The sequence below is a fragment of the Acinetobacter sp. GRABPA_MV_2 genome (assembly GCF_056725885.1).
In genome coordinates this window covers 57,672-108,745 of the sequence record NZ_JBWZNA010000014.1, presented here as the reverse complement: position 1 = coordinate 108,745, position 51,074 = coordinate 57,672, and the positions used below count along the sequence as shown (strand labels likewise).

59 protein-coding genes, 4 tRNA genes and 2 pseudogenes (1 of these 65 only partly in view) are annotated in these 51,074 nt (G+C 39.4%); 16 read left to right on the top strand and 49 right to left on the bottom strand.

The window, feature by feature from the left end; genetic code table 11:
* Nucleotides 1-14: 14 nt before the first annotated feature.
* The 3 genes and pseudogenes from ACXM0J_RS13205 to ACXM0J_RS13195 form a co-directional block, all read right to left on the bottom strand.
* Nucleotides 15-1,129, bottom strand: a pseudogene (locus ACXM0J_RS13205) (DUF6670 family protein).
* Nucleotides 1,130-1,146: 17 nt separating this feature from the next.
* Entirely contained in the window at nt 1,147-1,980 is an 834-nt protein-coding gene (gene pssA, locus ACXM0J_RS13200; protein ID WP_002119541.1) for a CDP-diacylglycerol--serine O-phosphatidyltransferase, read from the bottom strand.
* A gap of 41 nt (nt 1,981-2,021) precedes the next feature.
* Nucleotides 2,022-2,879, bottom strand: coding sequence for a 23S rRNA (adenine(2030)-N(6))-methyltransferase RlmJ (locus ACXM0J_RS13195; protein ID WP_016143005.1), 858 nt, complete (start codon nt 2,877-2,879; stop codon nt 2,022-2,024).
* 117 nt (nt 2,880-2,996) lie between these two features.
* Between ACXM0J_RS13195 and ACXM0J_RS13190 the strand changes: the two genes are divergently transcribed.
* Together ACXM0J_RS13190 and ACXM0J_RS13185 are read left to right on the top strand one after the other, a co-directional pair.
* Nucleotides 2,997-3,602 (top strand): 2OG-Fe(II) oxygenase, encoded by a 606-nt coding sequence (locus tag ACXM0J_RS13190; protein ID WP_086265334.1) that lies wholly within the window; start codon nt 2,997-2,999, stop codon nt 3,600-3,602.
* A 67-nt stretch (nt 3,603-3,669) separates the two neighbouring features.
* On the top strand, nt 3,670-4,197 hold the full coding sequence (locus ACXM0J_RS13185; protein WP_032054606.1) for a hypothetical protein: 528 nt from the start codon (nt 3,670-3,672) through the stop codon (nt 4,195-4,197).
* 63 nt (nt 4,198-4,260) lie between these two features.
* Here the strand turns inward: ACXM0J_RS13185 and ACXM0J_RS13180 are convergent, their stop codons facing one another.
* The 4 genes from ACXM0J_RS13180 to ACXM0J_RS13165 form a co-directional block, all read right to left on the bottom strand.
* On the bottom strand, nt 4,261-4,506 hold the full coding sequence (locus tag ACXM0J_RS13180) for a DUF2789 family protein (protein ID WP_044424980.1): 246 nt from the start codon (nt 4,504-4,506) through the stop codon (nt 4,261-4,263).
* A gap of 175 nt (nt 4,507-4,681) precedes the next feature.
* Nucleotides 4,682-5,668, bottom strand: a complete 987-nt coding sequence (locus tag ACXM0J_RS13175) for a malate dehydrogenase (RefSeq protein WP_046813482.1) — start codon at nt 5,666-5,668, stop codon at nt 4,682-4,684.
* A gap of 211 nt (nt 5,669-5,879) precedes the next feature.
* On the bottom strand, nt 5,880-6,542 hold the full coding sequence (locus tag ACXM0J_RS13170) for a ribonuclease T2 family protein (protein WP_086265333.1): 663 nt from the start codon (nt 6,540-6,542) through the stop codon (nt 5,880-5,882).
* A gap of 57 nt (nt 6,543-6,599) precedes the next feature.
* Nucleotides 6,600-8,543, bottom strand: a complete 1,944-nt coding sequence (locus ACXM0J_RS13165) for a lytic transglycosylase domain-containing protein (RefSeq protein WP_086265332.1) — start codon at nt 8,541-8,543, stop codon at nt 6,600-6,602.
* Nucleotides 8,544-8,829: 286 nt separating this feature from the next.
* On the opposite strand from ACXM0J_RS13165, the gene miaB reads away from it, so the two are divergent.
* Genes miaB through ybeY form a run of 3 tightly spaced genes read left to right on the top strand, consistent with a single transcriptional unit; the run spans nt 8,830 to nt 11,893 of the window.
* Nucleotides 8,830-10,281 carry a tRNA (N6-isopentenyl adenosine(37)-C2)-methylthiotransferase MiaB gene (gene miaB / locus ACXM0J_RS13160; RefSeq protein WP_046813479.1) on the top strand — a complete coding sequence of 484 codons (1,452 nt, stop codon included), beginning with the start codon at nt 8,830-8,832 and terminating at the stop codon, nt 10,279-10,281.
* A gap of 37 nt (nt 10,282-10,318) precedes the next feature.
* On the top strand, nt 10,319-11,407 hold the full coding sequence (locus ACXM0J_RS13155; protein WP_199964081.1) for a PhoH family protein: 1,089 nt from the start codon (nt 10,319-10,321) through the stop codon (nt 11,405-11,407).
* Between the two features lie 9 nt (nt 11,408-11,416).
* Nucleotides 11,417-11,893, top strand: coding sequence for an rRNA maturation RNase YbeY (ybeY, locus tag ACXM0J_RS13150; protein WP_086265331.1), 477 nt, complete (start codon nt 11,417-11,419; stop codon nt 11,891-11,893).
* 52 nt (nt 11,894-11,945) lie between these two features.
* Here the strand turns inward: ybeY and ACXM0J_RS13145 are convergent, their stop codons facing one another.
* Nucleotides 11,946-12,830, bottom strand: coding sequence for an energy transducer TonB (locus ACXM0J_RS13145; protein WP_086265330.1), 885 nt, complete (start codon nt 12,828-12,830; stop codon nt 11,946-11,948).
* A gap of 232 nt (nt 12,831-13,062) precedes the next feature.
* Between ACXM0J_RS13145 and ACXM0J_RS13140 the strand changes: the two genes are divergently transcribed.
* From ACXM0J_RS13140 to ACXM0J_RS13130, 3 genes are all read left to right on the top strand, one after another.
* Complete coding sequence (locus tag ACXM0J_RS13140; RefSeq protein ID WP_086265329.1) at nt 13,063-13,734, top strand: hypothetical protein; 672 nt, start codon at nt 13,063-13,065, stop codon at nt 13,732-13,734.
* 157 nt (nt 13,735-13,891) lie between these two features.
* On the top strand, nt 13,892-14,605 hold the full coding sequence (locus ACXM0J_RS13135) for a DUF3108 domain-containing protein (protein ID WP_086265328.1): 714 nt from the start codon (nt 13,892-13,894) through the stop codon (nt 14,603-14,605).
* A 72-nt stretch (nt 14,606-14,677) separates the two neighbouring features.
* Complete coding sequence (locus ACXM0J_RS13130; RefSeq protein ID WP_002119547.1) at nt 14,678-15,253, top strand: xanthine phosphoribosyltransferase; 576 nt, start codon at nt 14,678-14,680, stop codon at nt 15,251-15,253.
* A gap of 51 nt (nt 15,254-15,304) precedes the next feature.
* Here ACXM0J_RS13130 and wrbA read toward each other — a convergent pair whose 3' ends face one another.
* The gene (gene wrbA, locus ACXM0J_RS13125; protein WP_199964080.1) at nt 15,305-15,907 is read right to left on the bottom strand and encodes an NAD(P)H:quinone oxidoreductase; all 603 of its coding nucleotides are present in this window, start codon (nt 15,905-15,907) and stop codon (nt 15,305-15,307) included.
* A gap of 361 nt (nt 15,908-16,268) precedes the next feature.
* Between wrbA and ACXM0J_RS13120 the strand changes: the two genes are divergently transcribed.
* Entirely contained in the window at nt 16,269-17,516 is a 1,248-nt protein-coding gene (locus tag ACXM0J_RS13120; RefSeq protein WP_086265326.1) for a YihY family inner membrane protein, read from the top strand.
* Between the two features lie 100 nt (nt 17,517-17,616).
* On the opposite strand, the gene ACXM0J_RS13115 is transcribed toward ACXM0J_RS13120, so the two are convergent.
* Nucleotides 17,617-18,258, bottom strand: coding sequence for a fumarylacetoacetate hydrolase family protein (locus ACXM0J_RS13115; RefSeq protein WP_086265325.1), 642 nt, complete (start codon nt 18,256-18,258; stop codon nt 17,617-17,619).
* A gap of 39 nt (nt 18,259-18,297) precedes the next feature.
* On the bottom strand, nt 18,298-18,795 hold the full coding sequence (locus ACXM0J_RS13110; RefSeq protein ID WP_086265324.1) for a YcxB family protein: 498 nt from the start codon (nt 18,793-18,795) through the stop codon (nt 18,298-18,300).
* Between the two features lie 224 nt (nt 18,796-19,019).
* On the opposite strand from ACXM0J_RS13110, the gene ACXM0J_RS13105 reads away from it, so the two are divergent.
* On the top strand, nt 19,020-19,712 hold the full coding sequence (locus ACXM0J_RS13105; protein WP_086265323.1) for a nitroreductase family protein: 693 nt from the start codon (nt 19,020-19,022) through the stop codon (nt 19,710-19,712).
* A 113-nt stretch (nt 19,713-19,825) separates the two neighbouring features.
* Here ACXM0J_RS13105 and ACXM0J_RS13100 read toward each other — a convergent pair.
* Nucleotides 19,826-19,902 (bottom strand) — tRNA-Arg (locus ACXM0J_RS13100).
* Between the two features lie 578 nt (nt 19,903-20,480).
* On the opposite strand from ACXM0J_RS13100, the gene ACXM0J_RS13095 reads away from it, so the two are divergent.
* Nucleotides 20,481-22,700, top strand: coding sequence for a beta strand repeat-containing protein (locus ACXM0J_RS13095; RefSeq protein ID WP_199964079.1), 2,220 nt, complete (start codon nt 20,481-20,483; stop codon nt 22,698-22,700).
* A 64-nt stretch (nt 22,701-22,764) separates the two neighbouring features.
* On the opposite strand, the gene ACXM0J_RS13090 is transcribed toward ACXM0J_RS13095, so the two are convergent.
* The 4 genes from ACXM0J_RS13090 to ACXM0J_RS13075 form a co-directional block, all read right to left on the bottom strand.
* Nucleotides 22,765-23,358, bottom strand: a complete 594-nt coding sequence (locus ACXM0J_RS13090) for an HAD-IB family hydrolase (protein WP_086264810.1) — start codon at nt 23,356-23,358, stop codon at nt 22,765-22,767.
* Nucleotides 23,359-23,464: 106 nt separating this feature from the next.
* A tRNA-Arg gene (locus ACXM0J_RS13085) sits at nt 23,465-23,541 on the bottom strand.
* 39 nt (nt 23,542-23,580) lie between these two features.
* Nucleotides 23,581-23,657: transfer RNA gene (locus tag ACXM0J_RS13080), tRNA-Arg, on the bottom strand.
* A gap of 10 nt (nt 23,658-23,667) precedes the next feature.
* Nucleotides 23,668-23,758, bottom strand: a tRNA-Ser gene (locus ACXM0J_RS13075).
* A gap of 261 nt (nt 23,759-24,019) precedes the next feature.
* Here ACXM0J_RS13075 and rnr point away from each other — a divergent pair.
* The 4 genes from rnr (at nt 24,020) to ACXM0J_RS13055 (ending at nt 29,313) form a co-directional block, all read left to right on the top strand.
* Nucleotides 24,020-26,437, top strand: a complete 2,418-nt coding sequence (gene rnr / locus ACXM0J_RS13070; RefSeq protein WP_199964078.1) for a ribonuclease R — start codon at nt 24,020-24,022, stop codon at nt 26,435-26,437.
* Between the two features lie 134 nt (nt 26,438-26,571).
* Nucleotides 26,572-28,626: a M3 family metallopeptidase gene (locus ACXM0J_RS13065; protein ID WP_086265781.1), complete on the top strand. Its 2,055-nt coding sequence runs from the start codon at nt 26,572-26,574 to the stop codon at nt 28,624-28,626.
* Between the two features lie 40 nt (nt 28,627-28,666).
* Nucleotides 28,667-28,876, top strand: coding sequence for a YheV family putative zinc ribbon protein (locus tag ACXM0J_RS13060; protein ID WP_032004797.1), 210 nt, complete (start codon nt 28,667-28,669; stop codon nt 28,874-28,876).
* 11 nt (nt 28,877-28,887) lie between these two features.
* Nucleotides 28,888-29,313 (top strand): hypothetical protein, encoded by a 426-nt coding sequence (locus ACXM0J_RS13055; protein WP_086265780.1) that lies wholly within the window; start codon nt 28,888-28,890, stop codon nt 29,311-29,313.
* Nucleotides 29,314-29,483: 170 nt separating this feature from the next.
* Here the strand turns inward: ACXM0J_RS13055 and ACXM0J_RS13050 are convergent, their stop codons facing one another.
* From ACXM0J_RS13050 to ACXM0J_RS13030, 5 genes are all read right to left on the bottom strand, one after another.
* Complete coding sequence (locus ACXM0J_RS13050) at nt 29,484-31,694, bottom strand: TRAP transporter large permease subunit (RefSeq protein ID WP_479750577.1); 2,211 nt, start codon at nt 31,692-31,694, stop codon at nt 29,484-29,486.
* Nucleotides 31,695-31,874: 180 nt separating this feature from the next.
* The gene (gene rrtA / locus ACXM0J_RS13045; protein ID WP_005067290.1) at nt 31,875-32,450 is read right to left on the bottom strand and encodes a rhombosortase; all 576 of its coding nucleotides are present in this window, start codon (nt 32,448-32,450) and stop codon (nt 31,875-31,877) included.
* Nucleotides 32,451-32,533: 83 nt separating this feature from the next.
* Complete coding sequence (locus ACXM0J_RS13040; protein ID WP_086265778.1) at nt 32,534-33,622, bottom strand: hypothetical protein; 1,089 nt, start codon at nt 33,620-33,622, stop codon at nt 32,534-32,536.
* A 770-nt stretch (nt 33,623-34,392) separates the two neighbouring features.
* Complete coding sequence (locus tag ACXM0J_RS13035) at nt 34,393-34,782, bottom strand: hypothetical protein (RefSeq protein WP_086265777.1); 390 nt, start codon at nt 34,780-34,782, stop codon at nt 34,393-34,395.
* A gap of 6 nt (nt 34,783-34,788) precedes the next feature.
* A complete protein-coding gene (locus ACXM0J_RS13030; RefSeq protein ID WP_002117064.1) occupies nt 34,789-35,046 on the bottom strand; it encodes an FAD assembly factor SdhE in 258 nt (85 codons plus the stop codon).
* A 188-nt stretch (nt 35,047-35,234) separates the two neighbouring features.
* Between ACXM0J_RS13030 and ACXM0J_RS13025 the strand changes: the two genes are divergently transcribed.
* Nucleotides 35,235-36,407 carry an acyl-CoA dehydrogenase family protein gene (locus ACXM0J_RS13025; protein ID WP_086265776.1) on the top strand — a complete coding sequence of 391 codons (1,173 nt, stop codon included), beginning with the start codon at nt 35,235-35,237 and terminating at the stop codon, nt 36,405-36,407.
* Between the two features lie 50 nt (nt 36,408-36,457).
* On the opposite strand, the gene ACXM0J_RS13020 is transcribed toward ACXM0J_RS13025, so the two are convergent.
* The 28 genes and pseudogenes from ACXM0J_RS13020 to rplC all read right to left on the bottom strand — a co-directional run.
* Nucleotides 36,458-37,948 carry a flavin-containing monooxygenase gene (locus ACXM0J_RS13020; protein WP_002116796.1) on the bottom strand — a complete coding sequence of 497 codons (1,491 nt, stop codon included), beginning with the start codon at nt 37,946-37,948 and terminating at the stop codon, nt 36,458-36,460.
* Between the two features lie 181 nt (nt 37,949-38,129).
* The gene (rplQ, locus tag ACXM0J_RS13015) at nt 38,130-38,507 is read right to left on the bottom strand and encodes a 50S ribosomal protein L17 (RefSeq protein ID WP_002049717.1); all 378 of its coding nucleotides are present in this window, start codon (nt 38,505-38,507) and stop codon (nt 38,130-38,132) included.
* 18 nt (nt 38,508-38,525) lie between these two features.
* Nucleotides 38,526-39,533: a DNA-directed RNA polymerase subunit alpha gene (locus ACXM0J_RS13010; protein ID WP_002116730.1), complete on the bottom strand. Its 1,008-nt coding sequence runs from the start codon at nt 39,531-39,533 to the stop codon at nt 38,526-38,528.
* A gap of 17 nt (nt 39,534-39,550) precedes the next feature.
* Complete coding sequence (gene rpsD, locus ACXM0J_RS13005; protein ID WP_000135204.1) at nt 39,551-40,177, bottom strand: 30S ribosomal protein S4; 627 nt, start codon at nt 40,175-40,177, stop codon at nt 39,551-39,553.
* Between the two features lie 12 nt (nt 40,178-40,189).
* The gene (gene rpsK, locus ACXM0J_RS13000; RefSeq protein ID WP_001040166.1) at nt 40,190-40,576 is read right to left on the bottom strand and encodes a 30S ribosomal protein S11; all 387 of its coding nucleotides are present in this window, start codon (nt 40,574-40,576) and stop codon (nt 40,190-40,192) included.
* A gap of 19 nt (nt 40,577-40,595) precedes the next feature.
* A complete protein-coding gene (gene rpsM / locus ACXM0J_RS12995) occupies nt 40,596-40,952 on the bottom strand; it encodes a 30S ribosomal protein S13 (RefSeq protein WP_000090816.1) in 357 nt (118 codons plus the stop codon).
* Nucleotides 40,953-41,058: 106 nt separating this feature from the next.
* Nucleotides 41,059-41,175, bottom strand: a complete 117-nt coding sequence (gene rpmJ / locus ACXM0J_RS12990; protein ID WP_000867907.1) for a 50S ribosomal protein L36 — start codon at nt 41,173-41,175, stop codon at nt 41,059-41,061.
* 20 nt (nt 41,176-41,195) lie between these two features.
* Nucleotides 41,196-42,515 carry a preprotein translocase subunit SecY gene (gene secY / locus ACXM0J_RS12985; RefSeq protein ID WP_170249219.1) on the bottom strand — a complete coding sequence of 440 codons (1,320 nt, stop codon included), beginning with the start codon at nt 42,513-42,515 and terminating at the stop codon, nt 41,196-41,198.
* A gap of 45 nt (nt 42,516-42,560) precedes the next feature.
* On the bottom strand, nt 42,561-43,001 hold the full coding sequence (gene rplO, locus ACXM0J_RS12980; RefSeq protein ID WP_002116985.1) for a 50S ribosomal protein L15: 441 nt from the start codon (nt 42,999-43,001) through the stop codon (nt 42,561-42,563).
* A gap of 3 nt (nt 43,002-43,004) precedes the next feature.
* Nucleotides 43,005-43,181, bottom strand: coding sequence for a 50S ribosomal protein L30 (rpmD, locus tag ACXM0J_RS12975; RefSeq protein WP_000849088.1), 177 nt, complete (start codon nt 43,179-43,181; stop codon nt 43,005-43,007).
* A gap of 6 nt (nt 43,182-43,187) precedes the next feature.
* Nucleotides 43,188-43,685 carry a 30S ribosomal protein S5 gene (gene rpsE / locus ACXM0J_RS12970; RefSeq protein WP_001141025.1) on the bottom strand — a complete coding sequence of 166 codons (498 nt, stop codon included), beginning with the start codon at nt 43,683-43,685 and terminating at the stop codon, nt 43,188-43,190.
* A gap of 2 nt (nt 43,686-43,687) precedes the next feature.
* A complete protein-coding gene (gene rplR, locus ACXM0J_RS12965) occupies nt 43,688-44,038 on the bottom strand; it encodes a 50S ribosomal protein L18 (protein WP_002049741.1) in 351 nt (116 codons plus the stop codon).
* 14 nt (nt 44,039-44,052) lie between these two features.
* The gene (rplF, locus tag ACXM0J_RS12960) at nt 44,053-44,586 is read right to left on the bottom strand and encodes a 50S ribosomal protein L6 (protein ID WP_002116801.1); all 534 of its coding nucleotides are present in this window, start codon (nt 44,584-44,586) and stop codon (nt 44,053-44,055) included.
* Between the two features lie 13 nt (nt 44,587-44,599).
* The gene (gene rpsH, locus ACXM0J_RS12955; protein WP_002049732.1) at nt 44,600-44,995 is read right to left on the bottom strand and encodes a 30S ribosomal protein S8; all 396 of its coding nucleotides are present in this window, start codon (nt 44,993-44,995) and stop codon (nt 44,600-44,602) included.
* Nucleotides 44,996-45,006: 11 nt separating this feature from the next.
* Nucleotides 45,007-45,312 (bottom strand): 30S ribosomal protein S14, encoded by a 306-nt coding sequence (gene rpsN, locus ACXM0J_RS12950; RefSeq protein ID WP_002049689.1) that lies wholly within the window; start codon nt 45,310-45,312, stop codon nt 45,007-45,009.
* Between the two features lie 9 nt (nt 45,313-45,321).
* A complete protein-coding gene (gene rplE, locus ACXM0J_RS12945) occupies nt 45,322-45,858 on the bottom strand; it encodes a 50S ribosomal protein L5 (protein WP_044119300.1) in 537 nt (178 codons plus the stop codon).
* A 15-nt stretch (nt 45,859-45,873) separates the two neighbouring features.
* Nucleotides 45,874-46,191: a 50S ribosomal protein L24 gene (gene rplX / locus ACXM0J_RS12940; protein WP_002116820.1), complete on the bottom strand. Its 318-nt coding sequence runs from the start codon at nt 46,189-46,191 to the stop codon at nt 45,874-45,876.
* A 9-nt stretch (nt 46,192-46,200) separates the two neighbouring features.
* Nucleotides 46,201-46,569, bottom strand: a complete 369-nt coding sequence (gene rplN, locus ACXM0J_RS12935) for a 50S ribosomal protein L14 (protein ID WP_001982634.1) — start codon at nt 46,567-46,569, stop codon at nt 46,201-46,203.
* A gap of 92 nt (nt 46,570-46,661) precedes the next feature.
* Nucleotides 46,662-46,919 (bottom strand): 30S ribosomal protein S17, encoded by a 258-nt coding sequence (rpsQ, locus tag ACXM0J_RS12930; protein ID WP_002116661.1) that lies wholly within the window; start codon nt 46,917-46,919, stop codon nt 46,662-46,664.
* The gene (rpmC, locus tag ACXM0J_RS12925; protein ID WP_000849928.1) at nt 46,916-47,113 is read right to left on the bottom strand and encodes a 50S ribosomal protein L29; all 198 of its coding nucleotides are present in this window, start codon (nt 47,111-47,113) and stop codon (nt 46,916-46,918) included. The genes rpsQ and rpmC overlap by 4 nt, the downstream gene beginning before the upstream one ends.
* A complete protein-coding gene (rplP, locus tag ACXM0J_RS12920) occupies nt 47,113-47,526 on the bottom strand; it encodes a 50S ribosomal protein L16 (protein ID WP_002049688.1) in 414 nt (137 codons plus the stop codon). Before rplP ends, rpmC begins: the two co-directional genes overlap by 1 nt.
* Nucleotides 47,466-48,282, bottom strand: a pseudogene (rpsC, locus tag ACXM0J_RS12915) (30S ribosomal protein S3). The gene rplP and the pseudogene rpsC overlap by 61 nt, the downstream one beginning before the upstream one ends.
* A gap of 1 nt (nt 48,283) precedes the next feature.
* On the bottom strand, nt 48,284-48,613 hold the full coding sequence (gene rplV / locus ACXM0J_RS12910) for a 50S ribosomal protein L22 (RefSeq protein ID WP_001982638.1): 330 nt from the start codon (nt 48,611-48,613) through the stop codon (nt 48,284-48,286).
* Between the two features lie 11 nt (nt 48,614-48,624).
* Nucleotides 48,625-48,900 carry a 30S ribosomal protein S19 gene (gene rpsS, locus ACXM0J_RS12905; RefSeq protein WP_001138119.1) on the bottom strand — a complete coding sequence of 92 codons (276 nt, stop codon included), beginning with the start codon at nt 48,898-48,900 and terminating at the stop codon, nt 48,625-48,627.
* 13 nt (nt 48,901-48,913) lie between these two features.
* Nucleotides 48,914-49,738: a 50S ribosomal protein L2 gene (gene rplB, locus ACXM0J_RS12900; protein ID WP_002049686.1), complete on the bottom strand. Its 825-nt coding sequence runs from the start codon at nt 49,736-49,738 to the stop codon at nt 48,914-48,916.
* An 11-nt stretch (nt 49,739-49,749) separates the two neighbouring features.
* A complete protein-coding gene (gene rplW, locus ACXM0J_RS12895; RefSeq protein ID WP_002049693.1) occupies nt 49,750-50,070 on the bottom strand; it encodes a 50S ribosomal protein L23 in 321 nt (106 codons plus the stop codon).
* The gene (rplD, locus tag ACXM0J_RS12890) at nt 50,067-50,669 is read right to left on the bottom strand and encodes a 50S ribosomal protein L4 (protein WP_002049755.1); all 603 of its coding nucleotides are present in this window, start codon (nt 50,667-50,669) and stop codon (nt 50,067-50,069) included. The genes rplW and rplD overlap by 4 nt, the downstream gene beginning before the upstream one ends.
* 11 nt (nt 50,670-50,680) lie before the next feature.
* Nucleotides 50,681-51,074 carry the 3' portion of a 50S ribosomal protein L3 gene (gene rplC, locus ACXM0J_RS12885; protein WP_002117051.1) on the bottom strand. Its footprint extends 245 nt past the window's final position, so only the last 394 of its 639 coding nucleotides appear in the window; its start codon lies off the right edge, out of view; it ends in the stop codon at nt 50,681-50,683.

Here is a 51,074-nt window from a genome sequence, read left to right as displayed (position 1 = left end):
TACCTTTTTTAATATTAGTGCAACAACAGTTCACTTTTTAATCAAAAAGTAATAAAAATAGTCATTTTTTATATAAACATGGTTGTAAAAGCATCAATTTATCTAAAATTTTCTCGTCTTGATTCTTTTCTTGCCATCTAAGTGGACGACAATCAATATATTCACAGTATCCACCCTCTCCTTGCAGACACTGTTCATTCCAGCTTAATTGATATTGAAAGCTTCCCACATATCCAGCCGCCAACCCAAACTTATAATCACCACGACTTTGTGCATAAAGTTCAAAGATTATTTTTCCATTTTTCTCACATTGCCAAGAAAACTCCCTAGGCAAGTACATCTCTTTACCATTCGGTGTTTTAACCTTTGGATAAACTCTGTGGATATGTAAATTTACGTCCTCTGTAAAACTTTCAACAGGCTTTCCAAATTCTTGAATATCTAATCTTGAACATAGGATGATATTCCACTGATTTCTTATTTGTAAGAATGTAAGCTGCGTAGTTTCATTTAAGTTAATAATTTGGCACGTATAGAAACATAAAGATAAGAACGGCAAATGCAAAGCTCGCGCGTGTTTAAATCGCCCCAAACCTTCAATTTGATATTTCTGTCCTTTATAAAAAATTTCACCTTCACATACGCATAGTGTTGACCAATAGTCAGAAACACCCCACTGCAAAGCAGAGGCATTAGATATGTTTTCTGAAATCTGAATCGTAAGATCACATCCCATTTCTGGATCTAATCGCTGAAGACGAATGATGGGAATTTGCCATTGAATCAGATCAGTTTTATCAAATTGATATAGCGTCGAATCAAACTGACATTGGCGTCGAATAGAATATGTTTTTAAATGTCCCACACTATGTTGGCTATTACTTACAAGCACTGTTGCAGTGTCGATAGCTGAAGTTGTAATGCTGTGGGCGTTATAACACAGAGGAATACGTGGCTGTCCCACTAAACTAATGTAATTAAAATAACGAAGTGGGGTTGGTAAATTTGGAAGGATCAAGCCTTGATAAACAATTTTAAAAAAGCCACGAGAAGGTTGATAAACAACCCCCTCTTTAGCATTAGGGCCCAGCTGCTGTAATTGATTAATTTCACTTATCAACTTAGGCATACTGAACCTCTTCTATTTTATGTTTTTAGTGTTTCATTACTCTTGCGTGCAAATAAAGTCGTAACAAAACCAGATAGAGCATAGATAATTGAAACTGTCAAAATGCCCATTGGAATATTATAAGTGATTGCCGCAAAAATCAGTACTACTGGCAACATAACTACAAAAGGAACGCGTTTACGATCCATCTGCTTGAAAGAATAATATTTAATATTGGAAATCATGAGTAATCCCACAATTACCATAAGAACAGCATTAATAGTTTGAATCGCAATATCACGTAAATCAAAAATGAAAGGATAATCGCGAGCAACCCAGACGAGTGAAATAATGATAATAGCAGCGAGTGGACTTGCAATGCCGATAAAATAACGCTTATCAACAACGCCAATTTGCACATTAAAACGCGCTAGTCGGAAGGCTGCGCAGGCTGTATAAACAAAACAACAAGCCAAACCAATACGACCTAAATCATGCAAACTCCAGCTATACATCAGCATTGCTGGAGCCACACCAAAAGCTAACAAGTCCGAGAGAGAATCATATTGTTCGCCAAAAGCACTTTGTGCGCCAATTGCTCGAGCAACTCGACCATCTAAGCCATCTAATAGCGCTGCAATAAAAATAGCATAGATCGCTTGATTAAAATCCCCATTCATACTTGCAATGATGGAATAGAAACCGGACAACAGAGCAGCAGTTGTGATTAAGTTAGGCCAAAGATAAATACCTCGGCGCTTCACTTTTTGTCCTTCCGGATTATCTTCTTCTTCAACCACTTCAAATGTAATCCCATCAAATGAATGTTCATTATGAGTTAAATCTTGCTCTGGTTTAGGCGCATTTGTCATTATTTTCTATTCCAAACATGTGCATTGATTTAAGTTAACTGTTACTCACCTACCAACCAGCGAACAGCAGCATGACCACCAGTTTCTTGCATACGAAGATGTGGGAATAACCACTGTAGTGCTTGGTCTGCTTGTTCTGAGAACTGCCAAGGTGGGTTAATCACTAATAAACCACAACCATTTAGACCTACAGGAGTGTCATCTGGCCATACACAAATTTCACAAACTAACTGACGGCGAATACCTGTTTTAAACATTTTCTTTTCAAAACGTTCAATCATCGCTCGGTCTTTGATTGGATACCAAACTGCAAAAACGCCCGTTGGCCATTTTTTATAAGCTTGTTGTAAAAGTTCAACTAATTGCGGAAAGTCTTTACGTTCTAATTCGTAAGGAGGGTCGATCATAACCAGACCGCGCTTTTCTTTTGGCGGAATTACACCGAGCAAGCCTTCATATGCATCACGCTCATGTAAACCTGCACGTTTATCACGAATGTTATGGCGTAATTGCTGAAATACATCGCGCTGCATTTCAAATATAGTAGCCTTGTCGATTTCACGCATGCCTTGCAAAGCAAACCAAGGAGAACCTGGATAACTCCCCTTCCCTTCTTCAGAACGCAATTGTTCTACTAACTTCAAATATTGCTGGATTGCTTCAGGTGCCTGACGCTTTTCCATATCAGATAGTTGAACTAGACGATGAATGCCTGTGAGAAACTCTCCAGACTTTTGTGCAGGTGCCAGAGATAAATCATATTTGCCTGCCCCTCCATGCGTATCGATATAACGATAAGGTTTATCTTTAGCATTTAAACGGTTGAGCAGCTGTAGCAAAAGCACATGCTTCATAACATCTGCAAAGTTGCCCGCATGGAAATGGTGACGGTAATTCATGTTGACTTTAATTCCTCAATTCAACAAATAGTTTAACATGAAAAAAATATTCTTTCGTAAGGTTGTGATCATCTAAAATAGAGCTGCTTGATATTTTTACGATCTACTCGAGGTTATATGCACTCTCATTCACTTCCTGATTCATGGAATTTGGATCAAATTTTAGATGATTTAAATGCGCATGGCTTTGCCATTATAAATCAAGCATATCCAGATCAATATCGCGCACAGGTTTCTCAAGAATGTAGCCATCATATGGATGAGTTTAGAAAAGCAGGCATTCAAAACGGCGTTGTAAGTAATATTCGTAGTGACCACATTCTCTGGATTAATGATCAACTCCCTATTGCTCAGCAACATATTGAAACCTTAACTTTATTCTCACAAAGTCTAAATCAAGCATTCTATTTAGGGATTAAAGAGGTCGAAGCTCATTTTGCTCGTTATAATTTGGGTGAGTTTTATGCTTTACATCGAGACAATCCTCAACAAAAAAATGATCGTATTATCTCAACTGTCTATTATTTACATCCAGAATGGCAAGAAGATTGGGGAGGACAATTGCGACTACAAGATAAAAATAAGAAATGGCATATTGTTAATCCCGAACCCAATCGACTGGTAATATTTCAAAGCGATTTATTACATGAAGTATTAATTTCAAAACAACAAAGGCTATCTATTACGGCTTGGCTTCGTAGTGGAAATTCTATTTGGGTTTAAAGGTTACTCTTTAAATTTGATAAATGAACCCGATATAAAAGCTATTGATTAAAAAAGGTGATGGCGTATGTCTATTGAAAGTAAAACAATTGTGAACCGAATTGGTGAAACAGACCAACTTTATTTGACTGAAAATACGCCTGAGCTTGCTTTAGAGCGTGCTGAGTTACGCATGCAACTTGTAGTATTAAGTCGTGTTCGCCAAGAACAGCTACATTTTTTACAAGAAGCTATTGTTTTGCTTGAACAAGCTCGGATGGAATATGAAGAAATGCCATTGAGCTTATATCTTAATTTGTCTTTACACTTAGCCAAAGCGTATATGCTTTATTTTGAACTAAATAAAGAAAAACGTTTTGCGTTGATTACTCAACAAATTTTGAAGCCATTAGCACATCATGAACATGCTGATATCTATTTCTTCTTAGCATATGCGTCAGCAGCACGACAAGAGTCAGCATTGACACGACATTGGTTAACTAAATATTTATCAACGTCTACATGTGATCTTGAATTACTTCATGGCCAACCTGTATTTGACCTTGTACGTCATGAGCCATGGTATAAAGATCAATTAAAAGTAAAGACACATTAAACTCTTAATGTAATAAAGCCTGTTTTACGCATTACGTGTAAAACAGGCTTTATTTTTATGAAATTATTTTTTTACACTGTCTTCATGCAGTTGCTCATTAAGCTCATCAATAACCACAATCCACTCATCATCTTTTTCCCAATGACTTTTTAAAAAATCACTTTGGCCCTTTGACCAAAAAGAAGCTTCATGTAATTTCTGTTCGGCTGGTATTTGATGTGTCTTAATAAAATTTTCGATACTTGCTTCATCAGAATCTAAACCCAACTGATCAAATAAAAGCTCTAAAGTAGGTTGCTGCTCAAACATTGTTATTCTCCTATAACTTCTTTTAAATCATCTATTAACTAATCTATCAATAAAACGTTTTTACTTGCATGATAGTGTCTATATTTTCTTGTTGCTTTTTGTGTTTCCCTTCTAATGATTTAATAAAAAAGCACTCTATAAAAGAGTGCTTTTTTACATTTATCTATCAGATAAATTATTTCAACATGTCAGCAATTGCAGCACGTTCTTCTTCAAGTTCATTCAACGTAACGTTAATACGTTCACGGCTGAATTCGTCAATTTCTAAACCTTGAACGATTTTATATTCACCGTTTTCAGTCGTTACAGGGAAACCAAACATTACGCCTTCAGGAATACCATAAGAACCATCAGATGGAATACCCATAGTTACCCATTTGCCGTTTGTGCCAAGTGCCCAATCACGCATATGATCAATTGCAGCGTTAGCAGCAGAAGCAGCAGAAGACAAACCACGTGCTTCGATGATCGCAGCACCACGTTTACCAACAGTTGGAAGGAACACATCTTTGTTCCAAGCAGCATCGTTGATTTTGTCTTTTAAGCTTTCGCCATTTGCAGTTGCAAAACGGTAGTCAGCATACATTGTTGGAGAGTGGTTACCCCAAACTGTCATTGTTTCGATATCAGAAACTGCAACGCCAGCTTTTTGAGCAAGTTGAGTTAACGCACGGTTGTGGTCAAGACGCAACATTGCTGTGAAATTTTTCGCAGGAAGATCTGGAGCAGATTTCATTGCGATGTAAGCGTTAGTGTTTGCAGGGTTACCCACAACTAACACTTTAACGTCACGGCTAGCAACTTCGTTTAATGCTTGACCTTGGCCGATGAAAATTTCACCGTTAACTTTCAACAAGTCAGCACGTTCCATACCAGGACCACGTGGACGAGAACCTACCAATAAAGCGTAGTCAGCATCTTTAAATGCAACTTTCGGATCATCAGTCCCGATCATGCCAGCCAATAAAGGGAAAGCACAGTCATCAAGTTCCATCATTACGCCTTTAAGCGCTTGTTGTGCTTTTTCAACTGGAACTTCAAGCAATTGTAAAATAACAGGTTGATCTTTACCTAACATTTCACCGCTTGCGATACGGAATAATAAGCTGTAACCAATTTGACCTGCAGCGCCAGTCACGGCAACACGAACGGGTTGCTTCATGTAATTGTCTCCAATGAGTGTCCTTAATCGGGCTAAATAGGAATTCCATCTAACCAAATCATCATAAACGGCAAAGATTGTACTCTAAAGATTTGGCAGATGCATGTAAAAGCGACCCGTTTTCACCAAAAGTCTGATAGAAAATACAAATTAATCTCTACTAATAGATTCAATGTATGATGAGCATTTCTTTACGAAATGTTCGTAATCTTTAATAACTACCTTTAATCATGATTTCACCAGGGCAATTCGATACGACATGATTTGCACATTGTTTATATTGCCCCTTTACCGTGTAACAAACTTTCACTTCTGTTAAGACCACATCCGAACGCGATAGTTGACAACTAAAACGGATACCATTTTGGGGCAAGCTAGGATTAAGGCGAACAAATTGTTGTCTTAATGCGGATTGTTGCATTTCAACATTTGTTGAACTTGTGAGACTAGCCGGAATTTTTAAACGTTCAGCAAAGTTAATAACCGTACGAAAATATTGGCTCGCATTCATAGGAACACACCCCCCTACATTTTTCCATAACTGCACACGAGCATTATTATCGGGCATAACCCGAGCAACGACTTTAGCTTGTAATGGAGAGAGAGTGGCCGAACTTTCTGTGGAACAATCAGTTTTAGTTGTTTCAGGCATAAGACCTGTAATTGTCAGTGAATATCCTTCAAGACATTTACGTTGTTTTTGTTTAGAGGGATCTAATGCACATGCAGCTGGTGTCATTTGTACATGCATAACATATCCCTGTAAATTAACAGTTTCGGCATGTAAAACGGAACTCATCAATCCTCCCCCTGCACAGATTATCCACCATGCAAGTTGTAAAATTGAACGAAGTTCCAAATATCTATATTTCATTTAATTAAAACTTGAATATGCCAATTAAAAGAAGATCCATCATCAACCACCTTAACGTTAAGGCGACGTACGCATTGGAATGACTTTCATACGTTGCGATAAGGACTGGGCTCCTTGACCCAATATTACGCCGTAATGTGTTGCATTCGTCATAACATGCTTGACATAGTCTCTGGTTTCTAACAATGGAATTGTCTCAGTATATTGGTCAGCCGAAATTGATTGATAGTCCGGTTGCCAACGTCTAGCCCGATTAGGCCCCGCATTATAACCTGCTGTTGCCAAAACAGGGTTATTGCTTAATTGTCCCTGAATCATCGACAAATAAAATGTTCCATATCGAATATTGGTATTCATTTCACTCAATGCAGCGGGATTATAAGTTTCACCCATTTGACGTGCAATCAACTTCGCTGTATCAGGCATAATTTGCATAAGACCACCCGCTCCAACGTGAGAACGTGCAGAAGTAACAAACCGACTTTCTTGACGCATTAAACCATAAGCCCATGCCGGATCAATTCCTGCATTGTAACTATGACTTACGACATTAGTCTTATGGGGAGTCACAAAGCGGTAAGTATCATTGTGCTTATTTGTTGTACGATCTGCTGCATAGATTGCACGGTCATACCATCCCATGTCATGGGCACGCTTTGCTGCAGCTAAAAGTAAACCGTCATCATGCTGAAGATAAGCTTGGCGAACTGCCCAATTCCACTCTCGATTCGTATAAGTTGGATTTGCATTAATACGTCTTAAAGTAAAAGCACGATTAAAGTGAATATTCTGATCTAAACGTCTTAAATCACTTGCTGTCGGCTGATCATCATAAGGTTGATGGTTATAACGCTCACCTAAACGATCTTTTGCTAAAAGATTATGATAGTCATCACCAGCCTGAGCCAGTTTTCTATAAATTTGTTGTGCGGTTGCTTTAGAAGCACTATCGCCACGCTGTTCTGACGCGCGAGCAAGCCAATATTGCCAACGGTCTTCTTGTTTTTGGGTTACCGTCATACTATCAATAGCACGAATTAAACTTTCCCACGCACCAAATCTAATCGCCTGACGCGCATAAATTTCGGCTTCTTCCGGACTTAATGGGTAGCCATAACTTGCATCAAAGTATTGTAGAACTTCACGATTAAAATTATTTTTCATTACCGTAGTACCACCAATATAGGCTACCGTACGATATAAATATTTTTGTACATTTTGTGGCGTACCTTGGGCGACACGCTGCACATTTGAAAAAGCATTACTTAAGTCATTATTAGCTAAACGGCCTAACGCAAAAATCAAATAAGCATAATCTGCATCATTTGTCTTAGGTGCACTCCACAAATAATTAAGTGGGTTGGCCTGAATTTGGTTAAGCTGAGCCAAAGACAAATTCAAACCCAGAGTCTGTGCTGTCGCAAGTGCCTGTCCAGACAGGCCTGAACGTAACTGTACCCAGAGACGCTGTTGCTTATCTTGTGCGCTCATTAAAGGACTAGATAACATCATGCGCCCTAAACCGATACATGATTCTGGTTGGGATTCAGTTGCTAACCATACATCTTTATATTCAGCAAAAACTAACGCATCGCCGCTTTTCGCCCGCACTTGTGCTAAAGCACAATTTTCGGCTTGGTCAGGATTGGTAACATAAGATAAAACCGGTTGTGCAGATGCAAAGTCAGCTTGTTTAACTTTTTCTTCAACATAGTCGGCCGCTAATTTTTCAGCCATCGCTGATTGTGGGTAGCGTTGAGCAAAGCTTACGATAGAGGCTGTAGGCTGAAAGCCAAGATTCGTATTGAGTTTCCAGTATTCTGGATAATATCCCAATACATCATTTTGCATTGCAAGCTGATATTGGTCTAATAATGCGGTATTACCACTATTTGCAGCATTTAATGCATCATTGAACTGCTCTTCAGCAGCATAGGTAAATGAACAACCAAGTAAACACATAGCTCCTAACCAGCTACGATGCATATATTTATTTTTCATTACACGACTATGGATTGATGAGCTCTTTCTACTTGGTCTCATATATGTGCTAAACCCTGACTATTCACCTTCAACATATAGTTTAATTATTCTTCGTGCTTTCTTTTGTTGTGTTATGTAACCCTATGATTCAACATCATTAAAATCCACCTAATTTACTTCATAAAAACCTTGTCATGTTCTGAAAGTTTACTGTTATCGGTTCAGCTCAAATACTGTTATAATAAATGGTTTGACCCATTTTGGGCCAATTTATTCTTTTTAGATCGATCTGTTAGGAGCCTGCATGACGGTTCAAACCTTCATTCCCAATGGTGCCAAAGCTGCCTCAGAAAACACTGTTACCCAGCCAACGCACACCACTGATGTTTCAATAAAAAAACTTTATATTGAAACGCAAGGGTGTCAGATGAATGAGTATGACAGTCACCGTATGGCAGACCTTTTAGGGGATTCTCACGGCTATGTTTTAACGACCAACCCTAATGAAGCAGACATTCTGCTCATGAATACATGTTCTATTCGCGAAAAAGCGCAGGAAAAAGTATTTAGTGAATTAGGCCGCTGGCGCAAACTAAAAGATAAAAATCCTGATCTTGTGATTGGTGTCGGTGGATGTGTTGCCTCTCAAGAAGGTGACAACATTCAAAAACGTGCACCCTATGTAGACATGATTTTTGGTCCACAAACATTACACCGTTTACCGCAAATGCTTGATCAACATAATGCTCAAGTAGAAAAACCTAAAAAAGATAAAATCAAACTGGTCGATATTTCTTTCCCAGACATTGAAAAATTCGACTTTTTACCTGAACCACGTGTAGAAGGTTTTAAAGCATTCGTTTCTATTATGGAAGGCTGCTCTAAATACTGTTCTTTCTGTGTAGTTCCCTATACACGCGGTGAAGAGGTTTCTCGCCCATTAGATGATGTACTTGCAGAAATTGCAGGTCTTGCTGAAAAAGGTGTCCGTGAAATTTCACTTCTTGGTCAAAATGTAAATGGTTACCGCGGAGAAACCTTCGAAGGTGGCATCTGTACTTTCCCTGAATTGTTACGACTCGTTGCAGAAATTCCAGGTATTGGGCGTTTACGTTATACAACATCGCATCCACTTGAGTTCTCTGACGAGCTTATTCAGTGCTATGAAGATTTACCTCAAATGGTGTCACATTTACACTTGCCTGTTCAAAGTGGATCTAATGATGTTTTACAGGCAATGAAACGAAATCATACGATTGATGTTTATATCGACAAGATTGCCAAATTAAGAAAAATACGCCCTGATATGCACTTATCGAGTGACTTTATTATTGGTTTCCCTGGTGAAACTGATGAAAACTTCGCCGAAACACTTCAATTTATCAAAGACTTAGATTTTGATCACTCATATAGCTTTGTTTATTCAAAACGTCCGGGTACACCTGCATCAGACTTACCTGATACTACGCCTGAACACGTTAAAAAAGAGCGTTTAGCTCAAGTTCAAAAAGTGATTAAACAATCTAGCATTGAAAAAACTGACGCAATGCTTGGCAAAATTGAACGTGTTCTTATTGAAAAAGTCTCTGATCAAGACCCTAATATTTTACTAGGCACAGCTGATAATACCCGTCTAGTCACTTTTGTAGGTGATGCTGCTTGGGTTGGACGTTTTGCAGAGATCGAGATTACTGAAATTAAAACTTTAAATTTAGTTTACGGTGAACTCTTGAATCTTGAGCCTGACGTGGCGTAATGTAGAGGTATTCTAAAGTCTACTGAAAGGTTTTCTCTTGACTGCAGCGATTCGACGTACCGTAACATTTCCTGAAGTTTCAATGGAACGTTTAAAGAGCATCTTGGGTGCCTATAATGGGCACCTTAAGCAAATTGAACAGCGTTTAGATGTCAAAATTACTCATCGTGGAGATGTTTTTCATATCGATGGTGAGATTGATGCTGTTGGGAGAGCCGAAGCATTATTGCAACGACTCTATGAAGAGTCTGAAGCATCCCAGCAAATTAGTGCCGATCTATTACATCTGTTAATTCAATCCTCTCAAACTGAACGTAATTTCGAGTTAGTTGGAGAAGAGATGGATGAACATGATGCACCAATGGATGTCTACTTCCAGACTCGAAAAGGGCGTATTAACCCACGTGGTGCCAATCAAAAACGCTATGTACAGCGTATTTTGCAAAGCGATATTTCTTTTGGTGTTGGCCCTGCGGGTACAGGTAAAACCTATTTAGCAGTTGCCGCCGCAGTAGATATGCTGGAACGTAATGAAATCCAACGGATTTTACTTGTACGTCCTGCTGTAGAAGCTGGGGAAAAGTTAGGTTTCCTACCGGGTGATTTAACTCAGAAAATCGACCCGTACCTACGCCCTCTTTACGATGCTCTTTACGAAATGCTCGGCTTTGAAAAAGTTGCCAAGTTAATCGAGCGTCAAGTGATTGAAGTTGCACCTCTTGCATATATGCGTGGTCGTACACTTAACCATTCATTTGTAATTTTGGATGAGGCTCAAAACACAACGCCAGAGCAAATGAAAATGTTCTTGACCCGTTTAGGTTTTGGCTCTCGTGCAGTGATTACAGGTGACATTACCCAAGTAGATTTACCTCGAGGCCAACAATCTGGTTTAGCACATGCACTACGTGTACTCGAGAATATTAAAGAAATTCATATTACCCGTTTCCATTCCCGTGACGTTGTACGTCATCAACTTGTTCAAAAAATTGTTGAAGCGTATGAAGGATGGGATGGTGAACAACAGCGTCTTAATGCTGAAGCACGTGCTGAACGCAAAGCACGTCAAGAAGCATTAGTTGCTGAAAACGATACAGCAGCAGACTTGCAACATCAGGATGCTTAAGGATTCATTTTGAAAATCAGTTTAAGTTTACAACAAGACTTTCAATCACCTGAGTTAGAGCTCAAACGAGCTCAACTCAAAAAAATTATTGAGACAACTTTACGCCACGTTGATTATAAAGAAGATTGTGAAATTGGGGTTGCTTGCGTTGATCTGGACGAAAGTCAGCAACTCAACTTGCAGTACCGAGAAAAAGATAAACCAACTAATGTTTTATCTTTTCCAAGTGATATTCCAGAAGAAGTTCTACCAATGCTAGATGGCTTACCTCTAGGTGATTTAGTTATTTGTATTCCGGTGGTATTACAAGAAGCATTAGAGCAGAAAAAAACTGCCCAAAACCATTTTGCACATCTATTAGTTCATGGTGTTTTACATTTACTCGGTTATGACCACGAAACTAGTGATGAAGATGCTGAAGAGATGGAAGGCTTAGAAATTGAAATTTTAGCAAAACTCAATATTTCAAATCCTTATCAGGAATAATGCGATGACTCTTAAAATGTGGATATCCTAAAAGTTATCCACATTTTTTTAATTAGTGAACCTCAAATTCAGCTTCCGCTGGATCAAAACGCCAAGTACGAACAATACGTAACTCCGAAATATCTTTCATATTTGCATCAAAATGCCCAAATGGCGCACCGCGACGTACTGAAGACTTTGCAGCCTCATCAAGTATTGAATGCCCTGAGCTTTCAAGCAAACGAATTGCACGAATTCCGCCTTGAGCGTTCAAAATCACCATTAAACGAACTTCACCTTTGAGCTGCTGCTGTTTCGCTTCTTCTGGATAATAGCGATTACCGTAAAGCTCTACTTTTTCACGAAACTTATCTAAATAAGCAGCCGAGGCATCTTTCTTCGCTTGAATTCCATCTACTGTTTTTATTTTTTGCTGGCGACTAAAATCTTGTCTACGTTGTAAATATTGTGCTTCAAGGCTCGCAACCAACGCAGCTTTTGCTTGAAATTGACTTTGTAATTGTTCTAATTCTTTTTTTCTTTGGCTTGCATCCGCTTGTTTCTGCCAACTTAAAACCGTCATTAGAACTTTTTCTTCAAATTTAAGCTCTCGTTGTTGCTGAATCTTTTGCAAAGTTTCTAACTCTGCATTCCCCGTTGAAGCATCATTAAGCATCGGATTTGGAGTATCACTAGAAGTCCGGTGAGCCTCACGAAATGCACCTGAACCCTGCTGGTCTGCTTGTGCCAAAAAATCTGCCTGAACAACTGGCTCATTGGTTGGTCGAATTGAAATTGCAATTTCTTTAGTAGACTGCTCTGATGGGCTAGGCATAGCAAAGTTAATGAGCAATACAAGAATATGCAGTAAGATTGCTAATATTGTTGCAGCAATAAAGACTTGGTCTTTCCACCAATACTGAAAAGACTCTATAGATAGACTTCTTTTGTTCAACATAATCTTAAAAGCATATAAATGCCTTTTCCCCACGGTTTAATACCGAATAAAACATAAACTGATATTCAAATCTGGATAAAAGTGTGATTCACTTCAAATATAGGATTTTATCCATTTTCATTTTGTCAAAATGTATCAATTAAATTTGTTACACTGCAAGATCAAAACCCGTTTTTTATCATAATAAAGATTGTGTGGGCTCTTTAGTAAATTATCTTCTGGAAGTTCTTTTATGCAAACGCTATTTTCCTCATTAGTCAGACGTCTTCAAAAAGTCTATAAAAAAGCAGAAGCATTCATTGAGGAAGAAAGAGATTTTACATTATCGCAAACCTTTCTGAATGCCACTTTGCAACGTTATGTCACCAATAATGTTGAATTTTTAGATGACCTACATGCTGATCTTTATCATGACTGGTTAAGATTATATGCAACCATGCACGTAAAAGGTTTAGAAACCACATTATCGGTTGATTTAAAACTGATCCAGATGGAATTTAATAAAGAACAACAACTTTTAGTTTTTGAACAAATTAGCAATACACAAATTATCGAGGCGAAATATAAAAACTTTTGGCAAAAAATCGCCGTAAAAGCCGCAGTTTTTTACTACCATAAAATTTTGAAAAAAGATCCATTAGGGATGATTCTTGAACGTTTTAATGTAGCAGAAGAACGCGACGAACTTATATTCCTTGATCTCAATCGTTGGTTTGGTAAAAAAGCCAGCATTATCGAGACTTTAGGCAAAGTACATGTAAATTATGCAAGAGTTCGTGAAGCTGAGTTAGTCGTGTTTGGAAATGTGAATTTAGCAGCCTTACTCTCTCGTGATCAGGATGACGATTTTGAAGATGAATTAGAAGATTCAGAAATAACGCCAATCCAGCAAAAAGATGAATAAATCGTTATAAATGAAAATTAATTGGCTGCCAAAAAACACAAATAGATTACACATTTAGCATAAATCCTGATTTTTTCTCCATGATCAACAGGCATAATATGTTTAAGTTACAGATGCATCAGCACTGACTTTTTAGTCTGTACAAGGATACTTACTTATGGCAACAAAATTTCTGAAATCATTTGGCATCGCAACAGGTATTTCAACAACTTTGCTTTTTGCAGGCTTCTCAAGTCATGCTCTTGCCATGAGCCCATTTCAGGCAAATTATCAGTTTACTTATAATAATAAGGGTATGGGTACGGCTACACGTGCCTTAAGCCAGCAAGGTAATAACTGGACTTATAATTTCACTGCAAAAGCAGGTGGAATTGCTTCTGCAAGTGAAACAAGTAAATTCAGTTTCGCTAATGGTAAAATCGGGTCTCAAAGTTTTAGCCGCACCAGCAAAATTTTGATTCATAACAACACCATGAGTATTAACTTCAATCCCAATAGCAAAATCATTTCTACAAAGAAAGATGATAAAGCCCGTTCATTCGCTTGGCAGGCAGGTGTTCTTGATGAGCTAAATGCAGAGTTACAGCTTCGTGAAGACTTAAAAAATGGTTCTCTTAAAGCATCTTACCCCCTTGCAGATGCAAAAGAAGTTGAAAACCGTCGATTTGTAAAACAAGGTAATGAGAAAATTAAAACCTCTTATGGAACATTCGATACCATTAAAGTCGTTTTACAACACAAAAAGCCTGAACGCAGCACAATCTTTTGGCTAGCACCAAAATTAGACTATTTACCTGTTAAAGTAAGCCATATTGATGGTAAAACTTCTTATGGGTTGTTATTAACAAGTTATACAGGTAAGACGAATTAAAGCTTGCATTTTTTTGGATGCTTTTTAAAATACGCATTTGCTTTAAAAAGCATCCGTCTAGAGGATTCTCCCGTGCACGCACTAGAACAGAAAATCTTAACAGAAGGTATCGTTCTATCTGATCAAGTCTTGAAAGTCGACGCTTTCTTAAACCACCAAATTGATCCTGTATTAATGCAGCAGATTGGTAAAGAATTTGCCGCTCGCTTTAAAGATGCAGGGATTACCAAGATTATTACCATTGAAGCATCAGGTATTGCACCTGCAATCATGGCAGGTTTAGAACTTGGTGTACCTGTAATTTTTGCTCGCAAATATCAATCATTGACGTTAAAAGATGATTTATATCGTTCAAAAGTATTTTCTTTTACTAAACAAACTGAAAGTACTATTGCGATTTCAAATAAGCACCTTCATTCAACTGATAAAGCATTAGTTATTGATGACTTCTTGGCGAATGGTCAAGCAGCATTAGGATTGATTGATTTAATTCACCAAGCAAATGCAGAAGTTGTTGGTGTAGGTATTGTGATTGAAAAATCATTCCAACCGGGTCGTGATTTATTGCTAGAAAAAGGCTATAGAGTTGAATCATTAGCACGTGTTCATTCTCTTACAGATGGCAAAGTTACTTTTGTAAAAGAATAAGATGTACATTTAAAAAAGAGCGGATATCCGCTCTTTTTTATTTGCTAAAAATTATACTAAAAGCTTCTTAGCAACTTCTCCTAAACGTTTGCCTTGAGCTTCACACAGAATCTTTTCATCCTGGCTTAAGTTTTGGTCATGACGCGGTCCACTTACATGGCTAGCCCCATAGGGTGTTCCACCTGTTTTAGTGTTAGATAACGCTGGAATTGCATTTGGTAATCCCATAATCATCATCCCATGATGAAATAACGGCGGTAGCATAGTGAGTAAAGTACTTTCTTGCCCACCATGCATTGAACCAGAAGAAGTAAAAACACAAGCAGGTTTATTATGTAATACCCCATTGAGCCAAAGACTCGTCGTTTGATCCCAAAAATATTTCATTTCACTTGCCATATTGCCAAAACGGGTTGGCGAACCTAACGCCAAACCTGCACAATTCGCTAGATCATCTAAGGTACAGTAAATATCCCCTTCGTCAGGAATGCTTGGCTCAGCGATTGTGACGACTGGAGCAATATTTGGCACTGTCCGAATTTTCACTGACATACCCGCAGACTCAACACCATTGGCAATTAAATGAGCCATTTCTTTAGTAGAACCATATTTGCTGTAATAGAGTACAAGAATGTAAGGTTGCATCGGTTTCATAAATTTTGTTAAAAAGAACACTATACGGGATTTTTTATTTTTTTGGCGAAACCAATTTTATGAAATTCTAGCGGTGATTGATGCTGTAGCACAAAAGATAACGCGAGCAAATTTCTTGAACTCGTCGGGTAAAAGGTTTATCTACTTTTGGTAAACCCTTGCCCAGACAACAGAAAGCCTACTTTTTTGAAAAAAGTTTATGGCTACAATTCTTTCTATAGCGCATAGTAAACTTACAGAATGTCTTTCATTCTATAAGTTATTGTTTTGCTCTAATCTACTATTTGAGTATTTAAGCTCATACTTTGATAAGTTATCAATCGCCCAACATGATGATTAAAAAAATCGGGATAGACGACGCATGTTACAACGTTTTTTAAGTAAGCTTCCTTTTTATAATAAGACCTGGTTTCAGTTCGTTTTATATGTATTTAAGCGTTTTGAAGCTGATCGGTGCCGCGAACAAGCTGGGTCTCTCACTTACACAACGCTATTTGCCGTTGTGCCGATGTTAACTGTCTTTTTAGTAATTATTTCTTCCATTAAAGCGTTAGAACCCGCAAGACAACAGCTCCAACATTTAATTTATAGTAATTTTTTGCCAAAGAGCACGATCGCATTTGATAAAGCGCTAAATGCTTTTACAGAAAAATCTAGCAACTTAACCGTTATTGGTGTGCTGTTTTTATTCGTCACTACAGTTTTAATGCTCACCTCGATTGAAACTGTCTTTAACCGTATTTGGCGCGTTAAAGAAACCCGCAGTGGCATTATGGGTTTTATGCGTTATTGGACGATCATCTCTTTAGGTCCCATTATTTTAGGAAGCGCATTCGTCATTTCATCTACAGTTGCCTCAATGAATGTTCTTAGCAATAACTTTGCTGGCTATCAACTTGATGGAGCTTTCATACTCTGGTTTATTTCTTTTCTATTAACTATTGTTGGCTTTTTCATTTTGTACTGGACGATTCCAAATCGAACAGTCCCTATATATTCAGCAGGTATAGCTGCCTGCTTAAGTGCTGTACTTTTTGAAATACTCAAAAACTTTTTTAGCTTTGTAATGTCAAATTTTACTAGCTATGAACTTATCTATGGTGCATTTGCAGCAGTACCCATTTTCCTTCTATGGATCTTTCTTTCTTGGAATATTATTTTATTAGGAGTAGAAGTAAGTTTTGCTTTAACTGCATTTCATTCAGGTAAAGAGCAAAAACGGCACCCTGTTCTAATGTTATTAGATGTTCTTGAGTTATTTTATAAAAAGCAAAAACTCGGTGAAAGCGTAAGTGACAAAGAAGCTTTAGAAATTTTAGGGCGTGGAGAAATTGGCCGTTGGCCAGCTTATGTACTTTTACTTGAAGAACAAAATTTGGTTAAACGCACCGATAAAGATGAATATGTTCTAGCGCGCAATTTGTCCCAAGTTGATTTCTGGAGTTTTTTTACAGCACTTCCATACCCATTACCTTTACGTCAAGATGTTCAAAATGTACACGATGACGATGAGTGGATGGAAAAAATTGGACCAGCTCTTGTCGAGTCTAATGATTATTTAGCTGCCAAACTTTCTATTCCACTTTCAACAATTTTTGAAGAGAAATAAGACAACAGAGCCATTCAATAATATAAACATTCATTCCTAGCTAATAAAAAACCCTATTATTGAAAAATAATAGGGTTTTTTATTAGCAACTTAGAATAAGTTATGCTTTTACAAAAGTTTCCCATGAAAAATCTTGCGTTGCCCCTTTTAATGTCATTTTCAACTGATCACCTGCATGTAATGGTCCAACACCAGCAGGTGAACCTGTCATAATCACATCACCCGGTTCTAGTGAAAATACCTGATTAATATCAGTTAACAGATCACCAATAGTAAACATTAATAGTGCAGTATTTCCATCTTGACGTAATTCATCATTAATATGGAAAGTGAATTTGGTCTCTTGCCAATCTGTAATTTCGCTCAAATCGACCCAGTCTGCCAAAACACAAGCACCATCAAAAGCTTTAGCACGCTCCCATGGATGGCCTTTACTTTTCAGATCATTCTGTAAATCACGCATTGTTAAATCAAGGCCTAAAGTCACTGCCCCAACCGCTTTTAAAGCTTTTTCAGGATCAGTTTCACCTTTCAAAGGTTGGTCAATACGTAAAACCAATTCACACTCAAAATGACAACTGCCCCAAGCCGGATTCCAAGAAATACCGTCATTTAAACCAATCAAGCTACTAGGCGGTTTAATAAATAATATAGGCCTTTCAGGCATAGCATTATTTAATTCTTTAACATGATCGGCGTAACTTCTGCCCACGCAAACGATTTTTGAAGGACGTGTATTCATGAGACTTCCTTTGTTGTTGCAGCTAATAATTCTAAAAATTTATTTCTTAAATGTATTTTCAAATATGGTTTGATCTGAAACCTGTACAAAGGCACGCTTTGGTACAATAATTACAGTTTTATTCTTTAGCTCAAGGATGTAGGTCAACTTACCTTTAGCAAAAGTTTGTACATCCGCATACTGCACTACTTGCTTACGGCCATTAGCATATAGTTCAAAATAATCTTGATATAGATCGATTCCCTGCTCACTCTTTCCAAACTGGTAACGGACAAATTGACGCTTAAATAACATGGGTAAAAGCCAGTAACGCATCAGACCTTGCATCACTAGAAAAAACACGCCTAACCCGACATAATATCGTCCAACACCAGAGAGACCTAAATAAAATCCCCAAATAATAATTGCGATACTAATCGCAGGTGTAAGAAAACGGGTAAATTGCTTTTTCCCAAATGTCACTAATGAAAATCCATCTTGTGACTCTTCTAAATTCAAATAGTAACGTAAAGATAAAGCTGTTTTTTGCTCGGTCATTGCACTGCATCAATACTCAATAAATCGAAACTATTAGAGCATATTCATTTCAGCTTTAAAATGAATCACAGGCTATTTTTTATTTTGTTTAAAAGTGGAGCTTATTATGCAATTGGAGGAGCAGTCTACGTTGCATATATAGAACGTAGATTCATATTTTTTGAGCTTATTTCAGTTTTTAAAATTTCTACAATAAGAGCATCACCTTCTTAGTGGAATGTCTCATGTCTTTTTTTGCAAAATTATTTGGCTTAAAGCAAAAAGCAACAGTCTCAAAAGATGTGGTTATCCAAACCACTCAAGAGCTCCCTCTTTTCAATCAGCCAAGCTTTTTAGAATTAATTAAAAAACGTCGTTCTATTTATTCGATCGGGAAAAACTTAAAACATACTCCTTCGGAACTTGAAGGGTTAATTCAAGAGGCGGTCAAACATAGCCCTTCAGCGTTTAACTCTCAATCATCTCGTGTCGTCATTTTATTTAATCAATCTCATCAAAACTTCTGGAATATTGTTTTAGATGTATTAAAAACTATTGTTCCTGCCGGAGCACTAGCAGGAACTGAACAAAAAATTCAAAGTTTTGCAGCGGGTGCTGGTACAGTTTTATTTTTTGAAGACCAAGATGTGATTAAAGGTCTACAAGAGCAATTTGAATTGTATGCTGATAATTTCCCAGTCTGGTCTGAACACTCAACAGCAATTGCACAATTTGCTGTGTGGAACGTATTGGCTGAACAAGGTATCGGAGCTTCATTACAACATTACAATCCAATTATCGATGAGAAAATTAATGCTGCTTTTAATATTCCTGCACAATGGACACTAAGAGCCCAATTAGTATTTGGGTCAATTGAAGACGAAGCAGGTGAAAAAGCTTTTATTGAAGACGCCAGCCGTTTTAAAACATTTGGCTAATTTTTTTCAACTTTAAATCATTTAGAAGCTGGTTACCATGAGTACTAGCTTTTAAATTGAAATAATAAAAAACAGGCACAAAAAAACCGCTATATAGCGGTTAATTCTTCAAGTGGTGCGCTCAGAGAGATTCGAACTCCCGACCCCTTAGTTCGTAGCCAAGTGCTCTATCCAGCTGAGCTATGAGCGCGTACTTGATGTTGCGCATTATACGCATTTTTCCAAGCTTAGGAAGCCTTTTTTCATCTTTCTGTCATCAAACGTCTAGTTCTTAGCCATCAATCCAATTTACCTCAGATATTGACTAAAATTATTAGTTTTTTCCCATCTAACATCTATTTGAAATATTTTTTTTCAAATAATTTTTACCGTCTTTTTGAGGCATTTGGCCATATACCTAGAAGATAAAGGCTACTGTTTTAGTCAACATTATAGAAATAATATATTTCTGGTTAAGCTTTAACATTATAAGCTTAAGTAAAATTTATCGAGGATAATGCTTCAAACGAGTGAAAATATGATCAAAAAATAATTAGTAAAAAAAATATTATATAAAAAACATTATTATTTTTACGTCTAAATTAGAGAAGTTATTATTGCTTTAAATATTATTTATTATCAAAAAATGTGACTAAAAATACACATTGACAGCTTTTGAGATCTCACCAATACTAAATCGCAATTATTGAGATATATATCTCAATAATTAACTCGCGCAATAAATAATACTTACTTAAAAATACATAATTATATAGGAAATAGACTGAAATGTTCTTACTAAAAAATCTCGTTTCTTCGATATCAAAAGTTACTCAAGATTTGGGCAACATTATATCGGTGAATACTAATGTAACTGGTGGCTCTTCTGTTGATGGCCACATATCAACTTCTGGCTTACTTTCAGACACTCTATCTACAGTAACGAATACACTTACAAGTACCACGACTGGTCTTGTTTCTGATGTTGCGGGCACGGTCACAGGTAGCATTGGTTCTACCAGCCCTGTTGACACTGTAACCAATATTATTGGTGGTGTAACTGGCGGAATTAGTGGTGGCAATCCTCTTGAAGCCGTAACCAATATTATCGGTGGTGTTACAGGTGGAATTGGTGGTGGAACCTCTCCAATTTCTCCAGTCGTCGAGGTGGTTCAAGGAGGCATCGACATTCTTCAAGGTGTTGAAAGCCTAAAAACTGAAATCATCAATACAGGTATCGACACTGTTGCTGACACTATCATTGGCGCCCTTCCTCAAACTGAACACCCTGTTTCTGAAATTGCCGATCTTGGTACTCTAACTTTCGAAACCTCTCGTGACACAGTAAATGGCACGCTTGAAGTCATTTCTGATCTAGTGGGTGGAGACATTCAAGGCGCAACTGAGTCTGCTACTGGTGTCATTGAAACATTAATCACTAATGGTACAACTGCGACAGGTATTGTTACTGAAGTTGTCGGAAGCATTACAGATGTCGTTGGTGGTGTTGATGGTAATCCTCTTGAAGTAATTACTGACATTATTGGCGGTGTAACTGGTGGTGTTGATGGTAACCCACTTGAAGTAATTACTGACATTATCGGCGGTGTAACTGGTGGTATCGGTGATGGCACATCTCCAATCGCTCCAGTCATTGATGTCGTTCAAGGCGGTATTGATATTCTACAAGGTGTAGAGAGCTTAAAAACTGAAATCATCAATACTGGTATCGACACTGTTGCTGATACTATTATTGGCATTCTTCCACAAACTGAATATCCTGTTTCAGACCTAGCAGACCTCGGCACATTAACTTTTGAAACTTCTCGCGACACAGTAAACGGTGCACTTGAAGTTGTTTCTGATTTAGTCGGTGGTGATATCCAAGGTGCTACTGAGTCTGCAACTGGCATCCTTGGTACACTCGTCACTAATGGTTCAACTGCAACAGGAATTGTGAATAATATTATCGGTGGTGTAACAAGTGGGGATAGTCCACTTGGTGTAGTAACTGATATTATTGGTGGTGTAACTGGTGGTGTTGGTGGCAACCCACTTGAAGTAATTACTGACATTATCGGCGGTGTAACTGGTGGTGTTGACGGTAACCCACTTGAAGTAATTACTGACATCATCGGTGGCGTAACTGGTGGTGTTGATGGTAATCCACTTGAAGTAATTACTGACATCATTGGCGGTGTAACCGGTGGTGTTGACGGTAACCCACTTGAAGTAATCACTGACATTATCGGTGGCGTAACTGGTGGTGTTGACGGCAACCCACTTGAAGTAATTACTGACATTATCGGTGGCGTAACTGGTGGTATCGGTGGTGGAACTTCTCCAATCTCCCCAGTCATTGATGTCGTTCAAGGCGGCATTGATATTCTACAAGGTGTAGAAAGCTTAAAAACTGAAATCATCAACACTGGCATTGATACAGTTGCAGATACAATTATCAGCATTATTCCACAAGCAGAACATCCTGTTTCTGAAATTGCAGACCTCGGCACATTAACTTTTGAAACTTCTCGCGACACAGTAAACGGTGCACTTGAAGTTGTTTCTGATTTAGTCGGTGGTGATATCCAAGGTGCTACTGAATCGGCTACCGGTATTCTCGATACGCTGATTACAAATGGCACAACTGCTACTGGCTTAGTAACAGAAATCGTTGGTGGATTGACAGGAACTATTGGTGGGGTTACTGGTGGAGATAGCTCACTAGGCTTAGTCACTGATTTACTTGGCGGTTTAACTGGTAGCGTTACTGGCGGTACAGACAACCCTATCGGCATCGTAACAGATATCGTGGGTAGCTTAACAGGCGGTGTGACTGGTGAAGGCGGATTAGATGTTATTTCTAATTTATTAGGTGGATTAACTGGTGGTAGCTTACTCGGTGGAGTAACATCGACAGTATCAAGCGTAACTAATACAACGCATACTATCGTACCGACATCATTACTTACCGATAACTTCTTAGAAAACTCTTTCAATACTGTTTAATATAAGTCATTAAAATAAAGCCACTTATTACAAGTGGCTTTATTTATTGATATATCTTTAAGTATTAATTCATTTCTTCCCATCTATAATATTTCTTATGCGCCAGCTCTAACATTGCATAATCATTAGGTGTATCACCATAAGCATAAATTGTAGAATACTGAGTTAAATCATATTTATTTTTTATTCTATTTACTTTTTCTAAATATCCACAATCACCATTAATAAAATCACCCGTCAAAATACCATCACGTATTTCAAGTTGATTACATATAACGTCTAAATCTAAAGATTGGCACCAGCTTTCTAAATAAACACCTAATGATGCAGATACAACAACAACCTGATCACCTTGTTGTTTATGCCAAAGAATACGTTCCAAAGCATTTTGACGCACACAGGTAGGAAGGACATTTTTAGCAAACTCTTGCCCGATATAGTTTAGAGAATCCGCATCATAGCCCACGTATCCCACTTGGCAGAGTTTAGTTCGAATGGTTTTATCGGTTACCCATCCAAGCTTATAACCCGCTATATAAGGTGCAAGTCGAATACCACCTAGTATTTGAGTTTTTTTATTTAAAGAAAATTTAAGGAATAGACTGAATGTATCGCTGTGCGTGATCGTGCCGTCAAAGTCAAATAAAGCTAAGTTCATTTATGATTATCTCTAATATAATTAAAAAGTTATAAATTTAAATTTTTTAAAATTACTAAAAAACAGGCACAAAAAAACCGCTATAAAAGCGGTTAATTCTTCAAGTTGGTGCGCTCAGAGAGATTCGAACTCCCGACCCCTTAGTTCGTAGCCAAGTGCTCTATCCAGCTGAGCTATGAGCGCGTAACTTGTGTGCCTTTCAGCGATTCGTTCTATTTTACTTGGTGCGCTCAGAGAGATTCGAACTCCCGACCCCTTAGTTCGTAGCCAAGTGCTCTATCCAGCTGAGCTATGAGCGCATTAAGTAAATGGCGGTGAGAGAGGGATTCGAACCCTCGATACCAGTAATAGGTATGCTTCCTTAGCAGGGAAGTGATTTCAGCCACTCATCCACCTCACCGGAACGAGCCGCCATAATACAAACTAAAACCCTATTGTTCAAGTCATCATAGTGAAATTTTCTTGTTTTTTAGTTCAATGAATTATTTTTTAAGCAATTTTCTCATTATTTTCGTCTTTTTAGATCAAACGCTTGTTAAGATAGATATTATTTCTTCATCAAAATACTGTAGTGCATAACACATTATTGCAAACCTAAACGTGCAGTTCGGGTCTGCATGACTTATGCTAAACTTATCTGCCAAGCGTGAAACCAAACGACATGACAAAAAACTGGGCTGACCCCGAAGCGAAAGCTGAAGCTGAACGTTATGACAATCCTATTCCGAGCCGTACTCTTATTTTAGATACATTGGAACAATTGCAGACACCGCAATCTCATGCAGAACTTGTAGATCATTTTAACATTCATGACCAAAAAAGTATTGAAGCACTCAGTCACCGCTTAAGTGCCATGGTTCGTGATGGTCAAATCATGAAAGACGGGTTTAAATTTCAGTTGGTGGCAGATCAACCAACCTATGAAGCAACTGTTTATATCAATAGTAAAGGTTTAGGTACGGCACATATTGATGGTCAAACTGATCTTTTACTTCCTGAACGTGAATTACGTTTAGTATTTAATGGTGATCGAGTTAGAGTGCGCCAGACTTCGGTTGACCGTAAAGGTAAACCTTGGGGCTTTATCACAGAAGTTTTACAACATCGTGTTAAACAATTAATTGGTAAATTGTCGGTTCACGATGGCGAATATTTTATTCAACCCAACAATCCAAATCAGCACCAACCTATTCCTTTAGAAAAAGAACTGGTAACACACGCTGAAGTAAATGTTGGCGATATGCTACGTGTCGCAATAGACAGCTATCCAACTCGTGAAGAGTTTGCAACGGCGCATATTATTCAATCTATGGCCGACAAAGCCGATACAGAAATTATTATTCCACAAACCATTCTTGAATTTGGTTTGCCATATGAGTTTCCAGATCAGGTCTTAAAAGAAGCTGAAAGTTTTAAAGAACCATCCGCTCAAGATCGTGAAGGCCGCATTGATTTACGAGATTTAGCATTAGTTACGATCGATGGTGAAGATGCTCGAGATTTTGACGATGCTGTTTATGCAGAAAAACGTCCAGGGGGCGGTTATCGTGTAGTTGTCGCAATTGCTGATGTTAGCCATTATGTACGCTTAGACTCAGCCCTCAATGAAGAAGCTGAGGAACGTGGTACTTCGGTATACTTCCCACACTTTGTATTACCAATGCTACCAGAGGCTTTGTCAAACGGCTTGTGTTCTCTGAACCCTCATGTAGACCGCTTATGCATGGTCTGCGACTTGAAACTCTCTCGTACAGGCCGTGTAACTAGTTACGATTTTTATCCGTCGGTTATGCATTCAAAAGCACGTTTGACCTATACACAGGTAGCCCAATATTTTGACGGCGCAACAGATGCGATTCCAAAAGATCGTGATGTTCATAAATCTTTAAATACGCTTTTCCAACTTTATCAGATTTTGAAAAATTTACGTGCCGACCGTCATGCAATGGAATTTGAAACCATTGAAACCTACATGACTTTTGATGAGCTAGGCGGGATTAAAGAAATTTTGCCACGTACACGTAATGAAGCCCATAAGCTCATTGAAGAATGCATGTTACTTGCTAACGTTGCTGCGGCTGAATATGCATTAGAACATGATGTTCCAATGTTATATCGCGTGCATGAAGCTCCTGAATTCTCACGTATTCAAAAAGTAAAAGACTTTGTGAAATTACTGGGTCTACCCTTCCCCGACCAACCAACTCAAGCAGACTATCAAAGAGTAATTGAAGCAACTAAAGATCGTATTGATGCACCAAGCATTCATGCCGTCTTATTACGCTCAATGATGCAAGCTTATTATGGTGCAAAAAATGCAGGGCACTATGGTTTGGCCTATGAAGCGTATACGCATTTCACTTCACCAATCCGTCGTTACCCAGACTTATTGTTACACCGCGCCATTAAAGCACATTTGAAACAAAAGCCTTATCCACTCTCTGGTGCGGCACTAGATGATGCAGGTGAACATTTCTCTCAAACCGAGCGCCGTGCTGATGAAGCATCTCGCAGCGTAACGACTTGGTTGAAATGTCACTACATGCAACAGCATCTAGGTGATGAATTTATTGGCATTGTAAGTGCGGTGACCGAATTTGGTTTGTTCGTGACACTGAAAGATCTATATGTCGATGGCATGATTCATATTAGCCAACTCGGCGATGACTTCTTTATTTATGACCAAGCGAGCCAAAATCTAGTAGGTCAAAATCGTGGACAAGTCTTTGGTTTGGGTGATGAAGTTAAAATTCAGGTTGCTGGTGTCAATCTGGAAGAACGTAAAATTGACTTCCAGCTCATTAAGCAAGTTACCCATGCAGGCCGAGTAGTTCGTAGCCGTGCGCCGCGTACAACTAAAACTACTACGCAGGCGACTGAAGAAGTTTTCAGTAAACCAACTGTCAGTAGTGATGGTGAGCGACCTGTTCACAAAAAGAAAGAAAAAAGTAAGCCAAGTTCTTACACCAAGAAATCTGGTAAGAAAACCTCAGCAAAAGCCGAGACTAAATCAGAAAAGGTGAAGAAAAAATCTAAGCCTAAAAAGAAAAAATCGAATGCAAAATCAAAGGCTGAATAATGAGTAAATAATTATCACGTTTCAAAAATAAGTCTCCAATAGGAGGCTTATTTCTTTTTAAAAGGGTTATTTTACACATTAAGCTTGATTTCCGACTTGAGAGGACCTACATCTAATACCATGTTTAAAAAATAATGTGGCTATTAGCAATGACTTTACAGCAAGCGACTTTACCAACTCCGCGTTTTGATCAAATTGAATTAGAAAATTTAAAACAAGACATCCAACAAGCGATTCAAGCAGGTCAGGAATTTTTAAATACTCTTACAGCTGCACCTACAGATACAGCTCAGCAACTTGCAGTACTTGAGCAAGTCGATACACTTGAAAATAATCTAAGTGAATCATGGGGCGTTTTATCGCATTTAAACGCGGTAATGAGCAATGCAGAAACGAGAGAAGTCTATCAATCGTTATTACCAGCATTAAGTGAATATTACACTCAGCTTGGTCAACACACGGCGCTTTATCAAACTTATCAATACATCCATGATGGTCAAAGTTATACGTCTCTTAGCCCAGCCCAACAAAGTGCTATTCGTCTAGCTTTGCGTGACTTTAAACTTTCTGGCGTCGCTTTAGAAGGCGAAGAGAAAAAACGTTATGCAGAGATTTCTGCGCGTCTTTCACAGCTTTCTTCTGATTTTTCAAATCACGTTCTTGATGCAACACAAGCTTACTTTAAGCCACTTACCGAAGATCAGTTAAAAGGTCTTCCAGAAAGTAATATTGAGTTATTAAAACAGTATGGTAAACAACGCGAACTTGACCAAGCTGTCGCAACTCTAGATTTCCCAGCATATTTTGCAATCATGACTTATGCAGATGACCGTGAATTGCGTGAAGAGCTTTATAAAGCTTATGTGACACGTGCATCTGATCAGTCTGAACAAACTGAGTTTGATAACAGCAAAATTATGGAAGAAATTTTGAGCCTTCGTCAGGAAATGGCAAAACTACTTGGTTTCAATAACTATGCTGAATATTCTCTTGCAAGTAAAATGGCACCAGACGTAAAAACAGTACATGAGTTTTTGGTTGACCTAGCAGAGCATGCGCGTGCTCCTGCGCTTCAAGAAGTTACAGAACTTCAAGAAATTGCCAAACAAGATGGTGTTGATGACCTTAAACCTTGGGATACAACTTACTATTCTGAAAAGCTGAAACAGCAACAATTTAATTTATCTCAAGAAGCATTAAAGCCTTATTTCCCTGCACCTAAAGTTATTCAGGGATTATTCCAGATTGTGCAGCGCCTATATGGCATTAACATTATTGAAAGACAAGCACCTGTCTGGCATCCAGATGCACGTTATTTTGAATTAGAAGACCAAGGTCAAGTGATTGGTGGCTTCTTCTTTGACATCTATGCACGTACAGGTAAACGTGGTGGCGCATGGATGAACGGCTTCCGCTCGCGCATGCAGACTCTTCATGGTTTACAAAAACCAATTTGCTATATGGTGTGTAATTTTACTCCTCCAGTAGGTGACCAACCTGCTTTATTGACTCATGACGAAGTGATTACTTTGTTCCATGAATTCGGACATGGTTTACATCATATGTTGACCGAAGTAGATAATATCTCGGTTGCAGGAACGCATGGGGTAGCTTGGGATGCAGTAGAACTACCAAGCCAGTTTATGGAATTCTGGTCATGGGATAAAGAAAGTCTAGATGTATTAAGTGAACACATCGATAGTAAACAGACTTTGCCACAAGAATTACTAGATGCTTTATTAAATGCTCGATTCTTCCAATCTGGTATGCAAACTTTACGTCAGCTTGAATTTGCATTGTTTGACTTAACCATTCACACCAAAACGCCTGCCCTGAACAGTGAGCAAATTCAGCAAACGTTAAACGACATTCGTAAGCAGTATGCAGTCGTTCCTACTGTCGACTACAACCGTTTCCAACATAGTTTTAGTCATATTTTTGCTGGTGGTTATGCTGCAGGTTATTACTCGTACAAATGGGCAGAAGTCTTAGCAAGTGATGCATTTGATCGTTTTGAAAATGAAGGTATTTTTAATACTCAAACGGGTAAAGAATTCCGTCAGGCAATTCTAGCTGTGGGAGGAAAAGACACTGCACTTGAGGCATTTGTTAATTTTCGTGGGCGCGAGCCTAAAATTGACGCGTTGTTACGTCATCAAGGTTGGACGAATGACAACAAAACCGCTTAAACTATGGGCCTAAATTGATCGTGTGGTTAGGGTGATAAAGATGAAAAAACGTTTCATTGCTGGGGCAAAATGTCCAAAATGTGAAGCCATGGATCGAATTGTCATGCTAACCACCGCAGAAGACGAATGGATTGAATGTATCGAATGCGGTTATAGCGAAAATCGTCCGACTCATGTTGATGAGCCTGAAACGCCTGCTGAACCAGATGAAATTGGTGTAATACAGTTCAAGCCACGTCGTCCCGACTAAAGGTCTTAAACATGCCACTACAAAGAAAACAAAACTCAAAATTATTATGGATTTTAATTGGGGGCTTAAGCATTCTCGTAGTGCTTTTTTTTGCAGCGCAATGGTTTTTTAAAAAAACTGAGTCGTCAGCACCACTGGTTGATCCACAACCTGTCTCGACATCCGCTCCTGCTAAACCAGTTGACCCATTACCAAGTTCTGAACCCTTAGCTGAAAATGCAAGCTCTCAGCAACTTGTCAGTGAAAATGTGCTTAAAGAGCCTGTCCCTGCACAAGAGTCTTTAGCAAAAGAAGAAGTATCTAAACTTGAAGATATTCATCGCCAGCTAAAAGATCAGGAAGCAACCTTAAAAACTCAGCATGCTGATGCTGATCAATTAACTAAACTCAAAGAAGAACAAGTTAAATTGCTGGAAGCTCAGCTTAAACAGCAATAGTTTTTCAATAGAATCTAAAAAAGCTAAAGCTATCCATCTTTAGCTTTCTAATGTTAAGAAGAAAATTAGATTTTTATCGAATGCAGAATACTCATATTGTATCATTCAAAAAAAAACACCCTCTTAAAGAGGGTGTTTTTTTATCAATATATTTACTTCAAATCATTAGATTAGTGATACCAACCGAATAATTTAAAGAAGTAAGGTGCATAAGCAATGATAAGCATCGCAGGCACCATTACAATTAGTGGAAGCACCCATCGCTCGAAGCGGTAGAAGAACGATTTATGGCGAACTTCTGCATCTGCTTCAGATACCTCATCGTCGCCAATTGCTTGCCTAGCTAATAAATGGTTTAGAGCAACGGGCGGAGTAATATAACCAAGTTCAAAACCAATTAAAGCAATCATCCAAAAATGTACAGGATCGATTCCGTATTTGTATGCTACTGGTGCTACGGTCGCTGAAATTAAAATAACGGCACCAAATGGATCCATAATCATACCGACAAATATCATCAGAACTACAATCAGAGAAATCACAACAAATAGACTACTAATATCTGTTGGGAAGGCCTCCATGATTTCAATTCTTTCTAAGAATCCACCAACACTTACAGATAATGCCATAAGGATAACTAATGCACCAATATGTCCTACAGTTTCACTGGTTGCTGTATGTAAAGCTGATCGGAAAGAGACCCTTCGTTCAGGATTACGTGGATCATCAACAGGTTTGACTGCCGGAATAGGCTGTGAACCATCTGACGGAACCGTATAGACATTTAAGGTACTGTCCCAATGCCCTACTGGAGCTAATGGAGCAGGTTCTTTACGTAATTTATCGAATAACACCATTAATAATAAAATCACGGGCATCATTACTGGTGCAGTGAACTCATTCAAATCTGTTGCTAAAGCATGCTTGTAAAACAACCAAATTAAAATAAAAATTACAATATATGGAGATACAGGAACAAAAGCACGTAAAGATTTTGGGAAAGCGATTTTTACTGGAGCGATACGGAATTTTTGCTCAGCAAAAAATAAAGAAACTATCAAGAATAAAGTTGATGATAATAAGAATGTATATACCCCATAGTGATATAACATATCTGTTGTGACTTCTTTATTCAAAGATGCAACAACAACTATCAGCAAGCATGGTCGTAACACAACACCTAATGAACCAGACATAGCTGTGGCTGCCAATGCAAATTGACGGCGACCACCTGCATTCCAAACTTCTTTATAAATAATTGCACCCGCTGCAATAACGAAAATACCTGAAGCTCCTGTATAAGCTGTTGGTAATGCGGCAGCAATTAGAATTAACCAAGTTAGTGTTTCTGGAGCAAGATTCCAAGGTCGAAGGATATTTAAAAATAAATCAACAATGCGTGTCTGTTTAAGTAACATCCCGGCCCAAATAAACAGAGCCAGATTTAAGAATATACTTGAAAACTCAACTAACTGGCCAAGGTAAATCCCCTGCCCCATTGGGTAATCCATAAAGAAAGTAAATGCGACACCAGTGATAATCGCCATATAGGCATAGAGCGGTACGCTTAAGAAAGCAAGCCCAAGATTTCCCCCTTCTTTCGTCGGAGTTGGAGATTTAATCAACTGGAATAAACTGATTAATGTCAAAGTCGCAAATAAAGTAATCCATAACCAATAAATCACTTGCATTTCAATTGCTACGGGCACCCCCGAACCAGTTACCGAATGGTATTGGCTAATCGTTGATGATGTTAAAAGACCATTGGCAAATAACATTGCGATTGAATAAACACGAAAATCTATTCTAGTGGCAGGACTGCGCAAACCAATATGATGTGTCTTTAATGTAGCCGTTATTGCCGCTAATACAACCATCACAACTAAAAGCATTGCTCTATTTTCATTACCAAATTTAAAGAGACCAAAAAAAGAGGTTTCTATCGTTCGATACGTACGGATACTTGGATGCGCATCCATATAAGTGATCGCTTTATCATAGAACTGATATTTTTCATCACATTGTTGCTGTGCTGCGAGTAGTGATGCACGGACATCACTTTCCGATGCCGCACCAAAGAAACTCGCGAAATCATCAGACGCGTTCGCTTTCATTTGTTCTTTTACTTGAGCCTCGATATTTGGATGTCGATCACAAGTTGGCTTTTCAGGCTCAGCACGCAAAAAAGAATATTGCATACCTGTAGCAGGGTCGCCATAAAGACGTTCCCCGATACGTAATAATTGTCCGTGGATCATTTCCCCGGTACCAATAATTAGCGTCATTAATAGCAAAATGAGGATGACGAATGTTGAGATCCATTCGTTCCAGATATAACCCAGCAGACCTAATCCAGATCTTTTTTCTTGATGTTCTTGCATAAATATTCCAATTTTGTTCTCTCAAATCCCTAAAAAAATAAGGACTTGAGTCATGCAATTTTTCTTGGTCAGGGGTTAAATCCATCCCCCTTCTACCAATCCCTTTATTCAACGATCAAATTTGCATCAAACTTTGTTAATAAAGAATGACTAAAATCTCTTTTTTAACAGTTTGTATTGTCAATGTTTCTTTTTTAATCTCTGGAAAATCCAATAACATCCTCCAAAGATTGCTCCACCAATTGCCCCATATAGATGAGCTTCAGTTAAAACTGGACTCCCTATTAGTTGAGCAGTTCCTGTTTGCCCAAAAGTATTTTCCCATATGAGTTTGGCAATAATTAACCCTAAAACCAGCAAAGCAAAATTTCGCTCTTTACGATATTGCAGATAGACCAAAGCAACCGCTGTATATAGTCCATGTAAGACACCAGACAGACCTGCGTAAGCTTCGATATAAGGTAAATAAAAGTAGAACACCAAACTAATAAAGGGTGGCAACAGCAAAAGTAGACTTAGAAGATGCCATGCTTTTGTATGTGGAAAAATAAAGGGTAAACAAGCGAATGCCATCATATTTAAAAGGAAATGAACCCATCCAACGTGTACCCAATGTGCAGTCCACAAACGCCAGAATTCGCCAAGTAAACTTTCGCGCCAATAAATAAAAGTATCAGGAAACACCTGTAAACATGCAGATATGGAAATGCACACTGCGACCAAAAGCACTTTACTATTCAGTACATGATCCTTCATGGCACACTCCTTGAAATTAAACTTCTTACAATTATTGTAGAACTTAACAATAGACTCGCAAGAAGTTAGTCTTTCAAATATTCTTACTGCGCTGCTGGTGAAGCAGATGAATCCGCAGGAACCTCAGAAGCGGCTCCCCCATCAAACAACTCATCTAGCTCTGCTGCACCTTCATTTTTATCATCCCAGAAATGAGACATACCATTATCTCCGGTACGTACACCAGTATGCTCAGTCCAGTACCGGTCAGAGATACCACGTACAATAAGACCAGCCATACTATCGATTAACTTAAAGTTCGGATTGACAGGTTTGTCATCAGCTTGTGATGCTGCATAGGTTCTTAAGGCATCACGGATTTTTGCATCATCACCGCTTGCTTGAGCAGCCACAGCATATAAGGCATGAGATAGGCGAACACCTTTTTTCTCAGCAATCTGAATTGACTGTTTTAAAGTTTGGTACGGATCAGGTTTCCCTTCATCAGCACCTGGCAATAAAGTCCAGATAACAGCACGCGTTGCGTTAGGTGCGCCCCAGAATTTTTCATTATCTAGACAAACCATGCCACGCTCTACAATAGCAGCGATATCTTTAGGAACATTGACTGCACCGCCTGAGTTAATATCGTTGGTCACAGCCTGAAGACCACTGATCATGCCAAGTAAATAAACAGTTTGATCAGTATCATTACGCATCGTTGGGCAAGAATCACCTAAGTGATATTTATATTTAGATTCCCAACGATCAGCAAATAACTTATAACCCGTATATTGACGTTCAGCAGCAATTGCTGCCCAACGCTTTTGTGCAATACGTGCATCTTGGGCTTCTGTCACTTGACCAGCTTTTGAGGCGCGCAAATAACGTAATTCTGCTTCTAAAGCCTGATTTTCCGCACATACACCTGATGCTGCATACATTAATACTGCAACACGTGTCGGATCTGCACCCATCCCTTTAGTAGACATGATTGCAGGTGTTAACGCACTACCAGTATTACATACCATTTCAGCATCTTGCATTGCCAAAATTGGTGGAACGACGTGCTTTTCCGTAAAACCTAGAGCAACATTTGCTCCAGTTTTCACGACGTATGAACAACCTGATAAAACTGAAGCTGCAAGAAAACTCACCGCCAAACCTTGGCTTATTTTTTGGACTTTAGACATCTTCCTGTCCTCTATGTAATTTGTTTTTTCCTTTTCAGATGTACATTAGCAGATGCATATCTTGAATAAAAGAGTAATTACTCTAATTGTAGCGCTTATACTTTGACACACTTCACAGCAGATAAAATTGACAGTTTTTCGAGGAAACAGAAATTTTAGGCAAAAAAAAGTAGCATTGCGACGGTTCAGCACATGCTACTTATTAACTGGGATAAGCTTTTAACGGCTTATATTATTTTTGTTCTATATAATCCTTAAGTAAAGTTCCTGCTCTTCCTACTACTACAGCCATAACAACTGTAATTAACAGAAACATCCACATTGAAATCTCCATGAGAGACCTCCTTACTACAATCGCACCCAGTTATAAACTGGACACTTGATGAAATTAATCGATTTACCAATTTTAATAATTGACTGATCGACGACCTTGCATCCTCTGTCTCTTAACCTTGTTAAAATTAACTTTGTTAAGATGTTCCCTGAGTAAAGTTCCTGCTCTTCCTATCACCACTGCCAGAATTATGGCAATGACCAAGAACGACCATGTTGGCATCTCCATTTTGAGACCTCCGACACACTTTACGTTGGTGTTTGTACTTTAACCGATCAAATAGTTACCCATAGGTGAAATTGTCAGACAATTGTCTTTCCTTGGCTTTTTTCTATATTTTAATTAGACAATCCGAAGTTTAATAAAGAAAATAATTCTTAAACTTTTGTTTTTTATAATTTTTAAATAAATATACAATTGTAGAATTGTCTAACAATTAATAGAGTTTTTCTAGAACTTTTAATCTTTTCCACTGCTGAATGGGAAGCTGATCGAACCATACAATAGCTATATTCTTAGGAGTTTCTTCAAGATAAATAACTACAAATAACTGATAATCAATTATTTTAGTAATTTCCGCACGGTAAATTTCTTTTTTTGAGAAATATGCAACCGACCATAATTTTTGATCTAAATATTCAATTTGAGATATTTGTGCTTGCTTTAAAAAGAAAATAAAACCAATAAATAGAAGAATAACAGCACATAGCCACCATATCGGTGTTAATAACTGATAAAGCAGGATTGCTAAACCCAAACCAACAAAAAGCTGAAATATTACCGAGATACGGCTATATTTCAGCTCAAAATTTAATTCTTTTATCAAAACAGTTTAGCCATGTACATACTGTTTTAGTTTATAAATAAATTCACGTAACTCAGTACGTGGAGGTTCAGAAACTTCCATGAACCAATCTAATAAATCCGGATCTTCTTGATCAACTAACTCTGCAAATAATGCTTTTTCTGCTGGATCAGCTTTTAAATAATAGTTTTTTACATACGGGTCAAAATAGACGTCAATTTCTTTTAAGCCGCGGCGTGCTCGATAAATTACTTTACGTTCTTCCAAGGTCATTTCGTCAGACATTTACGTCCCCATCTGTGTTGATAGTGCGCCTAGTTTACCTGATCACATCCTAAAGATCGCTAAAAATATCAAATTGACCAAATTTATCATCTTATCCGCATAATTGAGCATTCATCACATTGTTAGGCATGAAATGCTTACGTATGTTTAGGGCATAACATCACACCTGAACCAAGGAAGAAATACAAATGCAATCTGGTGCCATCCGTCCTATTCCAAATATGTTACCAAGACAATTATTCAATGAAGAACACGAAGCCTTCCGTGAGACAGTGCGTAAATTCTATGAAAAGGAAGTCGTTCCCAATATAGAAAAATATGAAAAACAGCAACATGTTGACCGAGATCTTTGGAATAAAGCTGGAGAACTAGGTCTTCTTTGTACCACAATGCCAGAGGAATATGGTGGCTCTGGGGTAGATCGCCTATACAGTATGATTCTTATTGAAGAACAAGCGTATGCGATGGACTCAAGTACTGGTTTTTCTCTACATTCCGATATTGTTGCTAATTACGTTAATAATTTTGGTAATGAAGAGCAAAAACAAAAATGGTTACCCAAAATGGCAACTGGAGAAATTGTTACTGCTATTGCAATGACGGAACCAGGCACTGGTTCAGATTTACAAGCGGTAAGAACCACCGCCGTACTTGAGGGTGATGAATATGTCATTAATGGTTCTAAAATTTTTATTACAAATGGCTACTTATGCGACATGGCCATAGTCGTTTGTAAGACTGGTAATAGTGACAAAGGTTCTGCGAACTTATCCTTAATTATTGTAGAAGCAGACAGAGCTGGTTTTAGTAAAGGTAAACCACTAAACAAAATTGGTATGAAAGGCCAAGATACCTGCGAATTATTCTTTGATAACGTTCGCGTTCCTAAAGAAAACCTTTTAGGCATGGAAGGTATGGGCTTTATCATGCTCATGAAAGAATTAGCATGGGAACGAATGTTAGTTGCTATTATTTGTCAGGCAGGTGCTGAAGCAGCATTTGCACATACCGTCCAATATACAAAAGATCGCAAGGCATTTGGTAAACCTATTGGCGCATTTCAAAATACGCGCTTCAAACTTGCGGAACTTAGAACAGAAATCGATTTCTGTCGTACTTATTTAGATCGTTGTATGGAATTACAACTTGAAGAAAAATTGAGTGTCGAAGCTGCAGCTGCTGCTAAATATAAAATTTCTGATATGTTCTCAAAGATTGTAGATGAATGTCTTCAGTTACATGGTGGTTATGGCTATATGCTTGAATATCCAATTGCACGTGCATACATTGATCATCGAGCAAATCGAATTTATGCAGGTACAAATGAAATCATGAAAGAATTAATTTCAAGAACACTTTAATACCTTCACAAAAAAAGGGGCATTACGCCCCTTTTTTTATTTAACAGGACTTAAGATACTAATTTTGGTTTACGCTCATTCGCTTCAGAACGCTTATGAAAATGAAGAATGCCATCTTCAAATTTTGCATTTTTCAAAGACTTTCTATCTTCTAAATAGTTATTAGTCACCTGCCATGGAGCACGCTTACCTTGTTTAGGAAGTTCATGTGCTGCACGATTAATATAACCTGAAGATAGTTTACCCATTACGGTATCTTCTTCCATCACAGTCTTATCACCCGATGGAATCACTTCATCATAACTATTTTTGTCCATATAGTTTAATAAGCGACAAATATATTCGGCAGCGATATCTACTTTGAGTGTCCATGAGGCATTTACATAGCCAATAATCATAGCCATATTCGGTACATCACTTAGCATTATGCCGTTATAAAGCATATGTTCAGATGAGTTGATTGGTTTCCCATCAAGAGTCGCCTGAACTCCGCCCATAATCTGAACTTGTAATCCTGTTGCAGAAACAACGATATCAGCATCAAGATGTTTGCCAGATTTAAGTAAAATACCTTTTTCAGTAAATTTCTCGATTTGATCAGTTTCTACGCTCGCTTTGCCTTCACGTAAAATCTTAAACAAGTCCCCATCTGGCACTACACATAAACGCTGATCCCAAGGATTGTATGAAGGTGTAAAATGCTTCATATCAACCTTACCTTTAAGCTGCACTTCAATTGCTTTTAAAAGTAAACGACGTACAGTTTTAGGATGTTTCTGAGACAGCGCATAAATAGCGCGCTGCATACCAATGTTGCGAGCTCGAGTAAATTTATAAGCTGCCTCTTCAGACATAAATTTACGCGTTTTTTCATAGATAAAATCGATAGAAGGAACGCTAGCAATATATGTTGGTGAACGCTGCAACATGGTCACATGACCTGCCCCACCTTTAGCCATTGCTGGTACTAAAGTAATCGCTGTTGCACCACTACCAATAATAACCACCTTTTTACCTGTGTAATCTAAGTTTTCAGGCCAATGCTGTGGGTGAATGAGTTGCCCTTTAAATGCTTCTTGATTTGGGAAAGAAGGCGCATAACCCTGATCATAATTATAGTAACCTGTACAACCGACCACAAAGTTAGCAATCCAAGTCTGCTGTTTTTTATTGCTATCTTCGACTACAACCTGCCATTTTTTTGAAGCCGAATCATAATTAGCAGAAAGTACGCGATGACCAAAATGAATTTTTTCTTTTAATTTAAATTCATTAATTACTTCACCTAAATATCCTTTAATAGAAGCACCATCAGCTAATACATTCGCTTTACACCATGGTTTAAAGTTAAAACCAAAGGTAGACATATCTGAATCTGAACGGATACCAGGATAACGGAAAAGATCCCATGTTCCACCAAAAGACTCACGACGTTCTAAAATCTCGAATTGTCGTTGTGGTGAATTTTTTGACAAATGGGCAGCAATTCCGATTCCTGAAATACCTGCGCCAATGATTAAAATATCAACTTGCTTTTCCATTTTATTTTTATACCCATTGTTGAGAATATAAGTTTATTAAAACACAATTTTGACAATACACAATGTCAAGTTTGACCGTTTATCTACTTTTTTATGTCACTTGAGGACATTTTTATAATTTATTTTGTGAGTAGAAATAAAAAAGACCGGCATAAAACCGGTCTTTTTTGAATAAAATCAATTATTCAGCTGAAGTGTTTACTTCACGATCTACAAGCTCAACGTAAGCCATCGGTGCTGCATCACCAGCACGGAAGCCCGCTTTAAGAACACGTAGATAACCGCCGTTACGTTCTTTGTAACGAGGGCCGAGTACGGTAAATAATTTACCAACAGTTGCAGCATTACGAGTACGAGCAAATGCTAAACGACGATTTGCTACAGTATCGTTTTTTGCTAGAGTGATTAAAGGCTCAGCAACACGACGTAATTCTTTAGCTTTAGGCACAGTTGTTTTGATCAACTCGTGTTCAAATAAAGAATTAGCCAAGTTTTGGAACATCGCTTTACGATGGCTGCTTGTACGGCCTAATTTCACACCACTATTACGATGACGCATGGTGATAGTCCTACTTAATTAACGGCTACGATAGGCAAAACGGTCGTCCATACGAAGACTAGCTGGTGGCCAGTTTTCAAGACGCATACCGAGTTGTAAGCCTTTCGATGCCAAAACATCTTTGATCTCTGTTAACGATTTTTTACCAAGGTTAGGAGTTTTTAACAACTCAACTTCAGTACGTTGAACAAGATCACCAATGTAGTAAATATTTTCTGCTTTCAAACAGTTAGCAGAACGAACAGTAAGCTCTAGATCATCTACTGGGCGAAGCAAGATTGGGTCAACTTCTTCACGAGGCTCTTGAGCAACTGGAGTTTGGTCTTTCTGAAGATCAACAAAAATTGCAATTTGTTGTTGCAAGATTGTTGCCGCTTTACGGATTGCTTCTTCAGGATCAACCGTTCCATTTGTTTCGAGGTCGATTACCAGTTTATCTAAATCGGTACGTTGTTCTACACGCGCATTTTCAACGGTGTAAGAAACACGTTTAATCGGGCTATAAGAAGCATCTAATTGCAAACGACCAACAGGACGTGTTTCGCCTTCAGGGAAACGTGAATCAGATGTTTCATAACCACGACCTTGAGCAACTTTCAAGCGCATTTTTAATGAGCCTGAAGCACTTAAAGTACCGATTAAATGTTCTGGGTTAACCACTTCAACATTATGAGGTAAACGAAGGTCAGCAGCAGTAATATCGCCAGGACCTTGTTTCTCTAATGTTAAATATGCTTCATTTTGATCGAACAGCTTAATAGACAATCCTTTTAGGTTCAGCAAGAGCTCGACGATGTCCTGCTGCAAGCCTTCTAAAGTACTGTACTCGTGCTCGACACCTTCTATCTCAACTTCAACCACAGCAGCGCCAGGTAAAGAAGACAATAGAATGCGACGTAAAGCATTACCTAGAGTGTGGCCAAAACCACGCTCTAAAGGTTCTAGAATCACTTTTGCCGAGGTCCCGCTTACCGCTTCGACCTTGATCGCTTGCGGAGTTAGAAACTCGTTTGCAGTACGCGTCATTATTGCTACCTCAAGGATTATTTAGAATACAATTCTACAATCAAGCTTTCGTTGATTTCAGCAGGTAAATCAGAACGATCTGGTGCAGCTTTAAACGTACCTTCAAGCTTAGAATGATCAACTTCGATCCAAGCTGGAATACCACGTTGTGCAGCTAACTCAATCGCGTTTTTAATACGCAATTGTTGTTTAGCACCTTCGTGAACCGCAATTACATCACCAGCTTTAACTTGAATAGATGCGATGTTTACACGACGACCATTCAAAGTAATGCTACGGTGACTTACTAACTGACGAGCTTCTGCACGTGTAGAACCAAAACCCATGCGATAAACAACGTTATCAAGACGGCTTTCAAGCAATTTCAACAAGTTCTCACCTGTTGCGCCTTTAACACGAGCTGCTTCTTTATAGTAGTTACTAAATTGACGTTCTAACACACCGTAAATACGACGGACTTTTTGTTTTTCACGTAATTGTAGTGAATACTCAGATTGCTTACCACCGCGTGCCTGACCATGTTGACCAGGTGCTTTGTTAGCTTTTTTAGTTTTGACGTCAAATGGTTTAACGCCAGATTTAAGTTGCAGGTCTGTCCCTTCGCGGCGAGAGAGTTTGCATTTTGGACCAATATAACGAGCCATGAATGTTTCTCCTTACACGCGACGTTTTTTAGGTGGACGGCAACCGTTGTGAGGAATTGGAGTCACATCGGTAATGCTGTTAATCTTATAACCCACTGCGCCTAATGCACGAACCGCAGACTCACGACCTGGACCAGGACCTTTTACAAGGACATCCAGATTTTTCAAACCGTAATCTAAAGCTGCTTTACCAGCAACTTCAGCAGCTACCTGAGCAGCAAACGGAGTTGATTTACGTGAACCACGGAAGCCTTGTCCACCTGAGGTGGCCCAAGCCAATGCATTACCTTGACGATCAGTAATCGTAACAATGGTGTTATTAAAAGACGCGTGAATGTGTGCAACACCTTCAGAGACGGTACGAGTGACCTTCTTGCGTGTGCGAGTATCTTTAGCCATCTTTTAGCTTCCAGAAATCTTACTTTTTAATCGGTTTGCGCGGACCTTTACGGGTACGTGCGTTAGTTTTGGTGCGTTGACCACGGACAGGCAAGCTGCGACGATGGCGAAGGCCGCGGTAGCAACCCAAATCCATTAAACGTTTAATGTTCATGGAAATTTCGCGACGTAAGTCACCTTCGGTAGGAACCTTAGCAACTTCTGCACGAATCGCATCAAGCTGAGCATCGTCCAACTCACGGATCTTAGTAGTTTCAGTAATACCAACTGTAGCTAAGATATTCTTAGCAGTGTGGCGACCGATACCAAAGATGTAAGTGAGGGAGATAACAGCATGCTTGTTATCCGGAATGTTTACACCGGCAATACGAGCCATTCACTTTCTCCAAAAAGGCAGTAGAGATAATCAACCGCCCCACAAAAATCTTGAGGGGCGGATATTAACCCAATTCGCCTACTGAAATCAACAGGTCTTGATTAGATTAACCTTGACGCTGCTTATGACGAGGTTCTGCGCTACAAATTACGCGAATAACCCCATTACGACGGATAACTTTACAGCTACCACAAATTTTCTTTACAGAAGCTTGTACTTTCATGATGAAACCTCTAAGTGCGCTTATCCCTTAGGATGAGCAGTCGTTTTTCTCATTAATGTTTGATTATCATATTGATGAGATGTTAAATGCGCTTGTAGCTGAGCCATAAAGTCCATAACCACGACAACTACGATCAATAGTGAGGTACCACCCAAATAGAATGGAATCCCAAAAGAACTTTGTAGAATCATTGGCATTAAACAAATGACCGTAATATAAATCGCACCAATAAACGTCAAACGATTAAGAATATGATCTAAGTAACGAGCAGTTTGCTCACCTGGGCGAATACCAGGCACATAAGCTCCGCTGCGTTTTAGATTTTCTGATACTTCCTTAGGGCTAAATACTAAAGCCGTATAAAAGTAACAGAAAAAGATAATTAACGCACCAAAGAGCACCAAATACAAAGGCTGTCCAGGCGACAATACTAAAGCTAAATCTTGTAAGCTGCTTTTAATAAAACCAGCATTTGGATCTGCACTTCCCACCCATTGACCAAGACTTGCTGGGAACAACAGTAGAGAACTTGCAAAAATCGCAGGAATAACACCAGCCATATTAATTTTTAATGGCAAATGCGTCTGCTGTGCTGTAAATATACGACGCCCTTGTTGCTTTTGCGCATAGTTTACTGGAATGCGACGTTGTGCTTTTTCAATAAACACAATAGCTGCCAATACACCTAGAGACAAAAGACCAAAGATTACAAGACCAATCAAACTTGTCTGACCATTATCTACAGAAGAGATAGATTGCATAATTAAATTAGGCAAACCAGCAACAATACCTGCAAAAATAATCATTGAGATACCATTACCGATACCTCTTTCTGTGATCTGTTCACCTAGCCACATTAGGAACATTGTTCCCGCAACTAAAGAAGTAACAGCAGGTACGTAAAATGCAAGGCCATTTGTCAAAGTAATACCTTGACCAATTAAGCCAGCACACATACCAACAGCCTGAACCACAGCAAGTAGTAATGTACCCTGACGCGTATATTGATTAATTTTACGCTTACCTTGCTCACCTTCCTTTTTCAAGGCTTCAAGTGATGGAATTACAGTAGACATTAACTGCACAATAATTGATGCAGAAATGTAAGGCATAATTCCTAAAGCAAGAATAGACATTCGCTCTAAAGCACCGCCAGAAAACATATTGAATAGCCCAAGAATAGTTCCTTGGTTCGCATGAAATAAATTTTCTAACGCAGCATTATTAATGCCTGGTACTGGAATATGCGCTCCTAGTCGAAAGACCAGCAATGCACCGATTAGAAAACTCATCCGGCGAATAATTTCACGGTATTTCACATGAAATGGCTGACCTTTCATCATGTTGACATGACCTGAAGAACTAGGAGACATAGACACTCGAGATTACTCCTCGACTTTACCGCCAGCTGCTTCAATCGCAGCTTTAGCGCCTTTAGTCAATGCAACACCTTGAACAGTGAATGCACGAGTGATTTCACCAGAAAGTACGATACGAGCACGAATTTGGTCACGACGAACAACATTCGCAGCTTTCAAAGTTTCTAGGCTAACGATGTCGCCTTCAACTTTGCTTAACTCAGATAAACGTACTTCAGCAGTTTTTAAAGCGATTTGGCTAGTGAAACCGAATTTAGGTAAACGACGATAAATCGCTGTTTGACCGCCTTCAAAGCCTGGACGAACGCCACCACTTTTACGTGATTTTTGACCTTTGACACCACGGCCACCAGTCTTACCAACGCCAGAACCGATACCACGGCCTAAACGACGGTGTTCACGTTTTGCACCTTCTGCAGGCGCAAGTTCATTTAAACGCAGAGTCATGGCTTATTCCTCTACACTAACCATATAGTAGACTTTGTTGATCATACCGCGGTTAGAAGGCGTATCTTGCACTTCTACAGTATGACCAATACGACGCAGACCTAAACCTTGTAAACAAAGCTTGTGATTTTTCAAGCGATGTGAAGAAGATTTAGTCTGGGTAACTTTAATCGTTTTCATGATTGATTACCCTTGAATTTCTTCTACTGATTTACCACGTTTCGCAGCGACTTTCTCAGGAGAAGTCATATCACGCAAACCTTTGAAAGTTGCGTTTACTACGTTTGCAGCATTAGTAGAACCATAACATTTAGCAAGTACGTTATGTACACCTGCAGCTTCTAGAACGGCACGCATAGCGCCACCAGCGATTACGCCAGTACCTTCAGAAGCAGGTTGCATATATACACGGCTTGCACCATGACGAGCATTCACAGGGTGTTGTAAAGTAGTACCTGCAAGGTCTACAGTAATCATGTTGCGACGTGCAGCTTCAAGTGCTTTAGAAATAGCAGCTGGAACTTCACGAGCTTTACCACGACCAAAACCAACACGACCATTACCATCACCCACAACAGTTAATGCTGTGAAAGAGAAGATACGACCACCCTTAACAACTTTGGCTACACGATCAACGGCAACCAGCTTTTCAACAAGACCTTCGTTTTGTTCAACTTTAGCCATGATTAGAACTCCAAGCCGTTTTCACGAGCAGCATCAGCCAAGGCTTTGATACGACCATGATATTTAAAACCAGAACGGTCAAATGCAACTTTAGTTACACCAGCTGCTTTCGCACGCTCTGCGATTAAAGCGCCTACTTTAGTAGCCGCATCTACATTACCTGTAGTACCGCTACGTAAAGATGCATCCAAAGTTGAAGCTTGTGCTAAAACTTTGCCACCATCTGCTGAAATAACTTGAGCATAGATGTGACGCGGAGTGCGGTTTACACACAAACGAGTCGCACCCAATGCACGAATGTGCAAGCGTGTGCTTTTCGCACGACGCAAACGGGATTGTTTCTTTTCGTTCATAAGAACCTCGCGCCTTATTTCTTCTTAGCTTCTTTACGAAGAATGACTTCATCCGAATAACGAACACCTTTACCTTTATATGGTTCAGGAGAACGATATGCACGGATTTCTGCCGCTACTTGACCTAACAACTGCTTGTTTGCTGATTTCAAAATGATTTCAGTAGCAGTTGGAGTTTCCGCTGTTACACCTTCAGGTAAAGCGTAGTCAATTGGGTGTGAAAAACCAAGGTTAAGGTTTACAACAGTACCTTTAACCGCAGCTTTATAACCAACACCAACTAGCTGCAACTTACGTTCGAAGCCTTCACTAACCCCTTTAACAAGGTTATTCAATACAGCGCGAGCAGTACCAGCTTGCATCCAAGCATCTTTCGATTCTTTAACTGGAGCAAGTTGAAGTTTACCTTCTTCCTGTTTTAGCTCGACCAGCGCATGCAGGTTGAAAGACAATGTACCTTTGCTGCCTTTCACTTCGACCTGCCGGCCGTTCTGAGTAACTGCTACACCATTAGGAACAGTTACTGGGGCTTTAGCCACACGAGACATGAGGAATCACCTATTAAGAAACAAAAGCAATAACTTCACCACCAACGCCCGCAGCACGTGCAGCGCGATCAGTCATGATGCCTTTGCTTGTAGAAACAATTGCAATACCTAAACCTTGCTTAACGCTTGGAAGTTTATCTTTACCACGGTATTGGCGAAGACCTGGACGGCTTACGCGTTTAACCATTTCGATAACTGGTTTGCCTTCGAAATATTTTAAAGTAATTGTCAAAGTAGATTTTGTCTCTTCTTGAGCAACTTCTACATTTGAAATATAACCTTCTTGTTGAAGTACGTTTGCAATTGCAACTTTCAACTTAGAAGAAGGCATAGAAACAGTTTGTTTCTTAGCCATTTGTGCGTTACGAACACGTGTTAGCATGTCGGCAACGGTATCTTGCATACTCATTTAGTCGCTCCTTACCAGCTTGCCTTAACAACGCCTGGTACATCACCCTGCATTACTGTGTCACGTAATTTGTTACGGCTTAAACCGAACTTACGGAAGTAACCATGAGGACGACCAGTTAAACCACAACGGTTACGAAGACGTACCGGAGATGCATTACGTGGCAATGCTTGTAACTTTAACATCGCTTCGAAACGCTCTTCTTCACTTGCATTTACGTTTGCAATCGTAGCTTTTAATTCAGCACGTTTTGCAGCGTATTTAGCAACTGTTTTTTCGCGTTTCAATTCGCGATTAATCATACCTTTCTTAGCCATATCGACCTCTTATTTGAACGGGAAGCCGAATGCACGCATAAGCGCACGGCCTTCGTCATCGGTGCGAGCAGTCGTAGTAATAGTAATATCCATACCACGAATACGATCAATCTTATCGAAATCGATTTCAGGGAAAACGATTTGCTCTTTCAAACCCATTGAGTAGTTACCACGACCATCAAATGATTTCGAAGAGAAACCACGGAAGTCACGGATACGAGGGATTGCGATTGAGATCAAACGGTCCAAGAATTCGTACATTTGGTCGCCACGTAAAGTAACTTTACAACCAATCGGCCAACCATCACGGATTTTGAAACCAGCGATAGATTTACGAGCAAGTGTAATTACTGGTTTTTGACCAGCAATTAATTGCATGTCGACTACAGCACCATCTAATAATTTCTTATCAGTTGCAGCTGCGCCTACACCCATGTTTAGGGTAATTTTTGTGATGCGTGGAATTTCCATCACGTTCTTAATGCTAAGTTCTTCTTGTAACTTTGCTTTAAGTTCATCATTGTAACGTGCTTTAAGTCTGGCCATTGCCTTTTCAACCTATTACTTCGCTACCGCCACTGATTCACCATTTGATTTATAAACGCGAGTTTTCACGCCATCAATCACTTGGTAACCAACACGGTCAGCCTTCTGGGTTGTAGCATTTAAAATTGCCACGTTTGAAATATGAAGCGAAGCTTCTTGAGTAACGATACCGCCTTCAGCGCCAGTTACACGATTCGGCTTTTGATGCTTCTTCACTAAGTTAAGGCCTTCAACCTTAACGCGGTCTTCAGAAACAGACAATACAGTACCCTGTTTGCCTTTTTCTTTACCTGCGATCACGATAACTTGATCGCCTTTTTTAATCTTAGCCATGATTGCCTCTTATAGAACTTCAGGAGCCAATGAAATGATTTTCATGAACTGTTCAGTACGAAGTTCACGAGTCACTGGTCCGAAGATACGAGTAGCAATCGGAGCTTTGTTGTTGTTCAGGATAACTGCAGCATTATCATCAAAACGGATCACAGAACCATCTGGACGACGAATGCCGAATTTAGTACGAACTACAACCGCATTCATCACGTCACCTTTTTTAACACGTGCGCGTGGGATTGCTTCTTTTACAGTAACTTTAATAATGTCGCCAACAGAAGCATAACGACGATGTGAACCACCAAGTACTTTAATACATTGTACGCGGCGAGCACCACTGTTGTCTGCTACGTCGAGCATAGTTTCGGTTTGAATCATTGCCCTACTCCAAAACCGAGCATCACCGGTCACAATTTCGAAAGGCTCAAAGAGTACTCGAAATTGACCGATGATGCAACAAGAACGTCGAATTACTCAGCAGCTGCTTCAACTACTTCCACTAAAGTCCAAGCTTTAGTTTTAGAAATTGGGCGGCTTTCTTTAATGGTCACAACATCGCCAAGCTTAGCAACATTGTTTTCATCATGAGCGTGTAACTTAGTTGAACGGCGAATTGACTTGCCATACAACGGGTGTTGAACGCGGCGTTCGATAAGAACAACAATAGACTTGTCCATTTTGTCGCTTACTACTTTGCCGGTTAACGTGCGGACTGTTTTTTCACTCATTGTCCGTTCCCCTGTTTTTCGGTAAGGAGTGTCTTAATACGAGCAATTGTCTTACGAGCAACTTGCACTTCATGCGATTTACCCAACTGACCAGTTGCTTTCGCCATACGAAGACGGAATTGGTTAAGCTGTTGCTCATCAAGCAAAGCTTTCAACTCTTCTACCGATTTTTCACGTAGATCTTTAGTTTTCATTACATTACCGTCCGAGTCACGATAGTGGTTTTAAACGGAAGTTTAGCAGCAGCTAAAGCAAATGCTTCGCGCGCTAATTCTTCGTTCACACCTTCAATTTCGTACAGGATCTTACCTGGTTGGATCTGGCAAACCCAGTACTCCACGCTACCCTTACCTTTACCCATACGCACTTCAAGAGGCTTTTGAGTGATTGGCTTATCCGGGAATACGCGAATAAAGATTTTACCACCACGCTTAATACGGCGGCTAATAGTACGACGTGCAGCTTCAATCTGACGAGCAGTCATACGACCACGTTCAGTTGCTTTAATTGCAATCGAACCAAATGATACTGTACTACCACGATGCGCTAGACCAGTATTACGGCCTTTGTGCACCTTACGGAATTTGGTACGTTTAGGTTGCAACATGGATTATTCTCCCTTGTCAGCAGCACGGTCACCGCGACGACCACGACGCTCTTGACCTTCACCACGACCACGACCACGTTTAGCTGGACGATCTTCAGCAGGAGCAGGGTTCATGACTTGTTTCATGCCACCTAAAATCTCGCCACGGAAAATCCAAACTTTAACACCAATCGTACCGTAAGTTGTTTCTGCACGCATAGTTGCATAGTCAATGTCTGCACGCAATGTATGTAAAGGTACACGACCTTCACGATACCATTCTGTACGAGCAATCTCTGCACCACCTAAACGGCCAGACACTTCAACTTTGATACCTTTAGCACCAGCACGCATAGTGTTTTGAACCGCGCGCTTCATAGCACGACGGAACATTACACGCTTTTCTAATTGAGAAGCGATTGCTTCAGCAACTAAACGCGCATCTAAGTCTGGGCGATCAATTTCGTTGATACTTACTTGCGCTGGAACACCCATAATGCTGGTAAGTTCGCGCTGTAATTTTTCAATATCTTCGCCTTTTTTACCGATTACGATACCAGGACGAGCTGTGCTAATAGTTACTTTAGCAGCGCCTGATGGACGTTCGATAAGAATGTTGCTTACCATCGCATTCTTAAGTTTTTTAGTTAAAAACTCACGAACTTGAAGATCTTTAAGCAAGTATTCAGCGTATTGTTTCGGATTCGCATACCAGTTAGCGTTATGACGTTTCACAACACCTAGGCGGATACCGATTGGATGAACCTTCTGACCCATATCAAACCCCTACCTTAACGGTGATGTGACAAGTACGCTTAGTAATACGATCTGCACGGCCTTTAGCACGTGGCATAATACGTTTAAGGCTCATGCCTTCGTCAACGTAAATCGTAGAAACTTTAAGATCGTCAACATCTAAACTGTTATTGTGTTCAGCGTTTGCAATCGCAGATTCCAATGCTTTTTTTACTAAAACAGCAGCTTTTTTATTGCTGAAGTTTAAGATATTTAAAGCATGCGCAACAGATTTGCCGCGAATAAGATCTGCAACCAAACGTGCTTTCTGTGCCGAGATAGCGGCACCGCGTAATTTAGCAGTTACTTCCATCATGACACCTATTAACGTTTAGATTTCTTGTCAACACCGTGACCACGATAGGTACGAGTTGGCGCGAATTCACCGAGTTTATGACCAACCATATGCTCAGTAACAATTACTGGAACGTGGTTACGACCATTATGAACAGAAATTGTTAAACCAACAAAATCCGGAAGGATCATCGAACGACGAGACCAAGTTTTAATCGGCTTGCGAGAGTTACTAGCAACAGCCGCTTCAACCTTAGCGAACAAGTGCGCATCGACGAATGGGCCTTTTTTCAGAGAACGAGGCATTAGTCAGATTCCTTTACTTGACGCGACGGTCGCGAATAATCATCTTAGTCGTACGCTTATTGGTACGTGTCTTGTACCCTTTAGCTTTTTGACCCCATGGGCTTACAGGTTGAATACCTTTGTTACGCCCTTCACCACCACCGTGCGGGTGATCAATCGGGTTCATCGCCATACCACGTACGGTAGGACGAACACCACGCCAGCGCGAAGCACCAGCTTTACCCAATGAACGAAGGTTGTTTTCTTGGTTAGAAACTTCACCAATTACAGCGCGGCATTCAACATGTACTTTACGCATTTCGCCTGAACGAAGACGAATGATTGCGTAAGAACCATCACGACCCAACAACTGAACAGATGCACCAGCAGAACGTGCTAATTGCGCGCCCTTACCAATTTTAAGTTCAACGTTATGAAGTGTAGAACCAATCGGCATATTACGAAGTGGCAAGCAGTTACCTGGACGAATTGGAGCATCGTTACCAGATTGTACTTTATCGCCAGCACGTAAGCCTTTAGGTGCGATGATATAACGACGCTCACCATCAGCATATTTCAACAAAGCAATATGTGCTGTACGGTTTGGATCGTATTCAATACGCTCTACAACAGCTGGGATGCTGTCTTTGTTACGTTTGAAGTCAACGATACGGTAGTGTTGTTTATGACCACCACCAACGTGACGAGTAGTAATGTGACCGTTGTTATTACGACCACCAGTACGTTTTTTAGCTTCAACCAACGGTGCGTAAGGAGCGCCTTTGTGAAGATGGTCATGAACCACTTTCTCTACAAAGCGACGTCCTGGAGACGTTGGCTTACATTTTTGAATCGGCATAATTTTCGTCCTTATTCCGCTGCGCTTTCAGCGGTATCGCCCAAGTCAGCCATTTCAACATCTTGGCCAGCTTTCAGGGTGACGTATGCTTTTTTAACATCAGAACGGCGTCCCAATGTACGACCAAAGCGCTTAGTCTTACCTTTAGTAATAGTTGTGTTAACTTTAACAACTTCCACACCAAAAAGTTTTTCAACTGCTTTTTTGATTTCAAGCTTAGTAGCATTGATGTCTACTTTAAATACTTGAACACCAACAGTATCACCTAATACTTGTGCCTTTTCTGAGAAGACTGGTCCTTTTAGGACTTGATAGATACGTTCGTTGTTCATCCGAGTTCTACCTCAATTTTCTTAGCAGCAGCTACAGACATCACAACTTTATCAAACGCGATCAAGCTTACAGGATCGATTGCAGTTGCATCTACCACATCTACATGCGGAAGGTTGCGTGCTGCAAGATATAAGTTCTCATCTACAGCGTCAGTAACGATTAATGCACGAGCAGCATTTAAGTCGTTAAGCTTTGCAAGCAATTCTTTAGTTTTTGGAGCCGCAACAGCAAACTCTTCAACCAATACAAGACGATCTTGGCGAACAAGTTCAGCTAAGATACATTGCATTGCACCGCGGTACATCTTACGGTTTACTTTTTGAGACCAATCTTGTGGACGAGCAGCAAAAGTTTTACCACCACCAACCCAGATAGGGCTACGAATAGAACCCGCACGAGCACGACCAGTACCTTTTTGACGGAATGGTTTTTTACCACCGCCAGAAACGTCTGCACGTGATTTCTGAGCACGAGTACCTTGACGACCACCTGCTAAGTAAGCAGTAACAACTTGGTGTACAAGAGCTTCGTTAAATTCACGTCCGAAAGCAACTTCAGACAATTCAACAGCAGAGCCGGAAACAGTTTTCAAATTCACGGTATTTCCCCTCAGGCCTTGATGGTAGGACGTACAATCACGTCGCCGCCAGTTGCACCAGGAATTGCACCTTTAACAACTAAAACAGAACGTTCAGCGTCAATAGATACGATTTCAAGACCTTGTACTGTTACGCGTTCATCACCTAAGTGACCAGCCATTTTTTTGCCTTTGAACACGCGTCCAGGAGTCTGGTTTTGACCTGTAGAACCTAATACACGGTGAGAAACTGAGTTACCGTGAGTAGCGTCTTGGGTACGGAAGTTCCAACGTTTAACACCACCTTGGAAACCTTTACCTTTTGATTGACCAGTTACGTCAACTACTTGACCAACTGTGAACAAATCAACGCCAATAGTACCGCCAACTTCACGGCCTTCAAGCTCAGCTTCAGTAACACGGAAC

Coding starts and splice junctions, on each gene's coding strand:
- pssA (WP_002119541.1), bottom strand. CDS start 1,980: ATGACAAATGCGCCTAAACCAGAGCAAGATTTAACTCATAATGAACAT.
- ACXM0J_RS13195 (WP_016143005.1), bottom strand. CDS start 2,879: ATGAATTACCGTCACCATTTCCATGCGGGCAACTTTGCAGATGTTATG.
- ACXM0J_RS13190 (WP_086265334.1), top strand. CDS start 2,997: ATGCACTCTCATTCACTTCCTGATTCATGGAATTTGGATCAAATTTTA.
- ACXM0J_RS13185 (WP_032054606.1), top strand. CDS start 3,670: ATGTCTATTGAAAGTAAAACAATTGTGAACCGAATTGGTGAAACAGAC.
- ACXM0J_RS13180 (WP_044424980.1), bottom strand. CDS start 4,506: ATGTTTGAGCAGCAACCTACTTTAGAGCTTTTATTTGATCAGTTGGGT.
- ACXM0J_RS13175 (WP_046813482.1), bottom strand. CDS start 5,668: ATGAAGCAACCCGTTCGTGTTGCCGTGACTGGCGCTGCAGGTCAAATT.
- ACXM0J_RS13170 (WP_086265333.1), bottom strand. CDS start 6,542: ATGAAATATAGATATTTGGAACTTCGTTCAATTTTACAACTTGCATGG.
- ACXM0J_RS13165 (WP_086265332.1), bottom strand. CDS start 8,543: ATGAAAAATAAATATATGCATCGTAGCTGGTTAGGAGCTATGTGTTTA.
- miaB (WP_046813479.1), top strand. CDS start 8,830: ATGACGGTTCAAACCTTCATTCCCAATGGTGCCAAAGCTGCCTCAGAA.
- ACXM0J_RS13145 (WP_086265330.1), bottom strand. CDS start 12,830: ATGTTGAACAAAAGAAGTCTATCTATAGAGTCTTTTCAGTATTGGTGG.
- ACXM0J_RS13140 (WP_086265329.1), top strand. CDS start 13,063: ATGCAAACGCTATTTTCCTCATTAGTCAGACGTCTTCAAAAAGTCTAT.
- ACXM0J_RS13135 (WP_086265328.1), top strand. CDS start 13,892: ATGGCAACAAAATTTCTGAAATCATTTGGCATCGCAACAGGTATTTCA.
- wrbA (WP_199964080.1), bottom strand. CDS start 15,907: ATGAAACCGATGCAACCTTACATTCTTGTACTCTATTACAGCAAATAT.
- ACXM0J_RS13120 (WP_086265326.1), top strand. CDS start 16,269: ATGTTACAACGTTTTTTAAGTAAGCTTCCTTTTTATAATAAGACCTGG.
- ACXM0J_RS13115 (WP_086265325.1), bottom strand. CDS start 18,258: ATGAATACACGTCCTTCAAAAATCGTTTGCGTGGGCAGAAGTTACGCC.
- ACXM0J_RS13110 (WP_086265324.1), bottom strand. CDS start 18,795: ATGACCGAGCAAAAAACAGCTTTATCTTTACGTTACTATTTGAATTTA.
- ACXM0J_RS13105 (WP_086265323.1), top strand. CDS start 19,020: ATGTCTTTTTTTGCAAAATTATTTGGCTTAAAGCAAAAAGCAACAGTC.
- ACXM0J_RS13095 (WP_199964079.1), top strand. CDS start 20,481: ATGTTCTTACTAAAAAATCTCGTTTCTTCGATATCAAAAGTTACTCAA.
- ACXM0J_RS13090 (WP_086264810.1), bottom strand. CDS start 23,358: ATGAACTTAGCTTTATTTGACTTTGACGGCACGATCACGCACAGCGAT.
- rnr (WP_199964078.1), top strand. CDS start 24,020: ATGACAAAAAACTGGGCTGACCCCGAAGCGAAAGCTGAAGCTGAACGT.
- ACXM0J_RS13065 (WP_086265781.1), top strand. CDS start 26,572: ATGTGGCTATTAGCAATGACTTTACAGCAAGCGACTTTACCAACTCCG.
- ACXM0J_RS13060 (WP_032004797.1), top strand. CDS start 28,667: ATGAAAAAACGTTTCATTGCTGGGGCAAAATGTCCAAAATGTGAAGCC.
- ACXM0J_RS13055 (WP_086265780.1), top strand. CDS start 28,888: ATGCCACTACAAAGAAAACAAAACTCAAAATTATTATGGATTTTAATT.
- ACXM0J_RS13050 (WP_479750577.1), bottom strand. CDS start 31,694: ATGCAAGAACATCAAGAAAAAAGATCTGGATTAGGTCTGCTGGGTTAT.
- rrtA (WP_005067290.1), bottom strand. CDS start 32,450: ATGAAGGATCATGTACTGAATAGTAAAGTGCTTTTGGTCGCAGTGTGC.
- ACXM0J_RS13040 (WP_086265778.1), bottom strand. CDS start 33,622: ATGTCTAAAGTCCAAAAAATAAGCCAAGGTTTGGCGGTGAGTTTTCTT.
- ACXM0J_RS13030 (WP_002117064.1), bottom strand. CDS start 35,046: ATGTCTGACGAAATGACCTTGGAAGAACGTAAAGTAATTTATCGAGCA.
- ACXM0J_RS13025 (WP_086265776.1), top strand. CDS start 35,235: ATGCAATCTGGTGCCATCCGTCCTATTCCAAATATGTTACCAAGACAA.
- ACXM0J_RS13020 (WP_002116796.1), bottom strand. CDS start 37,948: ATGGAAAAGCAAGTTGATATTTTAATCATTGGCGCAGGTATTTCAGGA.
- rplQ (WP_002049717.1), bottom strand. CDS start 38,507: ATGCGTCATCGTAATAGTGGTGTGAAATTAGGCCGTACAAGCAGCCAT.
- ACXM0J_RS13010 (WP_002116730.1), bottom strand. CDS start 39,533: ATGACGCGTACTGCAAACGAGTTTCTAACTCCGCAAGCGATCAAGGTC.
- rpsD (WP_000135204.1), bottom strand. CDS start 40,177: ATGGCTCGTTATATTGGTCCAAAATGCAAACTCTCTCGCCGCGAAGGG.
- rpsK (WP_001040166.1), bottom strand. CDS start 40,576: ATGGCTAAAGATACTCGCACACGCAAGAAGGTCACTCGTACCGTCTCT.
- rpsM (WP_000090816.1), bottom strand. CDS start 40,952: ATGGCTCGTATTGCCGGTGTAAACATTCCGGATAACAAGCATGCTGTT.
- rpmJ (WP_000867907.1), bottom strand. CDS start 41,175: ATGAAAGTACAAGCTTCTGTAAAGAAAATTTGTGGTAGCTGTAAAGTT.
- secY (WP_170249219.1), bottom strand. CDS start 42,515: ATGAAAGGTCAGCCATTTCATGTGAAATACCGTGAAATTATTCGCCGG.
- rplO (WP_002116985.1), bottom strand. CDS start 43,001: ATGACTCTGCGTTTAAATGAACTTGCGCCTGCAGAAGGTGCAAAACGT.
- rpmD (WP_000849088.1), bottom strand. CDS start 43,181: ATGAAAACGATTAAAGTTACCCAGACTAAATCTTCTTCACATCGCTTG.
- rpsE (WP_001141025.1), bottom strand. CDS start 43,685: ATGGCTAAAGTTGAACAAAACGAAGGTCTTGTTGAAAAGCTGGTTGCC.
- rplR (WP_002049741.1), bottom strand. CDS start 44,038: ATGAACGAAAAGAAACAATCCCGTTTGCGTCGTGCGAAAAGCACACGC.
- rplF (WP_002116801.1), bottom strand. CDS start 44,586: ATGTCTCGTGTGGCTAAAGCCCCAGTAACTGTTCCTAATGGTGTAGCA.
- rpsH (WP_002049732.1), bottom strand. CDS start 44,995: ATGAGTATGCAAGATACCGTTGCCGACATGCTAACACGTGTTCGTAAC.
- rpsN (WP_002049689.1), bottom strand. CDS start 45,312: ATGGCTAAGAAAGGTATGATTAATCGCGAATTGAAACGCGAAAAAACA.
- rplE (WP_044119300.1), bottom strand. CDS start 45,858: ATGGCCAGACTTAAAGCACGTTACAATGATGAACTTAAAGCAAAGTTA.
- rplX (WP_002116820.1), bottom strand. CDS start 46,191: ATGGCTAAGATTAAAAAAGGCGATCAAGTTATCGTGATCGCAGGTAAA.
- rplN (WP_001982634.1), bottom strand. CDS start 46,569: ATGATTCAAACCGAAACTATGCTCGACGTAGCAGACAACAGTGGTGCT.
- rpsQ (WP_002116661.1), bottom strand. CDS start 46,919: ATGAGTGAAAAAACAGTCCGCACGTTAACCGGCAAAGTAGTAAGCGAC.
- rpmC (WP_000849928.1), bottom strand. CDS start 47,113: ATGAAAACTAAAGATCTACGTGAAAAATCGGTAGAAGAGTTGAAAGCT.
- rplP (WP_002049688.1), bottom strand. CDS start 47,526: ATGTTGCAACCTAAACGTACCAAATTCCGTAAGGTGCACAAAGGCCGT.
- rplV (WP_001982638.1), bottom strand. CDS start 48,613: ATGGAAGTAACTGCTAAATTACGCGGTGCCGCTATCTCGGCACAGAAA.
- rpsS (WP_001138119.1), bottom strand. CDS start 48,900: ATGCCTCGTTCTCTGAAAAAAGGCCCATTCGTCGATGCGCACTTGTTC.
- rplB (WP_002049686.1), bottom strand. CDS start 49,738: ATGCCGATTCAAAAATGTAAGCCAACGTCTCCAGGACGTCGCTTTGTA.
- rplW (WP_002049693.1), bottom strand. CDS start 50,070: ATGAACAACGAACGTATCTATCAAGTCCTAAAAGGACCAGTCTTCTCA.